Origin of the sequence: Collinsella tanakaei (genome assembly GCF_030373545.1) — a bacterium.
Taxonomy (GTDB): Bacteria; Actinomycetota; Coriobacteriia; order Coriobacteriales; family Coriobacteriaceae; genus Collinsella; species Collinsella tanakaei_C.
The window spans coordinates 1-57,483 of record NZ_JAUDCO010000002.1 but is presented as its reverse complement, the minus strand read 5'-3'; the positions used below and the strand labels follow the sequence as shown (position 1 = coordinate 57,483).

Genomic DNA, 57,483 nt, shown 5'->3' with positions numbered 1-57,483 from the left:
CGTCGGCGGCCGCAGCAAGGGATACGAGGACGAGCTCATCGAGGCGCGTCGGGAAGCGCTCGCCGAAATCGAGCAGCGCGCCGCCGAGATGGGCGCTCACGCCGTGGTGGGAGTCGACGTCGACTACGAGGTGCTCGGCCAGGGCGGCATGCTCATGGTGAGCGCGAGCGGCACCGCCGTCACCCTCGAGGCGATTCGCTGACGATGTTAAAAAATCCCTAGGGTCTTTTTACCTGCACCAAGTGCTTGAGGACGGCGTTGATGGGGCCGGGTTGGAACCTTCGCCGCACGTCGGCCATGCGCGCCGGGATGTCGATATGCTGCGGGCAATGGCGAGCGCACGCCCCGCATGACACGCAGTTGCTCGCCAAGCGCGGCGTAGCCGTCCGCACCGCACTCGCCGTGAAATACTGCTGCATGCCGGTGAACCATCCATGGGCGAAGCTCGCGTTGTAAGCCGCGAAGCACCCCGGGATGTTGATGCCGTGCGGGCAGGGCATGCAGTAGTTGCAGCCCGTGCACGGCACGCGATTCGCCCGCTCGAAGAGCTCGACGACACGGGCGATCGTCGCAAGCTGCTTCTCGGTCATCGTATTCGGAAGGGCGCGCTCGGAGATGTCGGCGTTGGCGTCGACCATTTCAGGGGAGCTCATGCCCGACAGCACCATGGTCACCTCGGGATGGTTCCACACCCAGCTTAATCCCCAGTCGGCAGGAGTTGCCAGCCCCTGCTCCCCTGCCTGCGCGAGCAGACGCGCCGCGGACGCGGGCAGCTTGTCGGCAAGGCGCCCGCCCAGCAGCGGCTCCATGACAAACACCGCCATGCCGCGGGCCGCCGCCGCATGCAACCCTGCCGTACCCGCCTGGTATCGCTCGTTGACGTAGTTGTATTGAATCTGGCAGAAATCCCAATCGTACGCATCGAGCAGCACTGGAAAATCATCCGTGCTGCCATGAAACGAGAACCCGATCGCCCCGATCGCGCCGCTCGCCTTCTTGCGCGCGATCCAGTCCTCGATCCCCAAGGCGCGAACGCGTTCCCATTGCGCCGGGCTCGTGATGTTGTGCATCAGGTAGTAGTCGATGTGGTCCGTGCGCAGACGGCGCAGCTGTTCGTCGAAAAACCTATCGAAGTCCTCAGCGCGCTTGCAGGACGCGTGCGGCAGCTTGGTCGCCAGAAAGACGCGATCGCGCACGCCGGCCTGCGAGAGCGCAGCGCCGACCGCCGACTCGTTGCCGGGATAGAGATACGCGGTATCCAGATAGTTGATGCCTCGCTCAACCGCACGCTCGATAATCGCCCGCGCCGCGCGCGGATCGGGTTTGCCGAGCGCGAACCCGGGAAAGCGCATGCACCCCAAGCCAAGCGCGGAGATGCGATTGCCGGATTTCGGATCTATGCGAACCTGCATGAAGACTCCTGATACGCGGGGACACCGAAGCCCATTGTAGCGCCGCCCCGACCGTGCACCCCGCCGCGCGCAGCGCTATGCTACAGCCTCTTGAATCTTGGCGATCAGGTCCGCCTTCGAGGACGCGACCACGAGCTTGCCGTCGATGCGCGCGAACACGCGCTCGCCCCTCTCCGATTTCTTGACGCAGGCGTGGACGCAACCTTCCTTCCAGGCATCTTTGGGGATGATACCTTTCAGGTCTTTCGCCTTGATTCCCGTGCACTTCTTGCATATCTTGACGACTGGCTTTCCCATGTCTTCCCCTTCTCGGCTCTAATTGCTACCGAGATTGTTACATATGGCGAACCGATCGAATGTCTCCAAACGACCCACCACGCAGCCTCCATACGGGACGCCGGCCTTCTCAGTGCGCATCAGGAGCGCTCGCGATACCACCGGACAAACGCGGCGATCGCCAGGGCCGCGAACACGATGGGCAGCAAGCGCAGAGCGCCGACGAGCACCGTCCCCACAAAGGATAGGACAAGTGAGATGACCGCTGCGATGACCAGCAGGATCGCGATATAGATCAAAAACTCCATGCGTCTCCCGTCAAGAAAGCCTTTCAGCTGCATTATGCCTGAAAAACGTCGAGCGGGCCACGGCGGGCCGCGCCCGCGTCAGATGGCGACGATGCGCTACACTGGCTCATACCACCATCGCGGAAGGAGCGAGGCCATGGGGATGTTCGACAGATTCGTGTCGGGAAGCCGGCGAGGTGGCGGCGAGCAGGCACGTCGCAGCCCCGTCGAGCTCCAGCTGATCGAGCGCTTGCAGAACGCCATAGCCGAGCACCCCGAAAACACCCCTCGGCTCCGCCTCCGCTTGCATTTCGGCGGGCGCGTCCAGGGCGTCGGATTTCGTTGGACGAACCAGGGGCTCGCGCGCGAGCGCGGGCTCTCCGGATGGGTCATGAACCAATCCGACGGCTCGGTCGATATGGAGATACAGGGAACGCCCCAGCAGATCGTGATGCACCTCGACCGACTCCATGCATACTACCTCGGCTTTAACAACAATATCTGGCTGGAGGACGAGCGCGAGATATCGTCCGTGCCCGATGAGCGAACATTCGAGGTGCGTTTTGAAACCGGCCTCGACCTATAATGGTGCGACCGCGCTCGCATCCTGTCCGCGCGCATGAAAGGATCGCACGTGAACGTCACCATATACACTGACGGCGCCGCTCGCGGCAACCCCGGCCCGGGGGGCTATGGAGCCGTGCTGCGCTACACCGCACCGTCCGGCAAGGAGCACGTGCTCGAGCTCTCGCGCGGCTATGAGCGGACGACCAACAACCGCATGGAGCTCATGGGCGTCATCGCAGCGCTCGAGGTCCTGAACCGCCCCTGCTCCGTCGAGCTGCACTCCGATTCCCAATACGTGGTCAATGCGTTCAACAAGCACTGGATCGAGGGATGGATCAAGCGCGGCTGGAAGACCGCCGGCAAGAAGCCCGTCAAAAATCCCGACCTCTGGAAACGCCTCCTCAAGGCGATGGAGCCCCATGACGTGCGCTTCATCTGGGTCAAGGGCCATGCCGGACACACGTTCAACGAGCGGTGCGACCAGCTCGCCACGACGGCGGCCGACAACGGGCCGTTGCACTGCGACACGGGGTTCAACGAAAGCGACGCAGACTGAGCGCGGCGTATCCATTCTGTGGACGACGCGCGTTATCTTGATTCCCCATCTCTCTTCTGGTGAAATGCTGTTAGTAACCGTTCACGATAAGGGAGGCGGCTCATGTCTGTTCAGCGCAGAAACACCAAACAGCGAGCCCTCATCCTCGACGCTGTCCGCAATCGTTGCGACCATCCGACCGCAGAGGATATCTATCTGGATGTCCGCCACCGCGACGAGCGGATCAGCCGCGCCACGGTCTACCGCAATCTGCGCCTTCTTGAGCAGACCCATGCGATCACCTGCGTCAAAGCCCCCGGTGGCGACCGCTTCGATCTTCGCCTCGATGCCCACTGCCACGTGGTCTGCATCGAGTGCGGCACGGTCATCGACGCGACGGTGCCCTACGACAAGGCCGCGGACCAATCGGTCGCGCAGGCGACCGGCTTTACCATCACCTCGCACAGCACCATCTTCGAGGGCGTGTGCCCCGCGTGCCAGGCACGCGGCCAGGTGAAAGCCGCCAACTAGGCGCGCCGCACGGCGATACCGCACCTAGTCCGCTGAATTGTCGCGCGATATCCTCTTGAGCTTCTCGTATATGACGTTGAGCGAGCGATACATCTGGACGCGCTGAATATCGCCCAGTTCCTCGCCTGTTTCCTGCACGACGGCGCGAATGATCTCGTTGGCCTCGGCGGTCACGGTACGGCCGCGCTCGGTCAGGCGCACCGGTGCGCGATAGCGAGAGCCGGTACCCTGCTCATCCTGCACCTCGACGTACCCCTCGCTCTCGAGGCGCGCGAGGGTGCGCGACACGGCGGCGCGGGTGACATCGGCCTCGCGCGCAAGCTCGGACCCAGTCAGTCCCTCCTCATGTTGCCCCAGGTAGTACAGGCACATGATGTCCGAACCCTTGAGGCCGAGCTTGGTCGCCTCGACCGTCTTGATGCGCTGAATCTCTTTGGAAATGAGTGTGATGAGCCCGACGAAATCCTCGAACCGCGACGCCTCCACAGCGCTCACCTCTCATTCTGCGTAATGTTGACTCGTCAACATTACTATATACCACGTCGCCGCGGTCTCAGCCACTTCAAGACCGAGACCGCGGCGCAATTCCGCAGCCACGTGGCCGAAAGCGAAGCGGTTTACGCTAGGGCTCGATGATGACCTCGCGATGCTGGGCATCCACGACCTGCTTCGCCTCGATGGCGGCGCCCAGATAGCGCTCCACGGACTCGGCGAGCTCATCGATGGCGGCAGAGAGCTCCTCAACCCGGTCGGGCTCGACGCACTCGATAATCAAAAACGCGTTGCGCGAGTCATCCGTCAGGGCCGTGCGCACGCCGTCGCGCCAGTTCCAGCACCGGCACACCGCGCCTGCGTCATCGAGATAGCACAGCTCGCCGGGAAGGGTCGGGTCGTCGTGCTCGTCGGAACCGAGCGGCAAGAAGGCGTCCCCGCCCTGCGTGACCGTCAGGTGCAGGTCGCCCTGGAAGGCATCGATGTCCTCGCCGCCCACGGGCAGGGCGTAGGTGAGCGAGACGGCATTGTAGATATCGACCGACGGGGTGATGGGGCCTACGGGGTTTCCCTTGAGCACGCGCTTGAGCAGATTCTCAATCGAGCAGCGGGCGCCCTTCTTCGTCTTGAACTTGCGATAGGCCTCGCGCCAGGCCTTCACCGGCGCGTTCTCAGAGATGGTATCGCTCGTCAGGTGGCGTTCCGCCATCATGTTGGCGCGAACGAGCAAGCGCTCGAGCTCGGCTTTGTCCTCATCGGAAACCTCGTCGGCGCGCTTCATGCCGCGCGCGACAACGACGCCGATCGCGGCATCGGGAAACAGCTCCCAAAACGAATCGTCGGTCACGAACTTCTTCATAGCAAATGCCTCCCTATCGAAAAAGCGCCCACTGCCGGCCACCTTCAAAGTCCTACGGTGCCGGCGCGTGGGCGCTTGCGCGTCGCCCACATCCGGAGATGCGGGCTCTCTATCGGTGCCCCATTCTACCACCGAACAGGGCGAACGGTCGCCTTAGCGACGAGCCTTAGCGAGATCCTCGAGCTGGACGCCGGGATAGCGCTTGTTGAAGTTATCGCGGAACTTCTGGGCGAGGTCGGCAGCGCAGCGGTCGTACTCCTCGCCATCGGCCCACGTGGAGCGCGGGGTGAGCAGGTCGGTCGGGACGCCCGGGCACGCCAGCGGCACGTCGACGTCGAACACATCGTCGTGACGATAGCCGGCGACATCGAGCTCGCCGGTCTGCGCGGCCTTGACCAGCGCACGGGTGTGGAACAGCGCGATGCGGTGACCCACGCCGTACGGGCCGCCGGTCCAGCCGGTGTTGACCAGGTAGACGCGCGTGTTGTTCTGCGCGATCTTCTCGCCCAGCAGGTAGGCGTAGGTCATGTGATCGAGCGGCATGAACGGCTCGCCGAACAGCGCGGAGAACGTGGGCTGCGGCTCCTTGACGCCCAGCTCGGTGCCGGCGACCTTGGCAGTGTAGCCGGTCAGGAAGTGGAACATCGCCTGCTCGCGGGAGAGCTTGGAGATCGGGGGCAGCACGCCGTAGGCGTCGGCGGTCAGGAAGAGCACGACGCTCGGAATCTCACCGGTGCCGGACTCGACCACACGCTCGATGTGCTCGAGCGGATAGGCGGCGCGGCCGTTCTCGGTGATGGAGCTGTCGGAGTAGATCGCGGCACGGGTGCGGCGATCGAGCTTGACGTTCTCGGAGACGCTGCCGAAGCGGATGGCGTCGAAGATGTCCGGCTCGCGCTCGCGCGTGAGGTCGATGGTCTTGGCGTAGCAGCCGCCCTCGATGTTGAACACGCCGCGCGGGCTCCAGCCGTGCTCGTCGTCGCCGATGAGCAGGCGATCGGGATCGGCGGACAGCGTCGTCTTGCCGGTGCCGGACAGGCCGAACAGGATGCAGGTCTTGCCGGTGGCGGGGTCGACGTTGGCCGAGCAGTGCATGGGCAGCACGCCGTCCTCGATGGGAAGCAGGTAGTTCATCATCGTGAAGACGGCCTTCTTGATCTCGCCGCAATAGCCGGTGCCGGCGACGACGATCTTCTTCTTGTTCATGTCGAGGATGACGGCGGCGGGCTCGACACCGTCGCGGTCGCGCGAGCACACGTAGGAGGGCGCAGCGAAGACCAGGATGTCGGGGCGGCCGAACACCTCGAGCTCATCGGCGGTGGGGCGCACGAGCATGTTCTGGATGAACAGCGCCTGGTGGGCACGCTCGCACACGACCATGACCTTGCGCGCGTACTGGCGGTCGGCACCCGCGTAGCCGCGGATGACGAAGAGGTGGCGGCGCTGAGACATGTAGCGCGTGACGTTCTTGCGGACGCGCTTGTAGGTCTTCTCGTCGATCGGCTTGTTGGTGGAGCTGTTCCAGTTGATGTTCCTCTCGGCATCGCCGGTGTCCACGATGTAGCGGTTCTCGGGCGAACGGCCGGTGAAGGCGCCCGTGCTCACGGACAGCGATCCGGTGGAGGTGAGGTAGCCCTCGTGGTGGGAGATGGCGTGCTCGATGAGCTTGGCAGGACTCCAGTCAACGTGCACGCGGTCGATATCGCAGTCGATACCGGACTCCAGCAGGATTGTCTCGATCATAGACAGCAACCTTTCCTACGCTGGCGCGCACCGGAAGGCGACGCGCCCCGATTGATACCGCGAAAAGTCTGGCATGCACCGCAAATATGGAGAAATGACGGCGCACTTCATTGATAATAGCCGGTTCGTTTGCGACTCGTATACCAAAATCGGGGCAAAAAACAGCGAAAGGACCTCACCAAGGCGTGCACGGCGCACCTTGACAGGACGCGCATTCCGTGCTTTCCCCTCGCCATGCATCCGGCTTCGCCCATGCGCCCCGTCAAGCAGACCGGAAAAGCCAAGTACATCGATGTGAAAACCGTGCACCGCCCGTACGCGCCCTCGACGAGGCCTCATACGGGGACGCTACGCGAAGGCCAGCGCGATGGCAGACATGGCGACCAGGAACCCCAGCACATAGGGCAGTACGGCGCGCAGCAGCTCGGCGTCTTTTCCCACCACGCGCACGGATGCGAGACCGATGGCGAGCGTCTGGGGCGACAGCATCTTGCCCGCCGCCACGCCCAGCTCGTTCAGGGCGACCATCCAGTACGGATCGGTACCGAGTGCCTCGGCGGCCTGGCTTTGGATAAGACCGAACAGCATGGCGGAGCTCGTGCCGGAGCCCGTGACGAACGCACCGACCATGCCGATCCAAGGCGCCACGAGCGGATAGAGCGAGCCGGTCACCGCGATGCAGAAGGAGGAGATGGACGAGATCATCCCGGCGTAGCCCATAACCTTGGAGCAACCGAGCACGGCGAGCATGGTAACGACCGTCGGCATCATCTGGCGCACGGTGGCCACGAACACGCGGCCCATCTGCCTTGCGCCGGCGCCCTGGATGCGCCCACCGACAATCGCAGCAACAAGGATCCAGACACCCGGCGTGTTCACCCACGAGAACGACAGCGACCCGGGGTTCTTCCCCGTGTAGATCGTGACCGTCGAGCTGAAGCGGGCAAGCCACTCGTTGACGGGCGGCACGAGCTTCGAGGAGCCCATGAGCAAGATGAAGATCAGGATGAACGTGGACCAGGCGGTCAGCGCACCGGCAAGGGAGACGGGCTCGCCTTCCTCGGTCTCAAGATGGAACCGCACGTCGAGCGCGCCGGCACGCTCGACGCGCATGCTGACAAGCGCCGTCGCCGCGAGCGAGCAGATGCTGCCCACCACCACGGCGAGCTCCGGTCCCACGAACGCCGCCACGACCGCCGTAGGCACGACAAACGAAGCGCCGGAAACCAAAGCGACCAACCCGACGCCGGCTAGACGCGTGCGCACCGTCGCCCGGTAGGCATCGTCGGCCCCCGCGACGAGCACGATCAGAAACGGCGCGACCATGAAGAAGGGGGCGAGCTGAAGCACTTCGACAAACGCAAGGCGCGCGGGGTCGAGCCCCACCAGCCCCGCCAGCGACACCGTCGGGATGCCGATGGAGCCGAAGGGCGTGGGCACGCCGTTGGCAAGCAGGCACATGAGCACCGCCGGCAGCGGCTTGTAGCCCAAGCCGACGAGCATGCCGGCAGGAATCGCCACCGCGGTCCCGAAACCCGCCATGCCCTCCATGAAGCCGCCGAAGCACCAGGCGACCAGCAGCGCGAGAATCCGCCGGTCGCTCGAGATGGAACAGATCATGCGGCTGATGGTGCCCATCGCGCCCGTGCTCACGCACAGGTTGTACGCGAAAACCGCGGCGATGATGACGAGCACGATCGGCCAAAGCGCCATGCAGAAGCCCTCAAGGCTCGCCGTCGCCACCTCCCGCGCCGGCAGATGCCACACGAGCAGCGCCAAGGCGCACGCAAGGGCAAACGAGCCGAGCGCAGCCTTCCAGGCAGGGAGCCTGAACACCAGCAGAACCACAACCAACCACAGGATGGGCAAGAGCGCCAAAGCGAACGCGAGCGAATCCATAGGCCCTCCCTCAAGGAAGCGAAACTAGGAAAATGGAAATGGAAAATTATTTTCCTCCCACCGGGAATAATAGCTCACCCTGCGCGTCCGACATGCGGGAACCCCATGCATTACCGGCATGTTTCGGTGCGATTTTGGCGACTGGCCCGGGCATGCTACCCTCTCGTATAACGTATTCAATCGGCACACCGAGGAGCTTCATGGCGATCTCACCGCTCGACAGGATTCGCGATCTCAAAGACGCGCGAGACGCCGCGCACACTACGGGCAAGCCCCGGTTCCGCCAGGCGCCCGAAGGCTCCGTGCCGGTCGGCGCCACCGTGCGCCGTCCCTCCTCATCCCGTCAGCCCGGCCCGATCGCCCGATTGATCAACCGCTGGTGGACGCGCCTTCTGGAGGCGATTTTTTCCGGCTCCTTCTCAGAGCAGGAGGCGCGCTATGAGGACGGCAGCACCGGGCGCGACTATCTGTGGAACACGCTCGGCACCGCCCTTTGGGGCTGCTCGTTTCCCGTGCTCACCATCGTGGCCACGCAGCTTGCGGGCGCCGAGGGCGCGGGCATGTTCTCCATGGCCTTCGTCGTGGGCACGCTGCTGATGATCGCCGCGAACTTCGGCGTGCGCAACTACCAGGTCTCCGATATCGACGAGACGAATTCGTTCTCCTCCTACCAGGCGCATCGATGGATCACCGGCATCGCCGCCCTCGTCGCCGGCACGCTCTACTGCACGCTGCGCTCCTATGACGCCTCGATGACGACCATCTGCCTGGGCGTGTTCACCTACAAGGTCGTCGACGGCATTGCCGACGTGTACGAGGGGCGCCTCCAGCAGGCCGACAAGCTCTATCTCGCCGGTATCAGCCAGACGGTCCGGTCCGCCTGCGCGATCGTCGCATTCGCCGTGCTGCTGCTCGTCACGCGAAGCCTGGAGGTCGCCTCCATCGCCATGGCGGTCGCCGCCGTCGCCTCGCTCGTGTTGCTGAGCGCGCCTTTGGCCCTGCTCGAGACCGACAAGTCGCGACCGATGGCAGTCGACGAGGTCACCCGTCTGTTCCGCCAAGGCGCTCCCCTGTTCGCCGCGCTGTTCCTGTTCAACCTCATCGAGAGCATGCCCAAGTTTGCGATGGAGGGCACGCTCGCCTACGAGAACCAGCTGTACTTCAACGCGCTCTACTTCCCTGCGCAGGGCATCTTGCTCACCGTCGGGTTCATCTACAAGCCCCAGCTCGTGCGCCTGGCGGGCATCTGGGCAAACCCGCGCCGCAGGCGCCGGTTCGACCTGGTCATCGCGGCCGTCATGTGCGTGGTGGTAGCGCTGTGCATCGCGACCGCCGCGATCATGGGCACGGTCGGCATTCCGTTCATGAGCTTTGCCTACGGTTTGGACTTCGAGCGGTTCCGCGCCCTGTCCTACCTCATGGTCGCCGCGGGAGGCATCACGGCGGCGATCGACTTCCTGTACGCCATCATCACGGTGCTGCGCCGTCAAGGCGACGTCATGCGCCTCTACTTGGTCGCCTTCATCGCCTCCGCCATCCTGCCGTTCGTGCTCGTGCGCATCCTCGGCCTCACGGGAGCGGTGGTGAGCTACCTGGTCGTCATGGCGGTGCTGCTCGCCCTGCTGGTCTGGCAGTACGCCCAGATCCGCCAGGAGATCACGCGCGCCCGCGACCCCTTCGCAAACTAGCGTGGCATTGTGCCCGACTCCATTTAACGCGTTCGCGCGCTATTCGCCCTCTTCGATGTCGGCGTAGAAAACGCGGCGGTCATCCAGACGCATGACGCCGACGCGGCCGACGGGCGCGCCGCCTGCAGCCGAGCAGTCGATATCGACGCGGTCGGCGACGCCACCGGTATCCCAGCTGGCACCGACCTCGACCATGCACGCCCGCCCATCTGGCGAAAGCACCGGCTCGCACATGTTGTTCGCATAGCGGTACAGCAGAATCGACGGCGTATGCCCCGCGATGACAACCGGCCCCGTCCCGTCGCGGCCGACCAGGCCCGTCGGCTCGCTCCAGAACTCGCCGCGAATCCAAAGCAGGTCCTCGGGATCTTGCGCCTCCATGCCGGCGCGCAGCACGTCTAACGGAACGCGCGCGAACCCCTCTTCGGGGCCGTAGCCCGCACAGGCGAGGTACCCGCGCAGCGCGAGCGCGTCGATGCCGGCATGACATAGCAGGTATGACCTATCCCCCACCTCGACAACATCCCACAGCGGCAGGTTCTCGATCCAGTTGAGCAGCTCGAGATATTCGTCGCGCGGAAGCGCATCGAGCCCCGCGGCGGTCGAGGAGCCGCCGTTCATCTCCCAGGTGAGCAAATCGAGCTGCTCGCCGGTGGCAAGGGCGGTGAGCAGCATGTCCTCGTGGTTGCCCAGCAGCACGCGGGCGCGAGGCAGGCCGTGCACCAGACGGAGCACGCCGACGGGATCCGGGCCGCGATCGACCATGTCGCCGAGCACGTAGACGGTATCGTCCGGGCCGGGAGCGGCGAGCTCGAGCGCCCGGTCGAGCGCCTTCAGATGGCCGTGCGCGTCCGAGGTCACAAAAGTCGCCACGCGTCGCCCCCTCACCTTAACCTTCAACTTGAACCTTATTGTAGCGCGACGGGGTGCCGCGCGCGAATCCGCCCTCCCCGTTCACGCCGTGCGCACGGATGCATAGGATCGCTGTCATTTCGTATACGTTACAGATGCCAACGAGATACTCCACTATGCTAGAGTAGTTCGAACCGATTCCCGTCTTTTGGAGGTTCATCCCGCATGGCGCGCGTGCATAACTTCTCCGCCGGACCCGCTGCGCTGCCCGCAAGCGTTCTGTCCGAGATCGCCGCAGAGCTGCCCGACTACCGCGGATGCGGCATGTCGGTTCTGGAGATGAGCCATCGATCTGCCGCCTATCAGCAGATCTTTGACGAGGCCGAGGCATGCCTGCGCCGCGTGCTGAACGTTCCCGACACCTACGCGGTTCTGTTTTTGCAGGGCGGCGCCACGCTTGAGTTCGCCGCGATTCCGCTGAACCTTATGCACACGGGGCGCGCCGGTTACGTCGTATCCGGACACTTCGCGAAAAAGGCCTGGCAGGAAGCGGCCAAGTACGGCGACGCCGTTTTGTTGGCGAGCAGCGAAGACACCGGCTTCGACCGCATCCCCGACCTCGCGCCCGTCAAGGCGCGCTGCCGCGAGGAGCGCTTCGATTACGTCCATATCTGCCAGAACAACACGATCTTCGGCACGATGTACCATGAGCTGCCCGACACCGGCGACATCCCGCTTGCAGCAGACGTCTCGAGCTGCTTTCTGTCCTTCCCGCTCGAAGTTGAACGCTACGGCCTGATCTACGCCGGCGCGCAGAAAAACGCGGGCCCCGCGGGCGTGACCGTTGTGATCGTCCGGCGCGACCTGCTGGAGGACCCGGCGCTCTCCATCTGCCCCTCCTATCTTGACTACCGCACGCAGGCGGCAAAGGGGTCCATGCTCAACACGCCCAACACGTTTGGTATCTATGCCTGCGGCAAGGTGTTCTCCTGGGTCGAGCAGACCGGTGGCCTCGCCGCCATGGAGCAGCGCAACCGCGCCAAAGCCGATGCGCTCTACCGCGTGCTCGACGAAAGCGAGGTGTTCTGCGGCACCGCGCGCCCCGGTTCCCGCTCGATCGCCAACGTCACGTTCCGCACGCCGACGCCCGAGCTCGACGCCGCCTTCGTCGCCGGCGCCCGCGCCCGCGGCATCGAGGGCATCGGCGGCCACCGCCTGGTCGGCGGCATGCGCGCAAGCATCTACAATGCCGTCACCATGGAATCTGTCGAGGCGCTTATCGACTACATGCGTGATTTCGAAGCGCAGCACGCCCCGTCGACACGATCGCGCTAGCCCGCATCCGCGGGCCCCACGCCGCATCTGGCAAAGGGGGCGTGCCGCTTTGTCAGGTCCGTATCGCGATGAAGAACGAAGGAGCTTATCCCATGCGCTATATCAAGACTATCGATGACATCACCAAAGACGGCGACGTCGAGTTCGGCGACGGCTACGAGTTCGTGGAGGAGACGGCCGACGCGGATGCCATCCTCATGCGCTCCACCGACCTGCACGGCTACGAGCTGCCCGACTCCATCCGCGCCATCGCGCGCTGCGGTGCCGGCGTGAACAACATCCCCATCGAGGAGTACGCGAAGCGCGGCGTCGTCGTGTTCAACTCCCCCGGCGCCAACGCCAACGCCGTCAAGGAGATCGTCATCGCCATGATGATCATGTCCAGCCGCGGTATCGTGCAGTCCATGGAGTGGGTGCGGGCCAACGCGGACGACCCCGACATCCTCGTAAACGCCGAGAAGGCCAAGAAGGCCTTCGTCGGCCACGAGCTCAAGGGCAAGCGCGTCGGCGTGATCGGCCTCGGCAACGTGGGATCCAAGGTCGCCAACGCCTGCGTCCACCTGGGGATGGATGTCTACGGCTACGATCCGTTCATCTCAGTCGAGCACGCGTGGGCCCTGTCCCAGGAGGTGCAGCGCGTGGGCACCCTCGAGGACCTCTGCCGCAACTGCGACTACCTCACGCTGCACGTCCCCTCCAAGGCCGACACCGTCAACATGATCTCCACCGAGCAGCTCGACCTGCTCGCACCCGGAGCCGTGCTCGTGAACTTCGCGCGCGAGACCATCGTGGACGAGGACGCGGTCGACACCGCCCTGCACAGCGGACGCCTCTCCTGGTTCGCCACCGACTTCGCCACGCCCAAGACCGTCCTCATGCCCAACACGTTCATCACCACGCACTCCGGCGCGGGCACCGGCGAGGCAGAGGCCAATTGCGCCGACATGGCCATCTCCGAGCTCAAGGACTACCTGGAAAACGGCAACATCGCGCACTCCGTGAACTACCCCGCCTGCTCCATGGGCAAGGCGCGCGCCGCATCCCGCATCGCCTGCCTGCACGCCAACGTGCCCAACATGATCGGCCAGATCACCCGCATCCTCGCCGACGACAACGCCAACGTCCAGCGCATGGTCAACGAGAGCGCCGGCGAGAACGCCTACACGATGTTCGATACCGACGAGCACCTCGACAGCTCCACCATCGAGGCCTTGAAGCGCATTCCCGCCGTCTACCGCGTGCGCGTGATCAAGTAGTCGCGTCGCCGCATACGTCGCATCGCGTACGGGGCCCTGTCCTACAATGTGGGACAGGGCCCTATCCGTCATCGAGCATGCAGGAGGTTGGCGTGGACGCGTGGAGCGTGGCACAGGAGCTGGTGCGTATCGACAGCACCGATCCGGGAGCATATGAGGGCGCGATCGGATGCGCGATCGCGTCGATGGTCGAGGCGCGCGTGGCCAAGCTGCCGGATGCCGTCAGGCGTCACGTCTCCCTTGAGCGGCTCGAAGTGCTGCCCGGCAGGAGCAACCTCATGGTGACGGTTCCGGGAACGGGCGCCGAGCCGCGCCTTGTCTACATCTGCCATATGGATACGGTCGTGACGGGCGATGGATGGTCGCCCGCAACCCCGCCGTTTGACGCCGTCGTACGCGACGACCGACTCTATGGCCGCGGCGCCTGCGACATGAAAAGCGGCCTTGCCTGCGCGCTCTCGGCGCTGTTCGGCCTTTTCGACGACATCGAGGCGCAAGGTTCGCTCCCCCGCCGCGGATTCTCGCTGATCTGCACGGTTGACGAGGAAGACCAGATGCGGGGCGCCGAGGCGGCCATCGAAGCGGGATGGGTGGGGTCGAGCGAATGGGTGCTCGACACCGAGCCGACCGATGGGCAGATCCAGGTGGCGCACAAGGGCCGCACCTGGTTCGAGCTGACGATGACCGGCGTCACCGCCCACGCCAGCCAACCGTGGGAAGGCGCCGACGCCGTCGCCGCCATGGCCGAGGCCATCTCGGAGATACGCCGGGCGTTCGCAGCCCTTCCCGCACACGACGAGCTCGGCCCCGCTACGGTCACATTCGGGCAGATCACCGGCGGCTATCAGCCCTATGTGGTACCGGATGCGTGCACGGCGTGGATCGACATGCGCCTCGTGCCGCCGACGGATACGCAGGCCGCCCGCCGCATCGTCACCGATGCAATCGACGCGGCAGAAGCCGCCGTGCCGGGCGCGCACGGCAGTTTCCGGATCACCGGCGACCGCCCCGCCATCGAGCGCGATCCCGCCTCCCCGCTGCTCGCCACGCTGTCCGACGCCGTCCGAGCTGCAACCGGACAACCTGCCGACATAGGGTTTTTCACCGGCTATACCGATACCGCCGTCATCGCCGGCATGTGCGCCAACCGCACCTGCCTGTCCTACGGGCCCGGATCGCTCGCGCTCGCCCACAAGCCCAACGAGTACGTGCCGAAAGCCGACGTGGTGCGCGTGGAGGCGGTGCTTCGGGCCCTCATGCGCAAAACGCTTTGGCAGACGGACTGATACGAGCTGCCAAGCGGGCGCTGTGTCCTAGGCGACCAGCAGCGCCATAAGCGGAATCGTGACGATCGAGGCGAAGACCGACAGGAACATGCCCTGCATCACCGGCTTGGCGTCCACGCCGTACATGAGGCAGTACAGGATGCCGTTCGTGGCGACGGGCATGGCTTGGCCGAGCACGATAACCGCCAACGTGAGCTGCGTGGGGGCGATACCGCGAAACGCGCAGAGCAGCAAAAGCGGCACGCCGACCAGACGCATGGCGCAGGCGACATAGGCGCGCCAGTTGGTCACCATCTCGCGGGCGGAATAGTTCGCCAGCGACGAGCCACAGATGAGCAGGGCAGCCGGGGTGGTGAACGCGCCGCAGTTGGACAGGCCGTCGCCCAGCACGCCCAGGTCGTTGACGCCGGCAAGCGCCATCGCGAGCACGACCACGCTGGCACCGAGCATGGGCGACAGCAGGCGCTTCGCGCTCTCGCGTGCAGCCTTCGCGGCGCCACCTTCGGGGATGCCCGAGATCATGAGGACGCCGGCGCTGCTGGAAAGGATGTACCACGGGATGTTGGCGATGGCGGCATAGAGCACCGCATCGGGCCCCAGCACCGCTCCGAGCACGGGAAACCCGATGAACCCGACGTTGCCGAACGCGATGACGAAGCTGTAGGCGCCGCTTTCGGGAGCGCACATGAGGCGCGGCACGACGAGGGCGGAGACCACCGCAATGACGTAGCCGACTGCCGATAGTCCCAGCAATTGGAGCAGCACTTCGGCAGCAGGCAGCTCCCGGTCGCACACGGACACCAAGATCATGCACGGAAGCGTGATGTTGATCACGAGCTTGGACAGCGCGCTGTCGAACTCGCCCCCCATGAAGCCGAGCTTGTGGGCGGCATAGCCGATGATGATGGGGATGGCGAGCGTCACCATCGTCAAAGCGGTGTCGATAAATCCCATATGAAGCACTATCTCCCGACGTTTCCAATGCGTAAGGTCTTCAGGATACACCCGCCCGCTGCGGTATCATGACGAGACAGCAAACCCGATTCGGCCAGAAAGGCACCGATATGCGCGTGCTTCCCTTCCCCTGCATTCGCCCCGTTCCCGCACATGCCGCCGAGGTCGCGGCGCTGCCCTACGACGTCTTCGACCGCGCAGAGGCTGTTGCGTACGTGCAGGGGCGGCCGCTGTCGTTTCTGAATATCGATCGTCCGGAGACGCAGTTCGCGCCCGATCAGGATATGTACGCACCGGAGGTCTACGCTCGCGCCGCCGAGCTGCTGCACGAGCGCCTGGACGATGGAACCTACATCGCCGATGCTAACCGCGCCTACTACATCTACGAGCTGCGCTGCGGCGCGCACACGCAAACGGGCCTGGTGGGCGTCTGCGCAATCGATGAGTATGAGGACGGGACCATCAAGCGCCACGAGCTCACGCGTGAGGACAAGGAGCGCGACCGCATCGAGCACATGCGCGCGCTGGGCTGTCAGACTGGCCCCATCTTTTTGACCTATCGCGACCAGCCCGTGCTGGACATCATCATCAACGCGGCAAAGGAATCCACGCCGATCTATCGCTTTACCGACGACGAGGGCGTGGAACAGACGGTGTGGGAAGTCGTGCGCGAAGATGCCGTCGAGGCGATTCATGCCATGTTCGCCCATGTGCCCTGCGCCTATATCGCCGACGGGCACCATCGCACCGCCTCGGCGGTGAAGGTCGCCCAAGCCATGCGCGACCAGGCGCGCAAGGACGGGACGCTCACCGGCAAGGAGCCGTTCAACTTCTTCCTGTCGGTGCTGTTCCCCGCAAGCCAGCTCGCGATCCTGCCGTACAACCGCGTGGTCGCCGATCGCTCGGGGCTTTCCGTCGACGAGCTGCTGAATCGCGTGCGCGCGGCAGGCTTCGACGTCATCGAGGCGGATGCCGCCGTAAAGCCCGAGACGGCAGGTGTGGTCGGCATGTTTACCGACGGCCGCTGGTGGCGCCTCGCCTTCAGTGAAGCGCTTGCCGCCGAGGTCGCCTCGGCGGATCCCGTGTCTGCCCTCGACGTGTCGGTTCTGCAGGAGCGTGTACTCGCTCCGATCATGGGTATCGGCGACGTGCGCACCGACCCGCGCATCAGCTTCGTGGGCGGCATCCGCGGAACCGACGAGCTCGAGCGACGGGCGGGCACGGAAGGCGTGGCATTCTCCATGCATGCGACATCCATCGACCAGCTGCTGTCCGTGGCAGACGCCGATATGCTCATGCCGCCCAAGTCCACTTGGTTCGAGCCCAAACTGCGCAGCGGCCTGTTCATCCACCGCATCGCGAAGTAGCGATTTGAGATCGCCCCATGCTTGGCTGGGGCGCAGAAACCATGTATAGCTCTGGGGCGCGGTTTTTCGGTGCCCCTCGCCAGTACGGACGGCACTGCTCGGCAAAACCGCAGGAACGAACTGGGCTTTTGTTGGGAGGTATCACCCGTGCCGGCGTTGGGCACCGAAAAACCGCGCCCCAGAACATCCGGACAACTTGGCGAACCCGGTTCGGTTCGTTTTTATCCATCGGGATTTCCCCGAACTGGTAGTATGGCGTCCGTTTATACATCGCAGCTGCACCCCTCCCACTCCGTTCAGTCAGAGGCGCGTGCAAGGGGAATCCGGATGCCTTGCCTGCAGAGGGCAATGGCTGAAAAAGCGCTCGGCCGCTCGCCCCGTGACCGGCCGAGCGCTTAGACGCGCCGAATCGTTGCGGCCTGCTACATGGCACGGTTGCGCGCAGCGGCAGCGCGCGCGGCGTCGATCACGGCCGCCCGCATCCCGCCGGCCTCGAGCGCGGCAACCGCCTCGATGGTCGTACCCGCCGGCGACGACACCATGTCCTTGAGCACCGCCGGATGCGTACCGGTCTCGAGCAGGTACTTTGCGGTGCCAAGTACGGCCTGCTCGGCGAAGGTATAGGCCTGGGCGCGCGGCATGCCCTCGGCCACCGCTGCATCGGCGAGCGCCTCGATGAACACGCACACGTACGCCGGCGAGCTGCCCGACGCCGCGATCACGGCGTCAATCAGATGCTCGGGCACGATCTCGGCGCGGCCGAAGCTCTCGAACAGCTCTCTGACGTGTGCGATCTCGTCAGCGGCCACGTTCGCGTTCGGCGTAAGCGAACTCATTCCGGCAAGCACCATCGCCGGCAGGTTGGGCATCACGCGCACGATCTTGCGCGTCTTGCCGAGCAGCCCCTCCAGGCGCTCGAGCGTCACGCCGGCGGCGATCGACACCACGAGGGCATCCGGAGCGACGGCGTCCGCAAACCCGCGCACCACACTGTCCAGATACTGCGGCTTGACCGCGATGAGCACGATGTGCGCGTCGCGCACCGCATCAACGTTGTCGCAGGTGCCCGAGCAACCGAGCTCTGCAGCAAGCCGCTGCTGCGAGGCCTCATTCACGTCGGACACGACGATGTCGAAAGGCGCTATGAGCCCCGCGGCGACGATGCCCTTGGCGATCGCGGTCCCCATGTTCCCGCATCCGATCAGCGCGAATTCCTTAGCCATATCGATCTCCTCTCCGACAAGATGGCACCAGGTCCAATCTTGTCGCTAAAACCCTTGCACCGTACGATTGATGATCTCGTCTTGCAGCTCACGACCCAAATTGCACCACTTCTCGGAAAAACCCGCAACGCGCACGATCAGGTCGCGATACGCCTCGGGATGCCGCTGCGCGTCGATGAGCGTCTCGCGATCGACGATGTTGAACTGGACATGATGGCCACCCATGTCGAAGTACGATCGCACGAGGTCGGCAAGGTTGTCCAGCCCGCGATCGCCAGCGATGGACGACGGCGTGAACTTCTGATTCAGCAGCGTGCCGCCCGTGGACGCATGGTCCATCTTGGCGCACGACTTGATGACGGCCGTAGGGCCGTTCACGTCGGCATGCGCCTCCGGCGAGATGCCGTCGCTCACCGGCTCGCCCGCCAAGCGACCCGAGGGCGAAGCGCCGGTGACCTCTCCGAAGTAGATGTGGCACGTCGTCGGCAGCATGTCGATGCGCCACTCGCCGCGACGCATGTTGGGTCGCCCGGTCACGCTGTCGCGGAAGCATGCGAACACCGCGCGCATGATGTCGTCGGCGTAGTCATCGTCGTTGCCGTACTTGGGCGTGCGGCGGCTCGCCAACACGCGAATGGGAGCGTCGGCATCGCCGGCAAAGTTGCGCGCAAGCGCCCCGAGCAGCTCATCCATCGTAAAGCGCGCATGGTCGTACACGTTGTACTTGATGGACGCCAGCGCATCGGTGATGGAGCCGATGCCCACGCCCTGCAGGTAGGTGGTGTTGTAGCGCGCGCCACCGGCGTTGTAATCCTCGCCGCGGGCGATGCAGTCCTCGGTCATGAGCGACATGAACGGCACCGGGTTCTCGCGCGCGCAGATCTGCGTGTTGATGTTGGAGCCGCGCACCTTGATGTCGATGAAGTGGTTCATCTGCCGCACGTAGGCATCGAAGAGCTCATCATAGGTAGCGAAACTTCGCGGATCGCCGGTTCGCAGGCCGATGAGCTTGCCCGTGCGCGGGTCGACGCCGTCGTTCAAGGTGATCTCAAGGATCTTGGGCAGATTGAAGTAACCGGTGAGCGGGTAGGCCTCGTAGCCCCAGCAGCCCGTCTCCACGCAGCCCGACGACCCGCCGCGACGCGCATCGGCGAGGCTCTTGCCCGCAGCGAGCAGCTCGTCGACGATCTCCTCGGTGTTGTAGAACGCCGGCTGCCCCCATCCCGCACGGGCGACCTCGCAGGCGCGACGCAAAAAACGCCGCGGCGTCTTGCGCGAGATCTGCACGTTGGAGTTGGGCTGGATGAACATCATCTCGTCCATGCAGTCCAAGATGAGATAGGAAACCTCGTTCACGCCGTCGGTACCCTCGGGCGTGATGCCGCCGGTGTTGATGTTGGCGAAGTCGCTGTAGGTGCCGGACTCCTTGAGCGTGACGCCCACTTTGGGCGGCGCGGGCTGGTTGTTGAACTTGACCCACAGGCACTCGAGCAGCTCGAGGGCGCGCTCGCGGGTGAGCTCGCCGGCCTCCACGTCGGCGCGGTAGTATCCGATTAGATGCTGGTCCAGGCGGCCCGGCGTGTAGGCATCCCACGGATTCGTCTCGCTCGTGATGGCCAGATGGATGAACCAGTAGCGCTGGATCCACTGCCAGAAGGTCCGCGGGCGGTCGCGTGCCACCGTGCGGCAGTTCTCCGCGATCTGGATGAGCTCGGCGGCGCGCGCGGCATCGGACTCCTCCGATGCCATGTGCTCGGCCAGCTCGGCGTAGCGCTCCGCCAGAATCGTGACCGCATCGAGGGCAATCAGCATGCCGTGGAGCTCGTCGCATTTGGCGACCGCGTGGTCGTCGGCCATATAGTCGAGCGCGTCGATCGCGGCCTGGATGTCCGCACGGATCTCGTCGAAGCCGGCACGAACGCCGCGCTCCGATCCCAGGCACGTATGCCCGCCGGCGCGCTGCTCGTAGAACTCGGTGAAGATCCCCGCCTCGAAGGCATCGTGCCAGGCGCTCGTCTGCGCACGCATGATCTTCTCGCGGCTCGCGCGGGTGCGCCAGTACGGGATGACGATGCCCGCCTGCGCGGCGAGGTCGTCGTCGGTCACGCGGAAGTTCACCTGCTCGCGGTCGTTCATGTTGTGCATGTCCGCCAGCGTGTGGCAGCACAGCTCCGGAAACGTGGGCGCCGCCTGGGGCCCGCGCCCCTTCTCGCCGACGATGAGCTCACCCGGCTCGATCGAGATGGTCTTGTTGGCAAAGTAGTCGCGCAGCACCATGCCCCGCAGCTCGGGCACGGACACGCTGCCCTCGTGGCGCAGGTACGTCGCGGTCTCGATAAGGGCGCGCTCCATGTCGAGATAGGGCTGCGTGGTCTCGGACTGATGGCGCAGACGCTTGATGCGCTCGTTCATGCCGCGGTCGTCGGCCCACGTAGCATGCGAGGTTGCCCGCATCGGCGCGCCGTGCGAGCGCACGGCGGCGAGCGCCGCATCGATCGCCTCGAGCTGCTGCGCCGCAATGTCATCAAAGCGGGTGATCGTCAAATCCGCCATCGTCTAGCCTCCCAGCCCCACATCGGTTAAGCCCTGTTCGACAAGCATGTGGACCAACCGATCCATCTGCTCTGCGGACGGAGCGCAAAACGCCTCCTGACCGGGCTCGATGCCGAGCCGCCGATACTTTCCCGTACCCGTTGTATGATACGGCAGCAAGCTCACGCGCGGAGCCCCAACCCGTTCGGTAACGCAGGCGGCAAGCGCGCGCATGGCCTCCTCGCTGTCGTTGACGGGGTGCACCACGGGCACACGGATCTCGACGACCGCGCCCGATCGCGCCAGAAACGCCAGATTATCCAGGATGGGCTCGTTCGAGACGCCGGTGACGCGTCGGTGGACCTCGTCGTCAAGCACCTTGAGATCGTAGAGCCACAGGTCCGCATACGGCAGCAGCCGCTCGATATGCCCGCGCGGTGCGAACCCGCAAGTGTCGATAGCGACGTGCACGCCCTCGTCATGGAGGGTGCGGCAGAGCCCCTCTAGGTAGTCGATATCCTGCACCAGGCACTCCCCGCCCGACAGCGTGACCCCGCCGCCAGAGCGCTCGAAGAACATTCGATCGGCAAGCAAGCGCTCGGCGAGCTCCGCGGCCGACGGCGCCGGAGAGCCGGCGAGCTCGCGGACATCCTCGGGACAGAAGTCGACGCACGCCCCGCAGGCGATACAGCGCGCGCGGTCCGTTCGGACACGCCCGGCGGCATCACGCGCGATGGCGGCCTGTGAACAGGCGGCGAGGCACATGCTGCACGATACGCAGCGGTCCTCATCGACCATGAGCTGCGGAGCAAACGACTGCGACTCGGGGTTGTGGCACCACGCGCAGCGCAGGGGGCATCCTTTGAAAAACACCGTCGTGCGGATGCCCGGCCCGTCGTGGGTCGAGAACCGCTGAATGTTGAAGATGAGGGGGCGCGAGGCCATCACCGTCTCCTTCGTATGGGAGCAGGACGGACACCATTTTCGCAGAAGTCTTCAGGCTCGTGATGCCCCGATTCGCCCTTGAACCCTATTGGGACAGCCCATTCATTGCGCCAGGTTCGCGAAGTGTGTGCTTCATTTTCGAGTCAGCGGGTACAGGGCATTCGTGTGACAGTAAATCAGCAGGTAGCTTAATTGCTACTGCAGTTGTATACAAAAGGTTTCCAAAACGAAGCGCACACTTCGCGACGTACAGACCTGATGCTACCGCCCGAAGCGCGATTTGCCCCCTCTCATGTGGCGCCATGCGATAGTGGCCCGTGATCGCACCATAGGACGCCGGGCAGTCCTCCTCAGGGGCATATTCGGGGCTTGCCAAAGACTTTGGGCAGGCTCTTGGTCGTGCGAACAGGCGATACGGGGCATACTGCACGTATCCCGAACTGCCCGAGACCGTTGGGGACCTGTTGAGACAAGGAGGCTGCCATGAACATCGGCGAGCGGATCCGTACCTGCCGCGAGGCATGCGGAATGTCGCAGGCGGAACTCGCCCGAGCGCTCTGGGTGTCGCGCAACACGATCTCAAACTGGGAATGCGGCACCACGGCCCCGGACATCGAAAGCTTCGTCCTCATGAGCGCGCTGTTTGGCATCTCGATCGATAGGATGGTCCGCGAAGATTCCGACGTCATGGCCCGCGCTCTGGAACGCGACCGGAATCACCTGCTGCTCGTAGGCGGCACAGAGGCACACGTCGAACAGGGCGCCAGCGATGACACGCCGACATGGCGCATCGACATGCCGTCCCCTGCGGACAATCCGGTCTTGGAAAGCTATCCCGCCATCGATGTCACCGCGCCGCCCGGTGCGACCGACTCGATCCGCCTGATTCGCCGTTGGGCTTGGTTCAACGCGGCGGGCTATCGCGTGGAGGAAGGTGGGCGCCCGATCGGGACGATCCGGCGCGGACGGGCGCTGTTCTATCCGTACTACGACGTGCGCATGGAGGGCTTCGGGCGCGTGCAGCTCAAGCGCGACCTCAAGGTTGCCGACGGCATCGCGACGGTCTACCGCCTTGAAGGCGAGGGTCTCTCCTTTGAAGGCAACGTGCTGGGTCCTGAATTCAGCGTGATGCGAAACGACGAGCCGCTCGTGCACGTTTGCGCGGTACCCGCAGGACGACACCTCGCCTTCTCGCTCGAGGTCGTCGACGAGGGAGCCCGGCCTCTCGCGCTCGGTGTCGCCCTCGCGATCCTGCTCATGCGAGATTACGACCGCAACCTCGTGCGCGATACGTGATGCCGCGCCGATGGCCCAAGTTGCCCCCAGCCCCTTTACAATGGTTGGGACACCGAACGCAACAGAAAGACTCCGAATGACCCGCACCCTGTACATCGATGCCGACGCGTGCCCCGTCACGCGCGAGGCGCTCGCCTGTGCGCGGCAGGCGCGCGTGCCCGTCGTCATCGTCGGCAACACCACGCAGAACCTCGCACGGCACATCCGCCGCAGCGATCCGCGCGATGCCGAGCATGCCCGCGGACGCGACGCCGCCCATCCGGGGTTTTGGGTCGAGGTGCTTGACGTGTCCATCGGTGCCGACAGCGCCGACTTCGCCATCGTCGAGCGCCTGCAGCCCGACGACGTCGTGGTCACGCAGGATATCGGTCTTGCCAGCATGGTGCTCGGACGCGGAGCGGCGGCCATCGGTGTGCGCGGCCACATCTACTCGCGCGCGACGATCGACATGGATCTGTTCATACGCCACGAGGAAAAGAAGGTCCGGCGCGCCGGCGGGCGCACAAGCGGACCCGCGGCCTTCACCGACGAGGACCGCGAACGTTTTTCCCGCAACCTCACCGAACTGCTTCGACGGGCACGGCGATAGCGAGCATCCGCCGCGTCTCCCGGGTACCGTCAAGATTCTTGCGCACTTTCCGACAGCCTAACTGACCCGCCTTCCGGTACGGCTACTCATCCAGCAGGGTCACGCCCAGGTAGCGCCGGGAGCCCCAGGAGCTCTCCGCAACGTACTTGAGCCTCGCGGTCACGAGCATGAGGGCCGACCTGCCGTCGGGGAAGGTGCCGACCACGCGCGTGCGTCTGCGAATCTCGCGGTTGAGGCGCTCGATGGCGTTGTTGGTCCTGATCCTCCGCCAGCGCTCGCGGGGGAACCTGGTGTACGCCAGCGTCTCGGCGTAGCCGTCCCTGACGACCATGGCGGCCTCCCTGAGCTTGGACTTCTCGAGTTCGGATGCAACCTCGAGGGCCTTGGCCTCGGCGGCCTCGCGCGACTCCATCGCGTGGATCGCCTTCAGCATGGCGGCGACCCTCGGGCGCCTGGTCTTCGGCACCCTCGCCAGAACGTTTCTGTAGAAGTGGACCGTGCGGCGCTGGTGGGCGGCCTCCGGGAAGACCTCGGCGATCGACCCCACCATGCCGGCGGCCTTGTCGCCCGTGAACATGCGGACCCCGCGCGGGCCGCGCGACCTTAGCCAGGAGAGGAGCTCCCGCCAGCACTCCGAGGACTCCGTGAAGCCCTCGGCCGCGCCTATGACCTCGCGGTAGCCGTCGTCGTCGACACCTATCGCCACCATCGCGGCCACGTTCTCGTAGGAGCCTCCCCAGCTGCGCTTGAGGTAGATCCCGTCAACGTAGACGTAGGGGCACGCCCGCTCGAGGGGCCCGTTCCCCCACGCCTCCACGGCCTCGAACGCCCTCTCGTTGAGGTTAGAGACGGTCGCCGCGGACACCGACGACCCCCACAGGATCTCGCCCACGCCCTCAATCCCGCGCGTCGAGACGCCGGCGAGGCACATCTCTATCATGGCCTCCTCGACGCTGGCCTCCCGGCGCCGGTAACGCTCGATGACCGCCGTGGTGAAGCGCATCCCCTTGAGCTTTGGCATGCGGATCGTGACCTCGCCGGACGTCGTCGTGAGCTTGCGCTCGTAATGGCCGGCGCGGCACGCCTCGCGATCAGCCGTCCGCTCGTAGCGCTCCGCGCCGACCAGGTCGTCGGCCTCCTCGTCCAGGAGGCCGTTGAGCATCTCCTCGACGGTCCTCCTGACGAGCTCGCGCAGGTCGGCCCTCAGCGACCCCTCGTTCAAAGATACAATGGAATCGGGCATGGCCTGCCTCCAATATGCTTCTTGTCTAGGCAACTCGAATCATACCGGGGCGGGCCGTGCCCTCCTTTCTTACCTGGACGCTATTCCGCTGTCAAAGTGCGCAAGAAATTGTACGTTGCCGTCTCCCGACCGTCAGCCGAGGATGAATCCCCAGACCACAGCGATCACATAGAGCAGCACAAGGATGATGGCGTTCTCACGCGCATTGCGGTTCGTGCGGAACAGCACGAGGAAGCCGACGCCAGCCGATACGAGCGTACCGGCCATGAGCGGCCCGAACCCGAGCACGCCCTCCAGATAGAGCTGGGTGATGACCACACTCGCCGCGCAATTGGGCACCAACCCCACAAGCGCGGAGGCGAACACCGCGAGCGCCTGATTGCCGGCGACGAACGACGCCAGCGCGCCCTCCCCCACCGTCTCGAGCACGGCGATGAGCGCCGCCGTGATCAGGAAGATGAACACCGTCACCTGCACGGTGTGCGAAACGGCACTTCTCACGATCGAGGACAGCGCACCGCTCCCATGGGCATGATCGTGCCCATGGGCATGATCGTGCCCATGGCCGTGGTCATGCCCATGGTCGTGACCGTGACCCGACTCCGACCCGTGGTCGTCATCGCAACCGCAATGGTCCTGCTCGCACAGCCGATGGATGCGCTCGGCGCCTTCGCCGGCAGCTGCCATCTCCTCGATAAGGTCACCCTCCGCGCCGCCGCGGGCAATCCGTCGAAGTGCCTCGTGAGCGCGCGCGTTCCGACGCAGCGCACGCAGCACGGCATCGATCGCCAGGCCCGTCACCGCGGCGATCGCGGCCTTGACGAGCAGCACGAACGCAAGTTGATCGGCGGCCATGCGCTCGGCGACCAGCAGCGGCAGCATCTCGTCGGACGTGGACAAAAACACCGCGACGAGCGTGCCGAGCGTGATGACACGACCAGCGTACAGCGTGGCGCCCATCGCGGAGAACCCGCACTGTGGGACGATACCGAGCACGGCGCCGATCACCGGCCCCGCCGCACCCGCCCGGCGCACGGCGGCGTTGACGCGCTCGCCCGCCGCATGCTCGAGCGCCTCGAGTACAAGGTAGGTGACGAGCAGAAACGGCACGAGCGGCAACGTGTCCTCGAAGGCGTGCTCGAGCACGTGAAGCAGAAGTTCCATGGAGCGGCGCTCCCTTTCGTATAATCGTTTTCCGGCAGATAAGGGTAATACCCTTTTCGCGCCCACGCGCGGCGCAAGCCGAAGTGAGGTATTGTATCTACGCAAGTTACATATGTCGAACTATTCATATGAACACGAGAGGTGACCACCGTGAACGTCAATCAGGCACTCGAATACTCGATGCAGCCCTTTATCCCCATGTTCATCTACGGTGACTACGACGCCATGGAATCCGAGCGCCAGCGCGGCGAAGAGGCCATGAAGGCGCTCATCGACGAATGGCGCACAAACGACGAGCCCAACTTCTCCTACGACGTGATCCTGGAGCTCGCCGACCGCAACCGCGAGCTGTGCGACCAGATCGGCGAGGCGCGCCTGCGCAACCTGTCCTCTCCCCTGCTCGCGCGCTCGCTTTCCGACGCCGACACCTGCGCGGGCATCAGCAAGCTGCAGGGCCGCGGCGCCAACGTGATCGCGCGAGCCGTCCGCGGCGACCGCGACGCCTACGCCGTCGAATGGGTGCGCAAGCCCATCAAGGGCTGCGTGCTGGGCATCGACATCGAGACCACCGGCCGTGCGCCGGAGCGCGGCTACATCATCAACGTGGGCTGGGAGATCATGGAGATGACGAGCGACGCCACGCCGCACGACGCCGAGGCCCACTACTGCGGTCTGCCCGAGATGTACCGCGAGGCCGGCGTGCCGCTGGCCGACATCCACCACATCGAGTGGGCGGATATCGACGGCAAGATCCCGTTCCGTCAGAACACGGCGCTCCACAAGACGCTGCTCAAGCTCATGAAGAAGTACCCCTACATGGCGCACAACGCCGCCTTCGAGGACTCTTGGTTCATGATGCACCTGCCCGGCTATGCCGAGCTGCGCCGTGCGGGTAAGATCATCCCCATCGACACGCGCCAGATCTGCCGCTCCATCGACGAGGAGGTCCGCACCCTGCCGCGTGAGAGCGCCCCGGCCTCGCTCGAGAACTGGGCGCGCCGCCGCGGCACGCTGGCCGCCGACGCCGACGAGCGCCATCTGGGCCTCGAGGACACCGACCTCATGCTGCGCACCGTGCAGGCGGAGTTCAACAGGAAGTCGATGTTCAAAGCCTAGCCACAGCAACAGCATGCATTCTGACGGGGTCCGGCTCTCACGCGAAGCCGGACCCCATACCCATATTCGATTATCTATTTCGAACTTGATTAATTTGATTATATAGAATATATAATCAACAATGGATAATGGCAACACATTGCACATTCGGTGAGCGGCATTGCTTGAAGGAGCCAGGATGCATACTATCTATGAGGACAGTACCCCGCACGCGACCCATGAATATGGAGCGAACCGGGCGGGGTCGTTTTCTATCTCGATGAAGCCACCCCTTTCCTTCGAAGAGCAAATTGACCTTATGATTGGCCGAGGCCTTATCGTCAATGACAGGCCTCTCGCAATAAGAAGACTCGCCGAATCGAATTACTATCGACTTCGTGGTTACTGGCTTACCTACGAAGGAGACAACCGATTCAAACCCGGTGTCACTTTCGAGCAAATCTGGGACACCTATGAACTTGACGCCGATCTCCGCAATTAGATGTGGCGTGCAATAGCACCTATAGAAATAAAAGCCAGAACGCAATTCGCGTACCACATGTCACGAGAATGCGGTCCCATCGCCCATAAGAACACTCGGTATTTCAGAAGCACTCAAGCTCATGCAAGGTCTATGGCATCACTCGCGCGAGAACGAAACAGGGCGCTGAAAGATGGTGTTCCCTGCGTTGTCCACAACATCGAAAAATACAGCGACCTTCCGATCTGGGCTGCCGTTGAAATCATGAGCATGGGTACCGTTTCACAGCTCTACGGAAATCTGAACCCCGCCAATAGCAACGTTGCAAAGCTGATTGCTCAAGACTTTAGGGTCAAACCCTTCTTGCTGAAAAGCTGGCTCAGACACCTGACGTATATCCGAAACATCTGCGGCCACCACAGCAGACTTTACAACCGCATCATAACGACACGCGCTAATCTGCTTAAAGCGGATTCCGGATACGATGGGGATAAGGAGTTCCCGACCCTCTTGGTGCTCAAGCGGATATACGAGCGCTCGTGGCCAGACAGATGGAGCATGCTGTTCGAAGACCTTTTGAACGCATTCGAGCAGCGTCCGGGCGTATCCCTTCTGCCAATGGGATTTCCAGAAAACTGGCAATCGATACTATCGAATGACGGGTAGCGTCGACCGAACACCCGCCGCTATTCCTCCGTCATCCCCAGGCGCGCCGACAGCTCGTCGTCGGGGATGTACTCCAGCAGGTCGCCGGGCTGGCAGTCGAGCGCCTGGCAGATGGCCTCGAGCGTCGAGAAGCGCACGGCGTTGATCTTGCCGGTCTTTAAGCGCGACAGGTTCACCTGCGAGATGCCGATGCGTTCCGACAGCTCCTTACTGGTCACTTTTCTGTCCGCGAGCACGCGGTCGAGTCTCGTCACGATCATGGGACCATCCTACAGCAGCCGGTCGTCCTGGTCTTGCAGGATGCAGCCGTACTCGAAGATGCGCGCAATCAGCAGGATGAAGATGCCGAGCACGAGCATCCACCAGTTGACGACACCCGGCTCCCACGGTCCCCATTCGAAACCGTTCGCGGCGTAGAACAGGTTGTATGCCGCCGTCGCGACGCCCAACCCGACGAGGTTGGGGACAACCGATGCCGCCACGGCAACCCATCCGAGCACGCAGATCTCACGCGTGCGCGCCCGCTCGAACGGTTTGCCTGTCTGTGCGATGTGTCTGAAGCAGCGCGCGCCGACGGCGAACATGCCGATGCCGAATGCGAGCGACGCGATCGTCGCAGCCGTCTGTGCGGCGTGGATGTTGCCCGCCTCGTCGGCAAGTTCGTAACGAGCCGAGGCGTCGTCGCCCCAAATCCGATCCGGGTCCTCTACCAGATACGACCGGATGGTGGAAAGACCGTTTTCGTCTGAAAAGCCGATACCGACGCACTCCCATCCGAGCATCTGGGGAATCCGGGCCGGTAGCGTAGCGGAAAACGCAGCGAGCTGCAGGAAGATGCCCACCGCACATGCCACCGCCCCGATACGGCAGAACCACAGCGCCGCGCGGGCAGCTTGGGAGATGTGCTCGAGCTGTCTCTCGCGCGACGCCTCGCGCTCGTTCATGGGCAACAACACCGCCGAGAAGGCCTTACCGATACTCATGGGAGCCTCCGATCTCCACGGGTTCCTCGGTAGCTTCAGTATACCCAAATCTTTAATGACTATCGTTAAATATTTTCAGAATTGCACGCACTCTCTGGCTATCAACGACTCTCCTCTCCTACAGTGATATTCGACTTGCCGCACAGAAGAAATGACTCTGTCATCCTGCTTTATTTCTGTTTGATAGTTGTTAGATAATATGAATTAGTTTTTCTCTTGCTATATATTAAGGACTCATCAATACTCATCATATGACCAAGATGCTCATCCTCTCACATAGCACCGCGCGCCTAATCCACCGCTTACCGCGCGACGCCCTGAAGCCCGAGCTTCTACACAAAGGAATCGCTGCGATTCGGGGCTCCGCTCCGAGCAAGAACGACCTGGCAGCCATCCGCACCAAACTCATGACACGGGGACTGGATGAAGAATCCGTCAGCACCCTCGAATTCACCGTTACGGAACCCAACAATTGCAGAAACCTTAACGGCGCGCGCGTTCACCTGCACGGAAAACCCATTCCCATCAGCGATCTTGTGTATCTTGGCGACGGTCTTTATGTCGTAGACATCCGTTTGTGTGCACTTCAGGCTGCTTGTCAAATGGATCTCGAAGAACTTGTCGAATACTATTACGAAATCTGCTCGGACTACGCCCTTCCACTCGTTGACGACGATTCGTATCAAACGCGGCCGCCTCTCACTTCCGTCCAGCTCCTCAGGGAATACTTCTCTCGTCAAAAGCATGAACATGGACTGCGGCTCGCCCGTCGGGCCGTTCGTTTTACACGCGATGGCGCGCGCTCGCCCATGGAAACCGCCCTCGCGCTGCTCTTCGTTTTGCCCAAATCTTGCGGAGGCCTCTCCATCCGCGACATCGAACTGAACTATTTCGTCCGCGTCAGCGACGCAGCGAGAAAAGTCACGCGGCGAGCTTATTTTTACTTTGACATCTATATCAAACGGGCGCGCCTCGATGTCGAGTACAACGGACGGATTCACGAAAGCGAGGACGCCGAGCCCATTGACGAGGAGCGCAAAAACGCCCTTGACGCCATGGGGTATCAGCTCGTCACATTCCGGAGGCAGTCGCTTTTCGATGCCGAGGCTTTTAAGAGGATCATGGTATCCGTGCGCAGAAGAGCTGGCATCGGACCGGCGCATCTACCGGAAGATTTCGATAAACGACAGGAGCAGCTCCGCAAGTTCGTGTTGCGCCGCTGGTTGAGCTCGGAAGACGACAGCCCGAACGAGAACGCAGGATGCATCTCCGACGAATCCGATCCATACATTGATGAGATTCCTACCGATGAAATGGATATCAACCAGGAGCTGCCGCCCGAGTGGGAGGACTTCGACGATATCCCGCCGGAGGACCGTTCGAATGACAATGCGCCCGAACAACCGGATGGAAAACCCAATGAGGACGGCCCCGGATATGAATGGGAATGATTCGAGAGAACTCAACTTGCTAGATTTGCACTTTTCGGGGGTTTCGAAGAGGACTGCGTAATTGACTGATTTGGCCATTTGCAAAATGGCAGGTAGATGAGTTGCGGGCAATGCTCAGCAACCGGACGTGCCTTCAATGCCCTCCGAAACCCCCGAAAAGTGCAAATCTAGCAAGTTGTCCCTACCGCCCGGCGAAATACAGCCAGAAAACCATTGACATATGAACAGACGCTCATATAATCAGAGTCGATAGAAATATGAACGATTGCTCATATGAAGAAAGGAGACTTCCATGAGCTCTTCTCAGAGACATGCGGATGAGAAGCAAGCTGCCGGCACAACCCATGAGCCGGAGCAGCTCGCAACCACCTGCTTGCCTGAGGACCTCCCCGACGAGGAACTCCTCTACGACCTGGCGGACCTGTTCAAGGTGTTCTCCGACACCACACGCATCAAGATCCTCTACGCCCTCATGGGCCGCGAGCTGTGCGTGGCCGATATCGCCGAGGCCACTTCGACCTCGCAGTCGGCGGTCTCCCACCAGCTGCGCATCTTGAAGCAGTCGCACTTGGTGAAGTTTCGCCGCGACGGCCGCAACATCAACTACTCGCTCGCCGACGACCACGTCTACACCATGCTCAACCAGGGCATGAGCCACATCTGCGAATAGCAAATACAGAAAGGAACCACCATGCGTAAGTCATTCAAGCTCGACGAGATCGATTGCGCCAACTGCGCCCAGAAGCTCGAAGACGCCATCTGCAAGCTCGACGGCGTCGAGCGCGCCAGCGTCAACTTCATGACCCAGAAGCTCACGCTCACCGCCGCCGATGACCGCTTCGATGAGGTGCTTGAGCGCGTAGTCAAGCTCACCGCTGACATCGAACCCGACTGCGAGATTCTGCGCTAGTCGGCGTCGCGCAGCAAAAAGCCGCCCGCGCGGGCAGGCGCGGGCGGCTTCGAATCAACCGGCACATCTCATACCGTTGACCCATCGAGTATAGAACACCCAGGTGATCGAACCATGAACAAGAAGCAGAAGCGCTGGAGAAACCGCATCCTTATCGCGCTCGCCATCTTCGCCGTCATCTTCGCGCTCGAGGAAACCGGCACCCTGACCTCGCTGTTCGGCACGCCGGGCGACGTGTACGCGAGCTTCGTGCTCTTCCTTATCCCCTACCTCATCGCGGGGCACGACGTGCTGCGCAAGGCGTGGCGCAACATCCGCCGCGGCCAGGCCTTCGACGAGGCCTTCCTCATGACCGTGGCCACCATCGGCGCGTTTGCCATGGTGCTGTTCCCCGAGACCGAGCCGCACATGGCCGAAGGCGCCGCAGTTATGCTGTTCTACCAGGTCGGCGAGCTCTTCCAGAGCTATGCCGTGGGCCAGAGCCGCAAGTCCATCAGCGCCATGATGGATATCGCGCCCGACTACGCCAACATCGAGCAGAACGGCCAGCTCGTCGAGGTCGATCCCGACGAGGTCCAGGTTGGCGACATCATCGTCGTCAAACCCGGCGAGCGCGTGCCCATCGACGGCGTCGTGACCGAGGGTATCTCGCAGCTCGACACCGCAGCGCTCACCGGCGAGTCCGTCCCGCGCCATGTGGAGCCGGGTGCTGACATCATCTCCGGCTGCATCAACATGACGGGCATCCTGCACATCCGCACGACCAAGCCGTTCGGCGAGTCCACGGTCTCGCGCATCCTCGAACTCGTGGAGAACGCGAGCGAGAAGAAGGCACGCACCGAGAACTTCATCACGCGCTTCGCACGCGTCTACACCCCCATCGTGACCATCTCCGCCGTGGTGCTCGCCGTGGCGCCCCCCATCCTCGGCATGGGCGCGTGGTCCGACTGGATCTTGCGCGGCCTGACGTTTCTGGTCGTCTCGTGCCCCTGCGCGCTGGTGATCTCGGTACCGCTGTCGTTTTTCGGCGGCATCGGCGGCGCCTCCAAGCTAGGCATCCTCGTGAAGGGCTCCAACTACCTCGAGCTGCTCTCAAAGGTAGACACCGTGGTGTTCGACAAGACGGGCACGCTCACCAACGGCACGTTCAACGTCGTGGCCATCCATCCCGAGTCCGGCGTGGACCCCGACTACGTGCTCTCGAACGCCGCCTACGCCGAGGCGTTCTCCGACCACCCCATCGCGCTCTCCATCCGCAAGGCGTACGCGGGCGAAATCGACCAGGCGCGCATCGCCGACGCGCACGAGGAGTCGGGCCACGGCGTCTCCGCGCAGGTGGACGAGCGCGTGGTCATGGTCGGCAACGACAAGCTCATGGCCGAGCACGGCATCGATTGGCACGAGTGCAAGCTCACGGGAACCATCCTGCACGTGACGGTGGACGGTGCCTACGTGGGTCACATCGTGATTGCCGACGTGGTGAAAGACGACGCCGAGCAGACGATTCGCGACCTGCACGCGGCGGGCGTGGCCAAGTGCGTCATGCTCACCGGTGACCGCCGCGACGTTGCCGAGGCCGTGGGCGCGAAACTCGGCTTGGACGAGGTGCACGCGCAGCTGTTGCCAGCCGACAAGGTGAGCGCCGTCGAGCGTCTGCTCAGCCTTGAGCACGGCGACGCCAAGCTCGCCTTCGTGGGCGACGGCATCAACGACGCACCCGTGCTCATGCGCGCCGACGTGGGCATCGCCATGGGCGCCATGGGGTCCGACGCCGCCATCGAGGCTGCCGACGTCGTACTGATGGACGATAAGCCGTCCAAGATCTCGCTCGCCATCCGCATCGCGCGCAAGACCATGCGCATCGTATGGCAGAACATCGTATTCGCGCTCGCGGTGAAGATCGGAATCCTGGTGCTTGCGGCGCTCGGCGTTGCCAACATGTGGCTCGCGGTGTTTGGCGATGTGGGCGTGGCGATGATCGCGATCTTGAACGCGATGAGGGCCATGCGGGTGAAGGGGGTCTAGTCCCACCGGATGCCCCACCGCATCCCCCTGCGCGCGCGTCCTCGGCTTCGCCTGCGGAATGCGCGCGCAGGGGGATGCGGTGGGGCATCCTGCGTTATCCCACACGCCATCGGCATCCACCGGACGAGCTGGCGGGTTAAATATGGCGAGGGCGAGCCTTTCGGCTCGCCCTCTTTGTGTGGGAGCGCTTCGCGCTCTGTTTGCCCAGCGTTAGTCGAGCACCTCGACGAGCTCGATCTCGAAGTTGAGGTCCTTGCCGGCCATCTCGTGGTTGGCGTCGATCACGACGCCCTCGGGCAGCACCTCGAGCACGACCGCGGGGATCGGCTGGCCCGCGGGGCCGGACAGGAACACGTGGTCACCAGTGTGAACCTGGTCGATGTTGGGAACCTGCTCGGCGGGGATGCGGAACACCAGCTCCTTGCGGTGCTGGCCATACGCCTGATCAGCGGGAATATGGACGGTCTTCTTCTCGCCCACCTCCATCTCCATGACCGCCGCGTCAAAGCCGGCGATCATCTGATGGGCGCCGCAGGTGAACTCAATGGGCTCACCGCGATCGTAGCTGCTGTCAAACTGCGTGCCGTCGTCGAGCGTGCCGCGGTAGTGGGCGCGAACCTTCTTGCCATCGTTGGACATGTACATCCTCGTTTCTGTAGCCGCTCGCACCCCGTCTGGACGCGAGCACATGGTGGTCACTATACCCCCGCGCGCGATGCGCGGGCAAACGGGCGACAGGCCCTCTAGTTCTCCATCTCGGTGTCGATGAGCTCGGCGAGCACCTCGCCCAGCTCATGGCCGGCAACGCGCATCATCTGCGGGAAGCGCGAGTAGTAGGTCATACCCGGCGTGGAATTGACCTCGTTGAACACGACCTCGCCCTCGGGCGTCACGAACAGGTCGACGCGGGCGAAACCGGAGCACCCGAGCGCCTCGTACACGGTGCGACCCGCCTCGCGCACGCGCGCCATGACGTCGGCGGGAAGCTCCGCCGGGCAGCGCAGCTCGGTGTTGGCGCCGGGATCCTTCTCGAGATGGATGCGGAAGAAGCCGTCGCCGGTGATGACGATCTCGTCGACCTCGCCCATCTTGGTGCCGTGGATCGCGTCGCCCATGATGGCGCAGCCGACCTCGACGCCGGTGATGGCTTCCTCGACGGCGACCTTCTCGTCCAGGGCGAACGCGGCGTCGAGCGCCTCGCGGTAGGCAGCCTCGTCGGCCGCTTTGGACACACCGATGGACGACCCGCCGCGTGCGGGCTTGACGAACACGGGGTATCCGCCGCACTTCTCGACCACGGCGAGGCACGCCTCGTCGCTCGCACCGCGGTAGAGCACCTCGCACTGGGGCGAGCGCACGCCGGCGGCAGCGGCAAGACGATGCGAGGCATCCTTGTCCATGCACACCGCGGACGCGAGCACGCCGCACCCCACATATGGAATGCCGCAAGCCTCGAGCGTACCCTGTACGGTGCCGTCCTCGCCGCCCTGGCCATGCAGCACGGGCAGGGCGATGTCCACGTCGAGCTCGGCGAACTCGTCTCCCACGAGCTCGAGCATGCCGCCGCGCGCGTCGGCGTCGCCACGGCCCGGGATGAGGACCACCGGGTTGATGTCGTGCTCCTCCCAGGCGCCGGTGACGATATCGGCGACATCGCCGGTGTAGTGGAACCAAGCGCCCTCGCGGTCGATGCCGATGAGCACCGGCTCGAAGCGGTCGCGCGGAAGCTGGGCGATAACGTTGTCGGCGGATTTGAGGGAGATATCGTGCTCGGTGGAGATGCCACCGAAGAGGACGGCAACCTTGATCATGGGATGCGTGCTCCTTCTGGTCGGGCGACACGAGGGGTCGCGCTTGCTGTGGCCCATCATTATAGCGAGCCGGACTTGCGACCTGCTCCCGTGCGCCCGACAGCGCCGGCCTGACCTCTGCAATCGCCTGCGGCATCATCGAGAATTCACGCCGCACGCACGAGCCGTCCATGCGGATACCCTACAATCGGGAGCGTTGTGCCGGTATTCATGCGCACGTCCCCGTAAGGAGCCATCTTGGTCGGAACAACCCATACGCTTTTTGTCGAAGCAGACGGCAGAAGGATCCCCGTCGCCGTCTCGCGCAAGCGTGTGCGCAACCTCAACCTGCGCATCCGCAGCGACGGAAGCGTGGCGCTGAGCATTCCCGCCCGTACGAGCTTGGTGGCGGCCCAAGCGTTTCTGGACGCAAAGGCGACATGGATACTGAAGCGAATACGACAGCGGGAGGACACCGGCCAGCGCCCGCAGCGCCCCCAAGACCTTGCGACCGTCCCGCTCTGGGGGACATTGATCCCGCTATCCGACGCCCTCGAGCGCGCCGGCATCCGCTTTGGTGCGGCGGCCAAGCCCTCGACATTCGGTGCGCCGGCCCCCGTCGAGCGCGACAGGCTCTCCCCCCTTTCCGCGGAGGAATACGACCTTCTCGTCGATGAGCTGTACCGTCGCGAGCTTGCACGCGCGCTACCCGAAGTGAGCGCACGCGCCGAGACGGCCATGGGCGTGAGCGCAAGCCGATGGAGCCTGCGCCGCATGAAGACCCGCTGGGGCTCCTGCACGCCCGCGACACGCGCCATCCGCATCAACACAAATCTCGCCGCCTACCCCCGCGCATGCCTGGAGTTCGTCGTCGCGCACGAGCTCACGCACCTGATGGAGCCCAGCCACAACGCACGGTTCCATATGCTGCTGGACATCTACTGCCCGCACAATCGCACGATGTCGGCGCTCCTCAAGCGCAGCGCTTGCGACGTCGCGAACGCCGCGGCGCCACCCCGACAAACTTGAACCCGACCACATCTTGTCGCTTATCGCGTGCGCTCGATCTCCACGGCGACGGTGCGCAGCGGCAGACCGACGGGCGCCCAGGGCTTCTCGATGCGCACGCGCACGCCGAGCAGCGCGTCGTAGCGCGACAGCAGCTGCGCGGCCACGCCCTCCGCTGCCGCCTCGATGAGCTTGAACGTATGCTCGCGCAGATACGCGTCGACGTCGTGGCACACCTTGCCGTAGTCGATCGACGCCGCGAGGTCGTCATGTCGACCGGCAGCATGCAGGTCGGCGTAGAGCGTGAGCGACACGACGAACTTCTGGCCGAGCGTGTTCTCCTCCGCATAGACTCCGTGGTTGGCAAAGACCTCGAGGCCGTCGACCTGGATCTTGTCGGCGCGCGAAAGGTCATCGTGCGTCACGCGCGCAAGTGCGGTGCGCGTAGCGGGAAGCCCCGTCTCGCGGCACGCGAGCTCGGCGCCCTCGACGGGCGTGGCGTTTTCCGGCAGATGCTTCTGATGCTTCTTGCCCATGGCGAATCGTCTCCTTCGTGGGAAAGGGGACCGCGCCCGTTTCCCGTTACCTGCAGATAGTGAGGTTCTGCTGCTCTTCAGGCCAGTTGCACTCCGGACGGGCGGGGCAGGCGAAGCAGGGTCTCGACAGCTTGTCGGCCCGATACAGCAGGCGGGAAAGCGGCGTTGCCGCGCCCATCCCATCACGGTGCGCGCCGATGGCGCCCGCGATCAGATCCTGCTCCTCACGCGAGAATGCATGGCCGTCATCTACCGTACCCATAATCTCGCGCGCGATGCGAACACCGGCGATATCATGCGGTTCTTTCATCTCGTATTGCGCCGCGCGCCCGATATCGTGCAGCAGGGCGGCAGCGTAGACCACGTCGCGGGAGAGCCCGTCCGCCGCATCCTCCTCCAGCGCAAGCATCCACATGATGCGCGCCACGTCCAGCAGATGCGTCAGGCCGTGTCGGCAGAAAACGCGGTCGCGCTCGAGCTCCTCGATGCGCATGAGCTGCTCTTGGTACAGAGGATGGCGCCAGATGGCATCGACGCGCGCCATCTCGGGCGCCCGTTTCACTACGCCCGCCCCAGCATCTGGAAGAAGCGCCGCTCGAGCGATGGATCGTCCTCGAAGGCGCCGCGACAGGCGCAGGTTATCGTGACCGTACCCGGCTTCTGGACGCCGCGCATGGTCATGCACATGTGCTCTGCCTCGATATGCACGATGACGCCCGCGCAGCCGAGCTCCTTCATGAGCGCATCGGCGATCTGAGAGGTCAGACGCTCCTGTAGCTGCAGGCGGCGCGCAAACACCTCGACGGTGCGCGCGAGCTTGGAAAGACCCGCCACGCGTCCGCAGGGGATGTATCCGATGGTCACCGTGCCGTAAAACGGCAGCAGATGATGCTCACACAGCGAGTAGAACGTGATGCCCCGCTCCACGACCATATCGTTTGAATCGATCTCGAACGTTCGGGACAGATGCGTCGAGGGATCTTGGTCCATACCGCATACGAGCTCGGCGTACATGCGGGCCACGCGCTCGGGCGTATCGATAAGGCCGTCGCGTTCGGGATCCTCACCGATGCCCTCGAGAAGCAGGCGCACCGCCTGCTGAACTTTTTCCTGATCGACCATGAACCCTCCCGAACAAACGCGTTATATGCCCGCTATCGTACCATGCATGTCGCCTGCCATCGCAGACGCCCGCCATAAGGGGCGGGCAGGCGCCTCACATCGAATGGGTGCTGTACACCTCTTCGTCGTGCCACAGGCAAATCGCCTGGTCAAGCGGCACGCCCCGCTCTTCCGCCTGCGCGCGCGTGGCGTTCAGGTCGATGAGGCGCTGGTTGGACGAACCGCGAAAACGCAGCGTGATGTCGTAGAGATCCTCCACCCACGGACCGTCGACCAAGATGTCGATGCAATCGAGCAGCCGGTCGGTCACCTCGGTGTGATGGCGCCCGCCGGGCAGGAGCTCGTCGAGCGTGTCGCCGGTGAAACACCAGATGGTCTTGCCGCATCCGCGCGGAAACCGCTCGCGCACGCGCTCGATGAAGTCGACGAGCCCCGCCTGGTTCTGGGGCTCCATAGGCTCGCCGCCCAGCAGCGTGAGCCCATCGACAAAAGCGGGCTCGAGGCTCGCAATGACCCGGTCGGCGACCTCGCAGGTGAAGGGCTCGCCCGCCGAAAAGCTCCAGGCGCCGGAGTTGAAGCATCCCGGGCAGCCGCGCGTGCAACCGGAGACGAACAGCGTCGTGCGCACGCCCTCGCCGTTGGCGATATCGGAATACTTGATCTCAGCGTAATTCACGCGTCAGCCTCCCTGCACAAAGGCGCACTGCTCCCTTCTCGGGAGAAGCGCGCCACCACGAACCGGGAACATGGAGCCACCCCTGTTTCCAGCACAAAAAGCTTTCGGGACGAGCACTCAGTCAGCGAGCGGGCAGCTGGCGAGGCGAGGTGGCCTGAACGAGGAGGGCATAGGGCTTTTGCCCATGCCCGACGAGTGAAGGTCAGATCGCCCGCCAGATGTCCGCGCAGCGTCGACTCAGTCCCGCGGTTCGGCAGAACCGCGGAACCTAACCTACAGATGCAGAACGCGGTCGCGGATCTCCTCGGTACGGCCCTGGTTCCAGAACTGGGTACCGATGTAGCCGCAGGTACGGCGTGCCACGTTGAGCTTCTCCTGGTCGCGGTTACCGCAGTTGGGGCACTCCCACACCAGCTTGCCGTCGTCCTCCACGATCTTGATCTCGCCGTCGTAGCCGCACACCTGGCAGTAATCGCTCTTGGTGTTGAGCTCGGCGTACATGATGTTGTCGTAGATGTACTGCATGACGCGGATGACGGCCTTGAGGTTGTCCTGCATGTTGGGCACCTCGACGTAGGAGATGGCGCCGCCGGGCGAAAGCTGCTGGAACTCGCTTTCGAACTTCAGCTTGCTGAACGCGTCGATCTCCTCGGACACGTGCACGTGGTAGGAGTTCGTGATGTAGCCCTTGTCCGTCACGCCGGGAATGATGCCGAAGCGGCGCTGCAGGCACTTGGCAAACTTGTAGGTGGTGGACTCGAGCGGCGTGCCGTAGAGCGAGAAGTCGATGTTGCTTGCGGCCTTCCACTCAGCGCACTTGTCGTTCATGTGCTGCATGACCGCCAGCGCGAAGCCCTTGCCGCGCTCGTCGGTATGCGAGGCGCCGGTCATGTACTTCACGCACTCGTACAGGCCCGCGTATCCCAGGCTGATCGTCGAGTAGCCGCCATAGAGCAGCTTGTCGATGGTCTCGCCCTTGTCCAGGCGCGCCAACGCGCCGTACTGCCACAGGATCGGCGCGGCGTCCGAGAGCGTCCCCTTCAGGCGCTCGTGACGGCACATGAGCGCACGGTGGCACAGCTCGAGGCGCTCGTCGAAGATCTCCCAGAAGCGGTCGTGGTCGCCGTGCGAGGACAGGGCAACGTCGGGCAGGTTGATGGTCACGACGCCCTGGTTGAAGCGGCCGTAGTACTTCGGCTTGCCGGGCTCGTAGTTCTTGGCGCGCGCCACGTTGTCAAAGCCGTTGCCCGAACGGTCGGGCGTCAGGAAGCTGCGGCACCCCATGCAGGTGTAGCAATCGCCGTTGCCCTCGGTCTCGCCCTTCGACAGCTTGAGCTTGCGCATCATCTTCTCGGAGATGTAGTCGGGGACCATGCGCTTGGCGGTGCACTTGGCGGCAAGCTGCGTGAGGTAGAAATACGGCGAGCCCTCGGCGACGTTGTCCTCCTCGAGCACGTAGATGAGCTTGGGGAACGCCGGGGTGATCCACACGCCTGCCTCGTTCTTCACGCCCTCGTAGCGCTGGCGCAGCGTCTCCTCGATGATCATGGCCAGATCGCGCTTCTCGGCCTCGGAGCGCGCCTCGTTGAGGTACATGAACACGGTCACGAACGGCGCCTGACCGTTGGTGGTCATGAGGGTGACGACCTGGTACTGGATGGTCTGAACGCCGCGGCGGATCTCGTCGCGCAGGCGCTCCTCGACGACGCTCGCGATCTTGTCCTCGGGCGCCGTCGCGCCGAGCTCGGCGAGCTCGCGCTCGACCTGGCCGCGAATCTTCTGGCGGGACACCTCGACGAAGGGGGCGAGGTGCGTGAGGCTGATGGACTGGCCACCGTACTGGCAGGAAGCGACCTGGGCGATGATCTGCGTGGCGATGTTGCAGGCGGTGGAGAAGCTGTGCGGGCGCTCGATGAGCGTGCCGGAGATGACCGTGCCGTTCTGCAGCATGTCCTCGAGGTTCACAAGATCGCAGTTGTGCATGTGCTGGGCGAAGTAATCCGAGTCGTGGAAGTGGATGATGCCCTCGTTGTGGGCCTCGACCACCTCCTGCGGCAGCAGCACGCGCTGCGTGAGGTCCTTGGAGACCTCGCCCGCCATGTAATCGCGCTGCACCGAGTTGACGGTCGGGTTCTTGTTGGAGTTCTCCTGCTTGACCTCTTCGTTGTTGCACTCGATGAGCGACAGGATCTTGTCGTCGGTCGTGTTCTTCTGGCGCTTCAGGCTCTGCACGTAGCGGTAGATGATGTAGTGGCGGGCGACCTCGAAGTGGTCGAGCGCCATGATCTCGTCCTCGACGAGGTCCTGAATCTCCTCGACCGAGACGGTGTGGCCGGCGTTCTCGCACGCCTCGGCAACATTCTGGGACGCGAACACGATCTCGCGCTCCGTCATGCGGTCCTGCTCTTTCACCTCGCGGTTGGCTCCGCGGATGGCATTCGTGATCTTGTCGATATCGAATGCGACCTCGGTGCCGTTGCGCTTGATGATCTTCATGCGTATGCCCTCTCGAATCCGTGGTAGCCCATCACCATGCGGCCACTCGCCGAAAGGGAACCCGATACCGGGTGCGGCTCCCCTGCGGCGAGTGGCGGCGGATACCTACTATACGTCACGCGATTCACTACATGGTGTTGGCTTTTTAGCGGCAGGACCCTATATCTTGTGTTTAGGCAGGTCATCGCTCGTGTGTTTTTTTCTTCACTCAAATCGATCGTTAAGCCGCGGCGGCAAACCGGAGAGCGTCACGGTTCTGACCAGCGCTTCGGCCTTTTGCCATCCGACGCGCCTGTCGAGAAAAATCCACAGGACGCGTCACGCGCTTCACATCAAATGATTCGACAAAAGGTCTTGACCAAGATATTGTGGACGCCGGAATCGGCGGTGCGGAGAGCGCGGACCGTCGGCATTCGACGCGGCGTCGTGTCACGCGTTCGCAACGGTGACAATCGTCGCCGGGCGAAGCGCAAGGCAGCCGAGCACAGGGGTACAATACAGCCTCACAAGGAGGAATCACCCATGACCGAATGGCTCGTCAGACACTTTGTCCGCAACTTCACCGACACCGCAGACCCCGTCGTGCGCACGCGCTACGGGCAGTTCGCCGGCATCGTCGGCATCGTGTGCAACGTCTTGCTCTGCATGGCGAAAGGCGCCATCGGCGTGCTCGCGGGCTCGGTATCCATCGTCGCCGACGCCGTCAACAACCTGTCGGATGCGGCGAGCAACATCGTGAGCCTGCTCGGCTTCAAGCTCGCGAGTCGGCCCGCCGACCCCGAGCACCCCTACGGCCATGGACGCTACGAGTATCTCGCCGGCCTCGTCGTGGCCGCGCTCGTGCTCGCGATTGGCATCAACCTCGTCGGCTCATCGATCGAGAAAATCCTGCACCCCACGCCCGTGGAGTTCAACGCCGTACTCGTCGCGATCCTGACGCTCTCCATTGTCGTGAAGCTGTGGATGGCCGCCTTCAACCGCTCAATCGGCCGGCGCATCGGCTCCGAGACACTCGAGGCGACCGCTGTCGACTCGCGCAACGACGTCATCTCGACATCCGCGGTACTGCTGTCCGCCGTCGTTGCCCATGTCGCCGATATCCAGCTCGACGGCATCGTCGGCGCAGCGGTCGGCCTGTTCATCGTATGGAGCGGCATCGGCCTCGTGCGCGACACCGTCAATCCCCTGCTCGGCCAGGCGCCCTCGCCCGAGCTCGTCGAGCACATCCGCGCCAAGATCATGTCCTACCCCGGCGTGCTGGGCACCCACGACCTCATGGTTCACGACTACGGTCCGGGGCGTCAGTTCGCGAGCGCCCACGTCGAGATGGCGGCGGAGGCGGACCCCCTCGAGAGCCATGACCTCATCGACAACATCGAGCAGGACTTCAAAAACGATGACGGGCTCGTCGTCACCCTGCATTACGACCCGATCGTGACCGACGACCCGACCGTCGCGAACATGCGCAATTGGATCGACCAGGCGGTGAAGATCATCGACCCGCGCATCACCATCCACGACCTGCGCTGCGTCCCCGGCCCCACGCATACCAACGTCATCTTTGACTGCGTGCGCCCGACCGACCTGCCGCTTTCCGAGGACGCGCTTCGCCGACGGGTCTCGGACATCGTGCGCGACCACTATCCGCGCACGATTCCCAAGATCACCATCGACGAAAGCTACGTGAGCTCCGCGCAGTGACCGCGTGACGCCGCTCGGGCGCTATTTCACAGGGCTGCAGAGACGTAGGTCTCCTCAATCTCATGAACGCGCCGGTACAGCCAGCGGTTCTGCGGCACGAGGATGCCGTGGCGCTCGGCAAGGCGGATGATGGTCCCCGCGAACTCCTCCACCTCGCTCGGCTTTTTATTGATGCGGTCCTGCGCCATCGAAGGCAAGCCATCAGGCGTCAACGACTCGAACATCGCGTACATCTGGCACAGGTCGTCCTCCGTCACATCGACGCCCTCCGCACGCGCCACCGCGAGCGCCTCGCGCATGGCGGCGATCAGACACCGGTGCTCCTCGCTCTCCGGCTTGCATACTGCGCCGTAATCGCATCCAAAGACCATGCAGGTCTGGTTGACGCCGACGTTGGTCATAAGCTTCGTCCACATGCGATGGCGGATGTCCTCCTCGACCGCATGCACGATTCCCGCACGGTCGAGAAACGCATCGATCGCCTCGACGACGCCCGGCGCCGTCTGGGGCGCGGCGCCGAAGCGGATCTCGCCCGGATGGGTATAGGTGAGCTCGCCGCCGATAAAAACCGCGTCCATACCCTGGGTGACGCTCAGCACCAGATGCTCCCAGCCGTAGCGCTTGGCGATGCGCTCCTCACTGGTCACACCGTTCAGCAGCGACATGATCGCCGTGTCGGGACCGACCAGGGGCGCCATGGTCTCAATCGCTGCACCAAGCCCCGTCGCCTTCACGGCCAAGATCACCAGATCGACCGGCTCGGCGCTGCTCGCAGGAATCGTCGCCATGTCGCACGGCTCGCCGTTGATGGTCACGACCTCTCCCGCATGGCGTGCAAAGCGCGCATCGTCCATGACGTAGACGACGGCGTCGTGCCCGACGTTTCGCGCGATCTTGCTGCCGTGCAGAAGTCCGACCGCACCCTTGCCGATGATGGCGACCCGCTCGATAGCCATGGTTCCTCCCTCATTCCATGACGCCGGCAACCGCTGGGCTGCGCGTCCTATCCATCCAACGTTTGACTGTATTTGACTGTATCGAAAGTCTACGCCAGCCGCACGCGCCGGCGCGCGCGGACGCCCCAGTTACTTCACGACCAAGATATCGCATTCCGTACGCACGCGCCGGCGCGCGCGGACGCCCCCAAGACATGTCGCCGCAATGCGGCGCGCATGGGCGCCACAGCGCCATGTCCGCTGTGCACGACACCGCGCCACCCTCACATCTTCACGCCGACCTGCACCTGGTGCGTGGTCGAATGCCGTCCCGATATGCATCTATGCAACGAGTCGAAACCATCGTGCTCATGAGGGGTGTGAACGTTCCCAGCCGGACATAGAATGAACGCGTTGAACCCCCATGCAGGCACAAGGAGAGGGATGGCCCATGGCGAACATGACGAAGACCACGGAGAGCGCAGCACCCGCCTCCCCCGCGACGGCACCGGACACGACTGCCGCCACCCCCGCAAGCAAACCCGCCATGCGCATGACCCGCGCCCGCGCCGACGCCATCTTCGCTGAGCGCATGGCGCGCCATCGCGATGAGCTGCGCTGGCTCTACATGGAGCTCTACGACAACGGCGATATGTTCGCCGAGCTCTGCGACGGGCTGAAGCGCTTCTTCGACGAGCGCGACAACAAGCTCAAGAAGCTCGACCTCGCACGCGAGGAGGCCGGCGCGTGGTACCGCGCGACCAACATGCTCGGCATGCAGATGTACATCGACAATTTCGCCGGCACCATCAAAGGCGTCGAGAAGAATCTCCCCTATATCGAGCGATGCGGCGTCAACTACATCCATCTCATGCCGTTCCTCGACACGCCCGCCGACAAGAGCCGCTCGGACGGCGGCTACGCGGTCTCGGATTTCCGACGCGTGAACCCCGCGCTCGGCACCATGGACGACCTCGCGCACCTCGCCTCAAAATGCCACGCACGCGGCATCAGCCTGTGCATGGACTTCGTCATGAACCACACCTCCGACGAGCATGAGTGGGCCCGGCGCGCCCGCGCCGGCGAGGGCGAGTACATGAGCCGCTACTTCTTCGTGCGCGATCAGGGCATCATCGACCGCTACACGCGCGACGTGCCGCAGGTCTTCCCCACCACCGCACCCGGCCACTTCACCTACCTGCCCGAACTTGACCAGTGCGTGATGACGCAGTTCTACCCCTACCAGTGGGATCTCAACTACCGCAACCCGCGCGTGTTCAACGAGATGATGTACAACTTCCTGTTCCTGGCAAACCAGGGCATCGACATCATCCGCATCGATGCGGTCCCCTACATCTGGAAGCAGCTCGGCACCAACTGCCGCAACCTCAAGCAGGTCCACACTATCGTGCGCATGATGCGCATGATCGGCGAGATCGTGTGCCCGGGCATCGTGCTTCTGGGCGAGGTCGTCATGGCGCCGGTGGAGGTCGCGCCGTACTTCGGCACCGTCGAGAAGCCCGAGTGCCACATGCTCTACAACGTGACCACCATGGCGACCACCTGGAATACCGTCGCGACGCGCGATGCGCGCCTGCTGCGCCAGCAGACCGACATCGTATGCTCGCTGCCCCGTAGCTACACCTTCCTCAACTATCTGCGCTGCCACGACGATATCGGCTGGGGCTTGGATTACGGGACGCTCTCGACGTGGGGCATGGCGGAAGTGCCGCACAAGGCGTACCTGAACGACTACTTCCAGGGCCATACGCCCGGCAGCGTCTCGCGCGGCGAGCTCTACAACGCCGACCCCGTCACGGGCGATGCGCGCTTCTGCGCCACCACCGCATCCATGTGCGGCATCGAGGCGGCCGGCTTCGAAGGCGACGACGAGGCGATGGAGGTTGCCATCCGCAAGGACATCATGTTGCACGCCTACATGTTCACGCAGTCGGGGCTGCCCATCATCTACAGCGGCGACGAAGTCGGCCAGGTCAATGACTACACCTACAAGGACGACCCCGAGAAGGCCGAGGACTCCCGCTACATCCACCGCGGCGCATTCGACTGGCGGCTTGCAGAGAACATCGACGGACCCGGGTCCGTCCAGCAGCGGATCTTTAACGCCTTGCGCACGCTTGAGGATATCCGCCGCAGCGAGCCGGTGTTCTCGGCCGATGCCGACGTGCGCACCAAGAACTACGACGACGCCTCGATCCTGTGGATCGTGCGCAGCTTCGGCGACAGGACGCTGCACGCCGTGTTCAACTTCAGCGACGACGCCAAGACGATCTGGATGCCCGAGGCTGCCGCATACACCGATCTGGTAGCCGGCACGACCGCCGAGGTCGCGACCGTCGATATGCCAAGCTGGGGTTTTGCCTGGATGCTGCGCTGAGAACGCGAGGGCTTCCTCTTTATCTCAAAAAAAAATGGTTTACGGTGCGGTTTACGGCGGGATGGCCGAGTATCATCGCCGACGCTCGAAGCAAACGCGCTGGTAGCGAGCTTGCGGTTTCAGCGGTCTACTCGGCAGGTCATCCATAAACCGAACCGTAAACGCACATGCGCTTCGCAGGGAGCGCCGAGCACCCCTGCGCGCGCTACCCCCGCGCGAAAAACGAGGCGTCGGCTTCGCGCCAGGGACGCAGGCGCGCGGGATCGACCTCCACGTGCGCCTGCTCGGCGACCTCGTGCCACTTGACGGTATAGCCCGCCCCGTGCGCGCAGAAGACCGAATCCGGCGTGTTGGGCAGATCGGCCTCCGGATCGTAGGCGGCCTCGGCAATCACGCGTTCCGCGTCGTGGCATTCCCGATACCCGGCATATTCGAGCGCCAGACGTCCAAGCCCCGCCGTGTAGCCCGTCACGTCGAGCGCGTACTCGCGCATCTCTGATGCCGGCGCGAATCCGACGAGCGTGGCGACCTCCCCCGCTGTCGCTGGCGGATCGAACGACGCCCCCATGCGCTGCAGGTCGGCGAGCGCCCGCCCGACCTTGTCCGCGGGCACCACCAGGCGGAAGCGGTACCAGGGTTCCAGCAGCTCGCACGCCCCCTGCTCGCGGGCGCACATGAGCGCTTGGCGGATGGCGCGGTAGGTCGCCTGCCGAAAGTCGCCGCCCTCGGTGTGCTTGGCATGCGCGCGACCGGCGAGCAGCGTGATGCGCACGTCAGCGAGCGGCGAGCCGGTCAGCACGCCGAGATGCTCGCGCTCGAGCACATGGGTGAGAATGAGCCGCTGCCAGTTGCGGTCGAGGTCGTCCTCCGAGCAGCGCGTACCGACCTCGATTCCCATCCCGCGCGGCAGGGGCTCGATAAGCAGGTGGGCCTCAGCGTAATGCCGAAGCGGCTCGAAGTGGCCGACACCCTCCGCGGGCGCGCGCAGCGTCTCTTTGTACAGAATGCCGCCCGGACCGAAATCGACGGCTAGACCGAAGCGCTCCGCGAGCACCTGCTGCACGACCTCGCGCTGCACGGCGCCCATGAGCTGCACGTGCACCTCTTGCAGATGCTCCTGCCAGCTCACGCCGAGCAGAGGGTCCTCATCGGCGAGTTCGCGCAGGGCGCGCACCACCGTATGCACGTCGTTCTCGCCGGGGAGCACCTGGTAGGACAGGACGGGGGCGAGCAGCGGCGCCAGACCCTGCGGCTCGGCACCGAGGGCGCTGCCCGGCATCACGTGCGAAAGACCCGTCACCGCGCAGATGCGCCCTGCGGGGACCTCCGTCACCGTTTGAAACGAATCGGCCTGGTAGATGCGGACCTGATCGATCTTTTCCTCCCATACCTCGCCATGGTCGGTGCCCGAGGCGAACATCTTGGCGCGCAGCACCCCGCCGGTGACCTTGAGCCATGCCAGCCGCTCGCCGCGCGACGAACGGCTCACCTTGTACACGCGCGCGGCGAACTCGTCGGGCCACGTGCGCTCGGGCATGAACGATGCGATACCGCGCAGCAGGTCCTCGACGCCGTCGCCGCGCAGCGCCGCCCCCGAAAACACGGGAAAGATGCGACGCTCGGCGACCAGACGGCGAAGCGTCGCGGGGGCGAGCGTGCCAGTCTCGAGATACTCATCGAGCGCCGCCTCGTCGGTCGCCGCGGCGTCCTCCGTTACGGACTCGTCGGCATCGAGCAGGGCCGCACCGTCCAGACACATCGGGTCAAGGCGCCCATGGACCTGCTGCATCAGCGCATCCGGATCGGCGGTGGCAAGGTCCATCTTGTTGACGAACAGGAATGTCGGCACCCGATAGCGCGCAAGCAGGTCCCACATGGTCTCGGTATGCCCCTGGACGCCGTCGTTTGCGCCGATTACGAGCACGGCGCAGTCGAGTGCGCGCAGCGTGCGCTCGGCCTCGGCGGAAAAGTCGACGTGCCCCGGGGCGTCGAGCAGCATGTAATGGAAGCCCTCGAAATCGAACGACGCCTGCGAGGAGAAAATCGTGATCCCGCGCTCGCGCTCCATGACATCGCTGTCCAGGTGCGCATCCCCGCGGTCGACGCGCCCGCGTGCGCGGATGGAGCCCGCTGCGAAGAGCATGGCTTCCGCCAGTGTCGTTTTGCCCGCGTCCACGTGGGCGACAAGCCCCACGACCGCCTGCTTCATGCGCGCCTCCTCGCTTTCGTATCGCGTCCACGATGGTAGCACGCTGAAGATGGCGAAACGCACGCCAAAACGGCAAGGCGGTCTCGGGCGACGTGGCCATTTTGCACGATAGTGCTCCCTCTGATCGATGGGGCAGCCCCTCCGAGCGCACTGGGGCTCGCCCGACTTCGCGAAGTGAGCGCTTCGTTTTGGATTCCTCGAGTGTCCCTCTGCTGCACAGCAAGGAATCCGCAGTTACACGAATTGCAACCTCTGCCGTATACAAAGGGTTTTCGATATGAAGCACTCACTTCGCGAACATCTCGATTCTGACACGGGGCAACTGCTGGTCCCCAGCGCGAGGCGCGCCACTCGCCGAAGGTATCGGCATCCGCCCATGGGCGCGATGGGAAAATGGAGCCGGCCGTCACCATCGCTGGCGAAAAGGGGATGAACCGGACACGTCCCCACCCGTCCGCCGGCACCCGGCGACGAAAGGAATGCCATGTTCGACCATCTCATCATCCATGCGTCCGACCCCGCCGCCATGGCTGCCTACTACGAGCGTGTGCTTGCGACCGTCGGTTATCACAAGGGCGTGGAGTACCCGGGCGGTACGCAGTTCGTCGACGACGAGACGGGTGACGCCGTCTGGATCTCGGCGGCCAAGGAGGGCATCGCCCCCGCGCCGAGCCATTACGCATGGCGCGCCAAGACCACCGACGACGTCCAGGAATTCTACGAGGCTGCGCTCGACGGCGGCACCGATAACGGCGCCCCGGGCCCGCGCGACTACCATCCTGGCTACTATGCCTGCTTCGTGCTCGACCCCGAGGGCAACAACATCGAGGCCGTGCTCCACGATTACATGGCGGACTGATGCGCCGGAACACCCCTCGCCCCAGGAGGCGCCCATGAACGACGACATCGCGCACATCGACGCCGAGTTCCGGCGCCGTTTCACCGATGAGACGGGTCGGGTTGCAACCATACCGCGCAAGGATGTCTATCGGCAGGCGTTGCTGCGCTATGCGACGAGCCGCTTCGAAGAGAACCGGACCTACACCGAGCAGGAGGTCAACTTCATCCTGCTGGATATCGTCGACGACCACGCGTGGCTGCGCCGCATGCTCGTCGACCTCGGATACCTCGAGCGCAGCAACGACGGCCGCGCATACCGCCGTGTTCCGGCATGACATGAGACACTTCGCGGGCAAAGGCACCGCCGGGCAGTCTGCTCATCGATCGACCCGCTCATTTTCGACTCGAAGCTTTACGCGAGCGTTACAGAGCCGTTGAGCCTTACGGGTACGATCGCGATACGCCTCGAAACCATTTCGGGAATCGAGCCGACGAAAGGAATGCCATGGTCGCCTTCGTCCGTCCGCCGACCAGCGATGAAATGCAATACGCTGGGGACATCATCCGCGGAAAGCGCTCCCGCGACGCGCTCATCATCGTGACCTTCACGGTTCTTGGCGCGATATTCGGCGTCGTCATCGGGTTTTCCGGCGCAGCCGCCCATGATGAGCCCGTCAACCCAGCGTTCGTCCTTGCCTGTCTCGGCATCGTCGCCGTCACATTCGCCATCGTCGCCACCATGGTTCTCTTTTCCTGCCGTTCCCTCAAGGCGGTATGCAAGGCATGGGCACCAGCGCGTGCTATTGTCGCCGTCGTCGGAATCATCGTCGCATACAAAGTATTCAACAACGTGCGTCTCTCTTTGTTTATGGGAACGACCGTCCAGCAAGTCGTCACCGTCAACGCTATGGGCCTCGTATTTGCCCTATTGTTCTTGAATCTCGGTGTCCGGCTCATCTTCCTCGTATATTGCATGGTCACCGGCCGAGACGAGGACGAGATCGTCACGCACAACATCTCGGCGAACCACGAGGAGGAGCGAAAGTAAGGGCTGCAAGCTATCGGCGAGACGATCGTGTGCCTGCCTTCTCGGGTACCATGGGGAAAAGATATTGAAGAAGTCGATGACCGACCTGTCAGTCTTTGAGATATGCCCGACCGGGCATACGACTGATCGGGGAAGCCGCCTTCGTCTCACTCTATCCGCCCTAGCGAAAGGCCGCCCATGAAGCTTCGCATCGCGATCATCGCGCTCGCCTGTCTCGGTGCCGTTGTCGGCATCGCCGGCTGCACGACCAACGGCACACGGCGCACCGAAGGAAGCGACGCAGGACAGCAAGAGGGACAGCAGGAGTTTGAGAGCACCGCGATGGTCCTTCGCCTGGGCGACGACAGCCTGCTGCTTGTCGACCGGGACACCGAGACGCCCTTCGTCCCGACCGCGATCGGCGACGCCGAGATCGTCGACATCGATGGCGCCGCCATCGCGCCTGAGGACCTCGAGCCCGGCAACGTCGTGCGCATAACCGGCAACGGCATCATGCTCGAGAGCTATCCCGGACAGTATCCCGGCATCACCCGCGTCGAGGTTATCGACGAAGGGGCGCCCGGGGACGCCGCCGCCTACGACGAGCTCGTCTCCCAGCTCTGGAGCGAGCCCGATCCCTCGCAGCCGGCAAGCGCCTCACTCGACTACACCACCGATCTCGCGGCGGTCTCGCTGATGCCCCTCACCAACGGCTTCACCTGGAGCTTTAAGGAGGACGGGCAGATGCAGACCGTCGTTGCCGACGTCCCCCACCCCACGCAGATCTCCCGCGACGACATCCCTGATGCGTGCATCGACGACGCCATCGAGGCCGCACTCGCCCTCGACCGCCCTGCCCGCTCGGTATCGGTCACGCGCTGGAGGGAGGACGCCATCGCGGCGGCTGCCGAGAAAGCCGGTTCCCCTTCGGATATCGATGCGGACGCGCTTTCCGGCGAGCAGGTCGAGGTAGCACTCGTCGACAGCACGGCAACGCTCACCATCGAGCCCGGTTGGCGCTATTGCGCGAAGGTCACCTTTGACGAGGGCACCGTGAGCTACGTGTTCACGGTGCGGTAAGCGAAAGGCTCGCCATGGACATCCTCGATGTTCGAGACATCGCGTTCGGCTATGGGCGCGCCAATATCTGGGAGCAGGTGACCTTCTCGCTCGCTGCGGGTGACGTCGCCCTGCTCGTCGGCCCCAACGGTGCGGGAAAATCCACGCTTCTGCGCTGCCTTGCGGGCTGGGAGCGGCTCCGCGAGGGCGCCATCCTGCTCAACGGCACCACGCTCGAACGCGCCAAGCCCGTCGAGCGAAGCCGCATGGCGTTCGTCGCGGACGTCCCCGCGTTCTACGACGACCTTACCGCATACGAGCATGTCGAGCTCTTGGGGCGGGCTAACGGCTGGGACGACGAGCGCTGGGACGAGGCCGACCGCCTGCTCGAGCGCTTCGGCATCGCGCGCTTTTGCGACCAGTATCCGCAAAGCTTCTCGCGGGGCATGCGCGAGAAGCTCGCCTGCACACTCGCCTTGGCCGTCCAGCCAGATCTTTTGATGCTCGACGAGCCCACCGGCCCGCTCGACCCCACCTCCGCGCGCGTGCTCGAGGAGGAGCTCGCCCGTGCCGCCGCTTGCGGCTGCGCCATAATCATGAGCTGCCACCATGCGCTCGAAACGCTCCAGCCCACCTGCATGCTCATGCTCAGGGACGGAAGGCTGGAGCATCTTGAAGGCCCCGTCGACGATGCGTTTTGGAAATCCGTATAGGTGACGATCATGTTCGATGGTCTTTCCACCATGCTTTGGCTCAAGCGCAAACACCTGCGCGCCTCCGCCAACTTCTGGCTGTGGGCGGCCGGTGCTGACTTGGACGACACGCGCGATTTGAGCGAACGAATCTACCTGCTCTACGTGGCGGTCATCGTCTGCGGATGCACTGTCGCGTGCTGGCTGTGGATATTGGGCCTCGTTACCGGATCCGCGCAGACCGACAGCCCCGAGATGGCAGCCGTCACCGCCGATATCGCCCCGCTCATCGCGGGAGCCGCCCTTGCGCTCCCCGTCTGCGCGGCAGCCCTGTGGTCAGTTCGCGCCGCCTGGCGTGCACCCTGGGCCGTCTCCGCGCCCGACGCCGCCTGGCTCGCGCAGACGCCCGTGGCACTTGCCGGCTGGAACCTCGTCGACCTCGTACCGCGAATGGCCGCGCGCTGCCTCATGGGAGGCGCTGCGGGCTACCTCGTCGCAGCCTTCGTCGCAACGGCGCTCGGCACCCAAACCGACCTCGTAACCTGCCTGCCCTACGCGATGACCGCAGGCCTGATGACGGGTGCGGCATATACCCTCGCCTGGATCGTTGGAGAGGTCCGTCTGCGCATGGTGGGCAGACGGCGCCTCGCCCTCGTCTGCGCCATCGCCGCGGCGGGCATCATGCTCGTCGTCACGACCGGTGCGCTCCTCCCCCGGTTCGCTGGCATTGCTCAAGCGCCGATCTTCGGCAAGCCCGGAGCATCCGCACCCATCGCTGCTGCAGCAGGTACGCTTCTGCTCGTCGCGACGAGCGCGGTCGTCGCCCGCACTCTACCTGCCTGCGCGCTCACGTGCGATGCCGGCGACGCCTCCGTCTACGCGGTGCGCCGCATGGCGGTCTACAACCCCAAGCTCTACCGCAGCCTCATCAAAAGCCGTCGCGCGGCGCGGCGTCGCCCTATCGGCCACATGCCATGCATCAGGGGAACGGCAACGGTCCTCGCGCGCTCCGCCATCTCGCTCGTTCGCAGATACGACATGCTGCCGCAGCTGCTGGGGGCTGGCGCCGTCCTGGCGCCGATGGGCGTCGCGTTGCTTTCCGGCTCCCTTGCCGAGATGAGCGCCGCGTCCGGCATGCTCGGAGGGGCAACGGGCGGGCGCATCCTCGGTGCCGCCTCATGGCTGCTGTTTGCGCTCTCCTGTTCCGAGCTCCCGCGCGCAATCGCCCGGACGTTCACCGACGATATGGGCAACCGCTTCATGCGCGACCACTTGCCTGTGTCGACGGCGGCGCTGCTCGCGCTGGACGCCCTTCCCGCGCTCGCCGTCACCGCCGCGGCATCGCTTCTCGTCTGCACCCCCATCGCATGGGGCTCGGGTATCGTCTCGGCGCTTGGCGCATTCTCGTCCGTGCTTGCCCTCGATATCGTGTTTGCGCTCTGCGGCGCGCTTGACGCAGCCGAGCGCACGCCGGGAAGACCGCGCCTATCCTGCGAAAGCGCACTGGGACTCACTGCGCTGGTCTCAGCTGCCGCCTGCGCCCTGATGCCGCCCGAGCTCGTCCCGTTCGCGTTCTGGGCGACTGCGGCAATCGTGGGCCTCGTCACCGTGACAGCACTCCGTTAGCCCTGGCAATCAGCTCAATTTTGTCGCGAAACGCAGGCGGCACCTCGTCACGCGCCGATACCGTGGAACACCACATCGAGCACGCCGTGGGCGAATGCCTCGGGGTCGCCCGCGGCATCGACCGCCTCGCCGGCGTATTCGGAGATCGCGAAGGCGCCGATGATGGCGACCGCCACCAGATGGCTGTTGGCATCCGGCTTGACGAGCCCCTCGACCTTGGCCCGCTCGAGCTGCGCCTCGAGCACCGCGATGATGCGCTCCATGCGCTCCTTGATGTGCGGAAGCACCTCGTGCTCCACATCCCAGATGCCATGGGCGAGCGCAAGCGTAAGCGCGCTGCCGGGACGGACCGCATGCGCGAGTGCGCCGACGAGCCCCAGAATCGAAGCGCGCGAGGAAGGAGCCTGGGCGACCGCGGCCTCGACGTCGGCGACAAGCCCTTCCATCGCCCGATCGAAGATCGCCTGCACAAGTGATCCCTTATCGGCGAAATAGTAGTAGAGGGCGCCTTTGGAGATGCCGCACCGATCGGACACCTCGCCGATCTGAAAGCCCGTACCGCCGCGCTCGACCATGAGCTGGGTTGCGGCGGCCATGATTTTCTCGCGCGTCGCGGCGCTCTTCGCCGTTTTGGCGCTCGCGCCACCCTGTTCCGTTCCGTCGGCCCGCTTCACCATACCGTCTCCTTCGCTCAGCTTATCCACCGGAAAGTGTAGCATCGCTTACGTTTTTTGAATTTTTTTCAAAAAACTTGGATGAGCGTGCATAAGAACCCATCCACTCGGATACAACATTCCAACACTTTGTCATCGAATCGTCGTGGGGGACGCCGTGGGTACCGTCTTGCAAATCTTCATCAGGGACCTTAAGCGCATCGCGCGCAATCCCGCCGCCATCGTCATCGCGCTCGGCGTGTGCATCATCCCGTCGCTGTACGCATGGATCAACATCCTGGCCAACTGGAACCCCTATGAGAACACGGGGACCGTGCCGGTGGAGGTCGTCATCGAGGACGAGGGCGCAACGGTGCCCGGGCTGGGAGACGTCAACGCCGGCGAGATGATCCGCGAACGGCTTGCAGAGAACCACCAGCTCGATTGGACCTTCTCCCCCAACGAGGACGATGCCGTGTCCGAGGTCGAGGCGGGCCGCGCCTATGCGGCGATCGTCATCCCCCGCGACTTCTCGGCGACACTCGCAGGCGTGGTCGACGGCAAGCCGAAGACGGCGGATATCGCCTACTACGTCAACGAGAAGACCAACGCCATCGCGCCCAAGGTGACCGACACCGGCGCGACCACGCTCGAGGCCCAGATTGAAAGCGAGTTCATGCGCGTGGTGGGCGATACCGTGGCCGACAAGCTCAAAGGGGCCGCCTCATCCGCGACCGCAAGCGTCGACCAGACGGCCCAGGATGCCGCGGGGAGCCTCCACGACACCGCGGCGGCACTCACCGCGCTGGCAGACGACTTGGACGGTGCGCAGCGGCGCATCGGATCGGCTCGACAGACCGTCGGGGACGCCCGGGGCGCCCTGGAGCAGATCGCCGACTCGACCTCGTCGCTTGCCGATTCGCTCGACCGCGCGCAGGACGCTCTCGGCACCGCGCGCTCCGGTACCCAGACGCTCGCAGGCCAGCTCGCAGGCGACATGGGCACCGACGCGAGAACCATCGCCGGCATCTCGTCGAAAGCCTCCTACGACATCGGAGAGCTCGCCGGAGACATCGGCTGGGCGCAGGGCAAGATCGATGCCGCCATCGCGCAGATCCGCGCCCTCAACGATACGGTGCGCAACCTCATGACCTCGCTTGAGAACGCCCGCGATGCAATCGAGGCGCTCGACGGCGCCGATCAAAACGGTCTGCGAACGCAAGCGCTCCAGCAGATCGATACGGAAATCGGCCTGCTTTCCGATCTATCCGACGAGCAGCTGGCCCAGCTCGACCGACTGCAGGAGCTATCAGACGACATCAAGGCGGCCGCCGATGGCGTGCGCGACCTGTCGAGCTCGTTGAACGGGAGCATTCAGGACGGAGCAGACGCCTTGAGCGACCTGCAGGCACAGCTTTCCGGCGTCATCGGACCGCAGATCTCGTCCTCACTCGATGCCTTCGCCGACGCGGGCGGGCGCCTGTCGGGCGCCGTGGGCTCAATCGCCCCGATCGCGTCGCAGGCCGCGTCGTCTCTCGACCAACTCGACGCCCTGCTCGCCCAGGCAGCCGACACCATCGAAGATACGTCCGCCTCGCTGCGGGAAGCTGCAACGGACATCGACGGGCTCGCCGCTGACATCGACACCCTCGGCGGCGCCGAGGCCTTCGCCGATCTGCGCGACCTTGTCCACCTCGACCCCACCGAGGTCGGTTCGTTCATGAGCGCACCGGCAGCCCTGGTCGCGCACGCGGTCTTCCCCGTGGATACCTATGGCGCGGGCGTGGCGCCGTTCTACACCAACCTGGCGCTGTGGGTCGGCGGCTTCGTGCTCGTCGCCATCTACAAACTGGAGGTCGACCCGGAAGGCCTCGGGGCCATCGCACCCTGGCAGGGCTTCTTCGGACGCTGGCTGCTGCTTGCGGTGCTGGGGCAGCTGCAGGCGATCATCTGCTGCGCAGGCGTGATCGCACTCGGCATCCAGTGCGTGGCGCCGGTCGCCTACGTCTTCGCAGGCATGGTCGAGTCGCTCATCTACGTGCTCATCGTCTATGCGCTCGCCGTCGCCTTCAAGCACATCGGCAAGGCGCTCGGCGTCCTGCTCGTGGTGCTGCAGATTCCGGGCACCTCGGGGACCTATCCCATCGAGATGATGCCGGGCTTTTTCCGCGCCCTGCACCCCTGGCTGCCCTTCACCTACGGCATCGACGCCATGCGCGAGGCGGTCGCCGGCTTTTACGGGGACTTCTACGCCCGCAGCTTGGCGACCCTGCTGCTGTTCGCGATACCGGCGCTGCTCGTCGGCATCGGCGCGCGGCGGCATCTCGTGGGCATCAACACCCTGTTCGACCGCAGGCTCGCCGAGACCGACCTCATGATCGCCGAGCATGATGTCGCCGAGGACGCGCTAGACAAGCGCGGCGGCGAGAGCTTCGTGAGCGCCGGCGCCTGGGTCGCCGACCCGCAGCGGGCAACGCGCTTCGAGCGTCGCTACCCCATGCTTATCGGCCGCGGGCTGGTCATCCTCGCCGTGGTGCCGGCGACCCTGCTGCTCGCCCTGCTGGCGCTTCCCGCCAAGTTCGCCCTGCTCATCTGTTGGATCGTATCGCTCACGGCGACGTGCGCCTACTTGATCACCGTCGAGTACCTGCATGAACGGGCGCGCAAGATCCTCGCCGACGACGCCGGGCGGGTACATCGCACGGCGTCATGCGACGGCTATGCCCGCCCATCCGCCCCCGTTCCCCCTATCTCCTGTCTCTTATACACATCT

General features: G+C 64.2%; 52 protein-coding genes and 1 pseudogene (1 of these 53 only partly in view). 27 read left to right on the top strand and 26 right to left on the bottom strand.

What is annotated here, in order from left to right; all coding sequences use genetic code 11:
* Positions 1-202 carry the 3' portion of a heavy metal-binding domain-containing protein gene (locus tag QUW00_RS01690; protein WP_289612676.1) on the top strand. The gene continues 125 nt to the left of window position 1, outside the view, so 202 of the gene's 327 nt are visible here — the last part of the coding sequence; the start codon falls outside the window, past its left edge; its stop codon occupies positions 200-202.
* A 16-nt stretch (positions 203-218) separates the two neighbouring features.
* Here the strand turns inward: QUW00_RS01690 and QUW00_RS01685 are convergent, their stop codons facing one another.
* From QUW00_RS01685 to QUW00_RS01675, 3 genes are all read right to left on the bottom strand, one after another.
* On the bottom strand, positions 219-1,412 hold the full coding sequence (locus QUW00_RS01685) for an aldo/keto reductase (protein WP_289612675.1): 1,194 nt from the start codon (positions 1,410-1,412) through the stop codon (positions 219-221).
* Positions 1,413-1,487: 75 nt separating this feature from the next.
* On the bottom strand, positions 1,488-1,709 hold the full coding sequence (locus tag QUW00_RS01680; protein ID WP_289612674.1) for a hypothetical protein: 222 nt from the start codon (positions 1,707-1,709) through the stop codon (positions 1,488-1,490).
* A 119-nt stretch (positions 1,710-1,828) separates the two neighbouring features.
* On the bottom strand, positions 1,829-1,996 hold the full coding sequence (locus QUW00_RS01675) for a hypothetical protein (protein WP_289612673.1): 168 nt from the start codon (positions 1,994-1,996) through the stop codon (positions 1,829-1,831).
* A gap of 136 nt (positions 1,997-2,132) precedes the next feature.
* On the opposite strand from QUW00_RS01675, the gene QUW00_RS01670 reads away from it, so the two are divergent.
* The 3 genes from QUW00_RS01670 to QUW00_RS01660 all read left to right on the top strand — a co-directional run bounded on the left by QUW00_RS01670 (position 2,133) and on the right by QUW00_RS01660 (position 3,608).
* Positions 2,133-2,561 carry an acylphosphatase gene (locus QUW00_RS01670; RefSeq protein WP_289612672.1) on the top strand — a complete coding sequence of 143 codons (429 nt, stop codon included), beginning with the start codon at positions 2,133-2,135 and terminating at the stop codon, positions 2,559-2,561.
* 33 nt (positions 2,562-2,594) lie between these two features.
* The gene (rnhA, locus tag QUW00_RS01665; protein ID WP_289612671.1) at positions 2,595-3,098 is read left to right on the top strand and encodes a ribonuclease HI; all 504 of its coding nucleotides are present in this window, start codon (positions 2,595-2,597) and stop codon (positions 3,096-3,098) included.
* Positions 3,099-3,200: 102 nt separating this feature from the next.
* On the top strand, positions 3,201-3,608 hold the full coding sequence (locus QUW00_RS01660) for a Fur family transcriptional regulator (RefSeq protein ID WP_289612670.1): 408 nt from the start codon (positions 3,201-3,203) through the stop codon (positions 3,606-3,608).
* A 24-nt stretch (positions 3,609-3,632) separates the two neighbouring features.
* Here QUW00_RS01660 and QUW00_RS01655 read toward each other — a convergent pair whose 3' ends face one another.
* From QUW00_RS01655 to QUW00_RS01640, 4 genes are all read right to left on the bottom strand, one after another.
* Positions 3,633-4,094: a MarR family winged helix-turn-helix transcriptional regulator gene (locus QUW00_RS01655; RefSeq protein ID WP_289612669.1), complete on the bottom strand. Its 462-nt coding sequence runs from the start codon at positions 4,092-4,094 to the stop codon at positions 3,633-3,635.
* 136 nt (positions 4,095-4,230) lie between these two features.
* Positions 4,231-4,959: a B3/B4 domain-containing protein gene (locus QUW00_RS01650; protein ID WP_289612668.1), complete on the bottom strand. Its 729-nt coding sequence runs from the start codon at positions 4,957-4,959 to the stop codon at positions 4,231-4,233.
* Positions 4,960-5,112: 153 nt separating this feature from the next.
* Positions 5,113-6,702: a phosphoenolpyruvate carboxykinase (ATP) gene (gene pckA, locus QUW00_RS01645; RefSeq protein WP_289612667.1), complete on the bottom strand. Its 1,590-nt coding sequence runs from the start codon at positions 6,700-6,702 to the stop codon at positions 5,113-5,115.
* A 348-nt stretch (positions 6,703-7,050) separates the two neighbouring features.
* Positions 7,051-8,601: an L-lactate permease gene (locus tag QUW00_RS01640; RefSeq protein ID WP_289612666.1), complete on the bottom strand. Its 1,551-nt coding sequence runs from the start codon at positions 8,599-8,601 to the stop codon at positions 7,051-7,053.
* Positions 8,602-8,801: 200 nt separating this feature from the next.
* On the opposite strand from QUW00_RS01640, the gene QUW00_RS01635 reads away from it, so the two are divergent.
* Positions 8,802-10,289 carry a lipopolysaccharide biosynthesis protein gene (locus QUW00_RS01635; protein ID WP_289612665.1) on the top strand — a complete coding sequence of 496 codons (1,488 nt, stop codon included), beginning with the start codon at positions 8,802-8,804 and terminating at the stop codon, positions 10,287-10,289.
* Positions 10,290-10,328: 39 nt separating this feature from the next.
* Here QUW00_RS01635 and QUW00_RS01630 read toward each other — a convergent pair whose 3' ends face one another.
* Entirely contained in the window at positions 10,329-11,162 is an 834-nt protein-coding gene (locus tag QUW00_RS01630) for a metallophosphoesterase family protein (protein ID WP_289612664.1), read from the bottom strand.
* A 204-nt stretch (positions 11,163-11,366) separates the two neighbouring features.
* Between QUW00_RS01630 and serC the strand changes: the two genes are divergently transcribed.
* From serC to QUW00_RS01615, 3 genes are all read left to right on the top strand, one after another.
* Positions 11,367-12,476 carry a 3-phosphoserine/phosphohydroxythreonine transaminase gene (gene serC / locus QUW00_RS01625; protein ID WP_289612663.1) on the top strand — a complete coding sequence of 370 codons (1,110 nt, stop codon included), beginning with the start codon at positions 11,367-11,369 and terminating at the stop codon, positions 12,474-12,476.
* 92 nt (positions 12,477-12,568) lie between these two features.
* A complete protein-coding gene (locus QUW00_RS01620) occupies positions 12,569-13,732 on the top strand; it encodes a phosphoglycerate dehydrogenase (protein ID WP_289612662.1) in 1,164 nt (387 codons plus the stop codon).
* A 92-nt stretch (positions 13,733-13,824) separates the two neighbouring features.
* Entirely contained in the window at positions 13,825-15,018 is a 1,194-nt protein-coding gene (locus tag QUW00_RS01615) for a M20 family metallopeptidase (RefSeq protein ID WP_289612661.1), read from the top strand.
* 27 nt (positions 15,019-15,045) lie between these two features.
* Here QUW00_RS01615 and QUW00_RS01610 read toward each other — a convergent pair whose 3' ends face one another.
* Positions 15,046-15,972 carry an AEC family transporter gene (locus tag QUW00_RS01610; protein WP_289612660.1) on the bottom strand — a complete coding sequence of 309 codons (927 nt, stop codon included), beginning with the start codon at positions 15,970-15,972 and terminating at the stop codon, positions 15,046-15,048.
* Positions 15,973-16,082: 110 nt separating this feature from the next.
* On the opposite strand from QUW00_RS01610, the gene QUW00_RS01605 reads away from it, so the two are divergent.
* The gene (locus tag QUW00_RS01605) at positions 16,083-17,339 is read left to right on the top strand and encodes a DUF1015 domain-containing protein (protein ID WP_289612659.1); all 1,257 of its coding nucleotides are present in this window, start codon (positions 16,083-16,085) and stop codon (positions 17,337-17,339) included.
* A gap of 422 nt (positions 17,340-17,761) precedes the next feature.
* Here QUW00_RS01605 and proC read toward each other — a convergent pair whose 3' ends face one another.
* The 3 genes from proC to QUW00_RS01590 are packed head-to-tail and all read right to left on the bottom strand — an operon-like array spanning position 17,762 to position 22,039.
* Positions 17,762-18,562, bottom strand: coding sequence for a pyrroline-5-carboxylate reductase (gene proC, locus QUW00_RS01600; RefSeq protein ID WP_289612658.1), 801 nt, complete (start codon positions 18,560-18,562; stop codon positions 17,762-17,764).
* A gap of 45 nt (positions 18,563-18,607) precedes the next feature.
* Positions 18,608-21,115, bottom strand: a complete 2,508-nt coding sequence (gene hypD, locus QUW00_RS01595) for a trans-4-hydroxy-L-proline dehydratase (protein WP_289612657.1) — start codon at positions 21,113-21,115, stop codon at positions 18,608-18,610.
* Between the two features lie 3 nt (positions 21,116-21,118).
* The gene (locus QUW00_RS01590) at positions 21,119-22,039 is read right to left on the bottom strand and encodes a glycyl-radical enzyme activating protein (RefSeq protein WP_289612656.1); all 921 of its coding nucleotides are present in this window, start codon (positions 22,037-22,039) and stop codon (positions 21,119-21,121) included.
* 483 nt (positions 22,040-22,522) lie between these two features.
* Here QUW00_RS01590 and QUW00_RS01585 point away from each other — a divergent pair, with 483 nt between their 5' ends.
* Together QUW00_RS01585 and QUW00_RS01580 are read left to right on the top strand one after the other, a co-directional pair.
* Positions 22,523-23,335 (top strand): helix-turn-helix domain-containing protein, encoded by an 813-nt coding sequence (locus QUW00_RS01585; protein ID WP_289612655.1) that lies wholly within the window; start codon positions 22,523-22,525, stop codon positions 23,333-23,335.
* Between the two features lie 76 nt (positions 23,336-23,411).
* Positions 23,412-23,924, top strand: a complete 513-nt coding sequence (locus tag QUW00_RS01580) for a YaiI/YqxD family protein (RefSeq protein ID WP_289612654.1) — start codon at positions 23,412-23,414, stop codon at positions 23,922-23,924.
* An 82-nt stretch (positions 23,925-24,006) separates the two neighbouring features.
* On the opposite strand, the gene QUW00_RS01575 is transcribed toward QUW00_RS01580, so the two are convergent.
* Entirely contained in the window at positions 24,007-25,167 is a 1,161-nt protein-coding gene (locus tag QUW00_RS01575; protein ID WP_289612883.1) for an IS256 family transposase, read from the bottom strand.
* Between the two features lie 132 nt (positions 25,168-25,299).
* On the bottom strand, positions 25,300-26,331 hold the full coding sequence (locus QUW00_RS01570) for a putative manganese transporter (RefSeq protein ID WP_289612653.1): 1,032 nt from the start codon (positions 26,329-26,331) through the stop codon (positions 25,300-25,302).
* Positions 26,332-26,481: 150 nt separating this feature from the next.
* On the opposite strand from QUW00_RS01570, the gene QUW00_RS01565 reads away from it, so the two are divergent.
* Positions 26,482-27,447 carry a 3'-5' exonuclease gene (locus QUW00_RS01565; RefSeq protein WP_289612652.1) on the top strand — a complete coding sequence of 322 codons (966 nt, stop codon included), beginning with the start codon at positions 26,482-26,484 and terminating at the stop codon, positions 27,445-27,447.
* A 178-nt stretch (positions 27,448-27,625) separates the two neighbouring features.
* Positions 27,626-28,573: pseudogene (locus QUW00_RS01560) on the top strand (Abi family protein).
* 20 nt (positions 28,574-28,593) lie between these two features.
* On the opposite strand, the gene QUW00_RS01555 reads toward QUW00_RS01560, so the two are convergent.
* Positions 28,594-28,833, bottom strand: a complete 240-nt coding sequence (locus tag QUW00_RS01555; RefSeq protein WP_289612651.1) for a helix-turn-helix domain-containing protein — start codon at positions 28,831-28,833, stop codon at positions 28,594-28,596.
* Positions 28,834-28,842: 9 nt separating this feature from the next.
* Positions 28,843-29,556 carry a DUF2975 domain-containing protein gene (locus tag QUW00_RS01550; protein WP_289612650.1) on the bottom strand — a complete coding sequence of 238 codons (714 nt, stop codon included), beginning with the start codon at positions 29,554-29,556 and terminating at the stop codon, positions 28,843-28,845.
* A gap of 251 nt (positions 29,557-29,807) precedes the next feature.
* On the opposite strand from QUW00_RS01550, the gene QUW00_RS01545 reads away from it, so the two are divergent.
* The 4 genes from QUW00_RS01545 to QUW00_RS01530 all read left to right on the top strand — a co-directional run bounded on the left by QUW00_RS01545 (position 29,808) and on the right by QUW00_RS01530 (position 33,942).
* Positions 29,808-31,007, top strand: a complete 1,200-nt coding sequence (locus tag QUW00_RS01545) for a hypothetical protein (RefSeq protein ID WP_289612649.1) — start codon at positions 29,808-29,810, stop codon at positions 31,005-31,007.
* Between the two features lie 292 nt (positions 31,008-31,299).
* A complete protein-coding gene (locus QUW00_RS01540; protein WP_289612648.1) occupies positions 31,300-31,677 on the top strand; it encodes an ArsR/SmtB family transcription factor in 378 nt (125 codons plus the stop codon).
* A 21-nt stretch (positions 31,678-31,698) separates the two neighbouring features.
* Positions 31,699-31,917, top strand: coding sequence for a cation transporter (locus tag QUW00_RS01535; RefSeq protein WP_289612647.1), 219 nt, complete (start codon positions 31,699-31,701; stop codon positions 31,915-31,917).
* A 114-nt stretch (positions 31,918-32,031) separates the two neighbouring features.
* Positions 32,032-33,942: a heavy metal translocating P-type ATPase gene (locus QUW00_RS01530; RefSeq protein ID WP_289612646.1), complete on the top strand. Its 1,911-nt coding sequence runs from the start codon at positions 32,032-32,034 to the stop codon at positions 33,940-33,942.
* A gap of 210 nt (positions 33,943-34,152) precedes the next feature.
* Here the strand turns inward: QUW00_RS01530 and QUW00_RS01525 are convergent, their stop codons facing one another.
* Complete coding sequence (locus QUW00_RS01525) at positions 34,153-34,581, bottom strand: FKBP-type peptidyl-prolyl cis-trans isomerase (protein ID WP_289612645.1); 429 nt, start codon at positions 34,579-34,581, stop codon at positions 34,153-34,155.
* A 104-nt stretch (positions 34,582-34,685) separates the two neighbouring features.
* Positions 34,686-35,753, bottom strand: coding sequence for a D-alanine--D-alanine ligase family protein (locus tag QUW00_RS01520; protein WP_289612644.1), 1,068 nt, complete (start codon positions 35,751-35,753; stop codon positions 34,686-34,688).
* Positions 35,754-35,990: 237 nt separating this feature from the next.
* Between QUW00_RS01520 and QUW00_RS01515 the strand changes: the two genes are divergently transcribed.
* On the top strand, positions 35,991-36,761 hold the full coding sequence (locus QUW00_RS01515; protein WP_289612643.1) for a M48 family metallopeptidase: 771 nt from the start codon (positions 35,991-35,993) through the stop codon (positions 36,759-36,761).
* 20 nt (positions 36,762-36,781) lie between these two features.
* On the opposite strand, the gene folB is transcribed toward QUW00_RS01515, so the two are convergent.
* The 5 genes from folB to nrdD form a co-directional block, all read right to left on the bottom strand.
* Complete coding sequence (gene folB, locus QUW00_RS01510; protein ID WP_289612642.1) at positions 36,782-37,276, bottom strand: dihydroneopterin aldolase; 495 nt, start codon at positions 37,274-37,276, stop codon at positions 36,782-36,784.
* 46 nt (positions 37,277-37,322) lie between these two features.
* Positions 37,323-37,820, bottom strand: coding sequence for an HD domain-containing protein (locus QUW00_RS01505; RefSeq protein WP_289612641.1), 498 nt, complete (start codon positions 37,818-37,820; stop codon positions 37,323-37,325).
* Between the two features lie 17 nt (positions 37,821-37,837).
* Positions 37,838-38,398, bottom strand: coding sequence for a GTP cyclohydrolase I FolE (gene folE, locus QUW00_RS01500; RefSeq protein WP_289612640.1), 561 nt, complete (start codon positions 38,396-38,398; stop codon positions 37,838-37,840).
* Positions 38,399-38,492: 94 nt separating this feature from the next.
* Positions 38,493-39,074 carry an anaerobic ribonucleoside-triphosphate reductase activating protein gene (gene nrdG, locus QUW00_RS01495; protein ID WP_289612639.1) on the bottom strand — a complete coding sequence of 194 codons (582 nt, stop codon included), beginning with the start codon at positions 39,072-39,074 and terminating at the stop codon, positions 38,493-38,495.
* A 273-nt stretch (positions 39,075-39,347) separates the two neighbouring features.
* On the bottom strand, positions 39,348-41,570 hold the full coding sequence (gene nrdD, locus QUW00_RS01490) for an anaerobic ribonucleoside-triphosphate reductase (protein WP_289612638.1): 2,223 nt from the start codon (positions 41,568-41,570) through the stop codon (positions 39,348-39,350).
* A 522-nt stretch (positions 41,571-42,092) separates the two neighbouring features.
* On the opposite strand from nrdD, the gene QUW00_RS01485 reads away from it, so the two are divergent.
* The gene (locus QUW00_RS01485; RefSeq protein ID WP_289612637.1) at positions 42,093-43,271 is read left to right on the top strand and encodes a cation diffusion facilitator family transporter; all 1,179 of its coding nucleotides are present in this window, start codon (positions 42,093-42,095) and stop codon (positions 43,269-43,271) included.
* 26 nt (positions 43,272-43,297) lie between these two features.
* On the opposite strand, the gene QUW00_RS01480 is transcribed toward QUW00_RS01485, so the two are convergent.
* Complete coding sequence (locus QUW00_RS01480; protein ID WP_289612636.1) at positions 43,298-44,227, bottom strand: ketopantoate reductase family protein; 930 nt, start codon at positions 44,225-44,227, stop codon at positions 43,298-43,300.
* Between the two features lie 430 nt (positions 44,228-44,657).
* On the opposite strand from QUW00_RS01480, the gene QUW00_RS01475 reads away from it, so the two are divergent.
* Positions 44,658-46,604 (top strand): alpha-amylase family protein, encoded by a 1,947-nt coding sequence (locus QUW00_RS01475; RefSeq protein WP_289612635.1) that lies wholly within the window; start codon positions 44,658-44,660, stop codon positions 46,602-46,604.
* A 205-nt stretch (positions 46,605-46,809) separates the two neighbouring features.
* On the opposite strand, the gene QUW00_RS01470 is transcribed toward QUW00_RS01475, so the two are convergent.
* The gene (locus QUW00_RS01470) at positions 46,810-48,813 is read right to left on the bottom strand and encodes an elongation factor G (protein WP_289612634.1); all 2,004 of its coding nucleotides are present in this window, start codon (positions 48,811-48,813) and stop codon (positions 46,810-46,812) included.
* A 484-nt stretch (positions 48,814-49,297) separates the two neighbouring features.
* Between QUW00_RS01470 and QUW00_RS01465 the strand changes: the two genes are divergently transcribed.
* The 6 genes from QUW00_RS01465 (at position 49,298) to QUW00_RS01440 (ending at position 54,057) form a co-directional block, all read left to right on the top strand.
* Entirely contained in the window at positions 49,298-49,672 is a 375-nt protein-coding gene (locus QUW00_RS01465; RefSeq protein ID WP_289612633.1) for a VOC family protein, read from the top strand.
* Between the two features lie 34 nt (positions 49,673-49,706).
* Positions 49,707-49,988: a DUF2087 domain-containing protein gene (locus QUW00_RS01460; RefSeq protein WP_289612632.1), complete on the top strand. Its 282-nt coding sequence runs from the start codon at positions 49,707-49,709 to the stop codon at positions 49,986-49,988.
* Positions 49,989-50,158: 170 nt separating this feature from the next.
* Complete coding sequence (locus QUW00_RS01455) at positions 50,159-50,701, top strand: hypothetical protein (protein WP_289612631.1); 543 nt, start codon at positions 50,159-50,161, stop codon at positions 50,699-50,701.
* 177 nt (positions 50,702-50,878) lie between these two features.
* On the top strand, positions 50,879-51,760 hold the full coding sequence (locus QUW00_RS01450; protein ID WP_289612630.1) for a hypothetical protein: 882 nt from the start codon (positions 50,879-50,881) through the stop codon (positions 51,758-51,760).
* Between the two features lie 14 nt (positions 51,761-51,774).
* Positions 51,775-52,452: an ABC transporter ATP-binding protein gene (locus QUW00_RS01445; protein ID WP_289612629.1), complete on the top strand. Its 678-nt coding sequence runs from the start codon at positions 51,775-51,777 to the stop codon at positions 52,450-52,452.
* A 9-nt stretch (positions 52,453-52,461) separates the two neighbouring features.
* Positions 52,462-54,057 carry a hypothetical protein gene (locus tag QUW00_RS01440; RefSeq protein WP_289612628.1) on the top strand — a complete coding sequence of 532 codons (1,596 nt, stop codon included), beginning with the start codon at positions 52,462-52,464 and terminating at the stop codon, positions 54,055-54,057.
* Positions 54,058-54,104: 47 nt separating this feature from the next.
* Here QUW00_RS01440 and QUW00_RS01435 read toward each other — a convergent pair whose 3' ends face one another.
* On the bottom strand, positions 54,105-54,734 hold the full coding sequence (locus tag QUW00_RS01435; protein WP_289612627.1) for a TetR/AcrR family transcriptional regulator: 630 nt from the start codon (positions 54,732-54,734) through the stop codon (positions 54,105-54,107).
* Positions 54,735-54,888: 154 nt separating this feature from the next.
* On the opposite strand from QUW00_RS01435, the gene QUW00_RS01430 reads away from it, so the two are divergent.
* The coding region (locus QUW00_RS01430) for a YhgE/Pip domain-containing protein (RefSeq protein WP_289612626.1) at positions 54,889-57,483 on the top strand (2,595 nt) is incomplete at its 3' end.

Bases quoted from the DNA above. Each gene is read 5' to 3' on its own strand.
- QUW00_RS01685 (WP_289612675.1), bottom strand. From the start codon at position 1,412: ATGCAGGTTCGCATAGATCCGAAATCCGGCAATCGCATCTCCGCGCTT.
- QUW00_RS01680 (WP_289612674.1), bottom strand. From the start codon at position 1,709: ATGGGAAAGCCAGTCGTCAAGATATGCAAGAAGTGCACGGGAATCAAG.
- QUW00_RS01675 (WP_289612673.1), bottom strand. From the start codon at position 1,996: ATGGAGTTTTTGATCTATATCGCGATCCTGCTGGTCATCGCAGCGGTC.
- QUW00_RS01670 (WP_289612672.1), top strand. From the start codon at position 2,133: ATGGGGATGTTCGACAGATTCGTGTCGGGAAGCCGGCGAGGTGGCGGC.
- rnhA (WP_289612671.1), top strand. From the start codon at position 2,595: ATGAAAGGATCGCACGTGAACGTCACCATATACACTGACGGCGCCGCT.
- QUW00_RS01660 (WP_289612670.1), top strand. From the start codon at position 3,201: ATGTCTGTTCAGCGCAGAAACACCAAACAGCGAGCCCTCATCCTCGAC.
- QUW00_RS01650 (WP_289612668.1), bottom strand. From the start codon at position 4,959: ATGAAGAAGTTCGTGACCGACGATTCGTTTTGGGAGCTGTTTCCCGAT.
- pckA (WP_289612667.1), bottom strand. From the start codon at position 6,702: ATGATCGAGACAATCCTGCTGGAGTCCGGTATCGACTGCGATATCGAC.
- QUW00_RS01640 (WP_289612666.1), bottom strand. From the start codon at position 8,601: ATGGATTCGCTCGCGTTCGCTTTGGCGCTCTTGCCCATCCTGTGGTTG.
- QUW00_RS01635 (WP_289612665.1), top strand. From the start codon at position 8,802: ATGGCGATCTCACCGCTCGACAGGATTCGCGATCTCAAAGACGCGCGA.
- serC (WP_289612663.1), top strand. From the start codon at position 11,367: ATGGCGCGCGTGCATAACTTCTCCGCCGGACCCGCTGCGCTGCCCGCA.
- QUW00_RS01620 (WP_289612662.1), top strand. From the start codon at position 12,569: ATGCGCTATATCAAGACTATCGATGACATCACCAAAGACGGCGACGTC.
- QUW00_RS01610 (WP_289612660.1), bottom strand. From the start codon at position 15,972: ATGGGATTTATCGACACCGCTTTGACGATGGTGACGCTCGCCATCCCC.
- QUW00_RS01605 (WP_289612659.1), top strand. From the start codon at position 16,083: ATGCGCGTGCTTCCCTTCCCCTGCATTCGCCCCGTTCCCGCACATGCC.
- proC (WP_289612658.1), bottom strand. From the start codon at position 18,562: ATGGCTAAGGAATTCGCGCTGATCGGATGCGGGAACATGGGGACCGCG.
- hypD (WP_289612657.1), bottom strand. From the start codon at position 21,115: ATGGCGGATTTGACGATCACCCGCTTTGATGACATTGCGGCGCAGCAG.
- QUW00_RS01590 (WP_289612656.1), bottom strand. From the start codon at position 22,039: ATGGCCTCGCGCCCCCTCATCTTCAACATTCAGCGGTTCTCGACCCAC.
- QUW00_RS01585 (WP_289612655.1), top strand. From the start codon at position 22,523: ATGAACATCGGCGAGCGGATCCGTACCTGCCGCGAGGCATGCGGAATG.
- QUW00_RS01580 (WP_289612654.1), top strand. From the start codon at position 23,412: ATGACCCGCACCCTGTACATCGATGCCGACGCGTGCCCCGTCACGCGC.
- QUW00_RS01575 (WP_289612883.1), bottom strand. From the start codon at position 25,167: ATGCCCGATTCCATTGTATCTTTGAACGAGGGGTCGCTGAGGGCCGAC.
- QUW00_RS01570 (WP_289612653.1), bottom strand. From the start codon at position 26,331: ATGGAACTTCTGCTTCACGTGCTCGAGCACGCCTTCGAGGACACGTTG.
- QUW00_RS01555 (WP_289612651.1), bottom strand. From the start codon at position 28,833: ATGATCGTGACGAGACTCGACCGCGTGCTCGCGGACAGAAAAGTGACC.
- QUW00_RS01550 (WP_289612650.1), bottom strand. From the start codon at position 29,556: ATGAGTATCGGTAAGGCCTTCTCGGCGGTGTTGTTGCCCATGAACGAG.
- QUW00_RS01545 (WP_289612649.1), top strand. From the start codon at position 29,808: ATGACCAAGATGCTCATCCTCTCACATAGCACCGCGCGCCTAATCCAC.
- QUW00_RS01540 (WP_289612648.1), top strand. From the start codon at position 31,300: ATGAGCTCTTCTCAGAGACATGCGGATGAGAAGCAAGCTGCCGGCACA.
- QUW00_RS01535 (WP_289612647.1), top strand. From the start codon at position 31,699: ATGCGTAAGTCATTCAAGCTCGACGAGATCGATTGCGCCAACTGCGCC.
- QUW00_RS01530 (WP_289612646.1), top strand. From the start codon at position 32,032: ATGAACAAGAAGCAGAAGCGCTGGAGAAACCGCATCCTTATCGCGCTC.
- QUW00_RS01525 (WP_289612645.1), bottom strand. From the start codon at position 34,581: ATGTCCAACGATGGCAAGAAGGTTCGCGCCCACTACCGCGGCACGCTC.
- QUW00_RS01520 (WP_289612644.1), bottom strand. From the start codon at position 35,753: ATGATCAAGGTTGCCGTCCTCTTCGGTGGCATCTCCACCGAGCACGAT.
- folB (WP_289612642.1), bottom strand. From the start codon at position 37,276: ATGGGCAAGAAGCATCAGAAGCATCTGCCGGAAAACGCCACGCCCGTC.
- QUW00_RS01505 (WP_289612641.1), bottom strand. From the start codon at position 37,820: ATGGCGCGCGTCGATGCCATCTGGCGCCATCCTCTGTACCAAGAGCAG.
- folE (WP_289612640.1), bottom strand. From the start codon at position 38,398: ATGGTCGATCAGGAAAAAGTTCAGCAGGCGGTGCGCCTGCTTCTCGAG.
- nrdD (WP_289612638.1), bottom strand. From the start codon at position 41,570: ATGAAGATCATCAAGCGCAACGGCACCGAGGTCGCATTCGATATCGAC.
- QUW00_RS01485 (WP_289612637.1), top strand. From the start codon at position 42,093: ATGACCGAATGGCTCGTCAGACACTTTGTCCGCAACTTCACCGACACC.
- QUW00_RS01480 (WP_289612636.1), bottom strand. From the start codon at position 44,227: ATGGCTATCGAGCGGGTCGCCATCATCGGCAAGGGTGCGGTCGGACTT.
- QUW00_RS01475 (WP_289612635.1), top strand. From the start codon at position 44,658: ATGGCGAACATGACGAAGACCACGGAGAGCGCAGCACCCGCCTCCCCC.
- QUW00_RS01470 (WP_289612634.1), bottom strand. From the start codon at position 48,813: ATGAAGCAGGCGGTCGTGGGGCTTGTCGCCCACGTGGACGCGGGCAAA.
- QUW00_RS01465 (WP_289612633.1), top strand. From the start codon at position 49,298: ATGTTCGACCATCTCATCATCCATGCGTCCGACCCCGCCGCCATGGCT.
- QUW00_RS01460 (WP_289612632.1), top strand. From the start codon at position 49,707: ATGAACGACGACATCGCGCACATCGACGCCGAGTTCCGGCGCCGTTTC.
- QUW00_RS01455 (WP_289612631.1), top strand. From the start codon at position 50,159: ATGGTCGCCTTCGTCCGTCCGCCGACCAGCGATGAAATGCAATACGCT.
- QUW00_RS01450 (WP_289612630.1), top strand. From the start codon at position 50,879: ATGAAGCTTCGCATCGCGATCATCGCGCTCGCCTGTCTCGGTGCCGTT.
- QUW00_RS01445 (WP_289612629.1), top strand. From the start codon at position 51,775: ATGGACATCCTCGATGTTCGAGACATCGCGTTCGGCTATGGGCGCGCC.
- QUW00_RS01440 (WP_289612628.1), top strand. From the start codon at position 52,462: ATGTTCGATGGTCTTTCCACCATGCTTTGGCTCAAGCGCAAACACCTG.
- QUW00_RS01435 (WP_289612627.1), bottom strand. From the start codon at position 54,734: ATGGTGAAGCGGGCCGACGGAACGGAACAGGGTGGCGCGAGCGCCAAA.